Here is a 57,671-nt window from a genome sequence, read left to right on the forward strand (position 1 = left end):
TGACTATGGATACGAAAATGAAAATGGATCCAATGTCCATGTATATGAGTGGTCAAACCAAGGCAAATGGTCAAACTATTCCAGTGGAAAACTATTATCTGGATGGAACTATGTACACGAAAACACCACAGGAAACATGGATTGGAATCAAAGGAATGAACCTGGAACAAATGCAAAAACAAAGCCAGGGCAAAAACCCTTCCAAGACGCTTGATCAATTCAAGAATATCCTGAAGCAGTTTTCCGACAACGAAAAGTCCAATAAATTCGTTACAATGAAAAAACAGGATGGCATGTATGTTGTGACAATGGATTTAAACGAAAAGGCATCTCAAAAAGTGCTGGAACAGGGATTGAAACAGGTAAAGGATTCACTTGGCTCACTTAAACAAATGGGAATCGCACAATCTTTAAATAAGATGAAAATCAAACATCTGAAACAAACCTTTTACATTGACCAAAAAACATTTGAACAAAACAAAATGGAGCAGAAAATGACAATGGAAATGCCTATGAACGGCATTAAAATGACCATTGATCAGGAAATGGCAATGGAAATCACCGGTAAAGTTGAAAAACCAATTTCTGTTCCAAAGAAAATCAAGCAAAATGCAAAGACGATTTCCATGAAACAGCTCCAGAAAATACAGAAACAGCAGCAAAAACAACCAAAATAAAACTGAGTGGATGGGATCCGGAAATCCCATCCACTCTTATTTTTGAAGAAGTTTGGTTAAGGAAATAAATTTTCCTTTATCACGCTCATCCAATGATTGATCAATAAGGCGTCTCAGATTCATGTTCTCCAATTCATGTATAATGAGAGCGGTTTCATCAATTTGATTGTTTTGCTTCTCCTCTTCAAAAATATAGTATGGCTGCGCAATAACATCCAGCTGCAGCAGAAAATCAGGAAGGGAAATTAACTCTGTCATAGTCAGGTAAACGATGTCTTTACCTTTCTGGAAAGCAAACCTTGCCCCCATATTTTCCACTTTTTGTGTTTTGCGATTAATCCGTATTTCTTTCGCTTCTGTCGGGACAAACTGATAAACTTGCTCATCAATCAGTACAGAAAAATACTGATAAGCTAAAATAACGCGAATAAATTCATTATCTGCCTTAATATAATAGGGCTTTAACATCTTTACAGTAACCATATTTCCACCTCCTGATTTAAATATACTCGTAATTTTCAGTTAATTAATTTTACTACATAACGGTGAAAAATACAAGTGAAAGTTTTGGAAAAATAATACCGCCAATCTCAAAGATTAGCGGAGGTAGTTGTGCACGATGTATTCAACAGCTTGTTGGACATCTTCCTGTGAATACTTTTTTTGTTCTGCCTCTTCAAGGATTGCACCGGATTTTTTCAAATAGTGGATTCCTTCTTTCATATACGCTTTGTAACGGTTATTCCATTTTTCAATTTCATCTGCAAATTTTTCATCCGTACCTGGAACAACAAATTCCTTATATAAATCTACTATCTGCTCCCCTTCACGTTTGGGAAAGAACTCATGTGGATCTGTACTGTCAAAAATACAGAAATCCAAGCCGCGGACAAGCACCATATCGAGACTGTTCGGATCAAAACTGCAATGATAAACTTCTGTATCGAAACCTTTAGCAGCACATGCTTTTGCCAGCTTTTTCATGAAGGTTGACTTTCCTGTTCCCGCACGGCCCTTGATGTAATCAACATTTTTTATGTCCTTAATTAAATGAGGCACTTCATTTACAACGCCATCCGGCGTGTTGGTGCCAAAAAACCTGTGGAATATATGACCATTCGTTCCCTGACTCGCTTTATCTTTTAATAAGTTATCAATGAATTCCTCAGCAAATTCATCTGCCCGTACAAAATTCATTTGGTTGAAGTAGATTTTTTCAAGTTCATCGTGTATACGTAACCCTTTTTCGAAACTTGTGTGTGCTCTTTGAATAAATGTGTTAAACGCCGGGTCGATTTTCTGCGTGGATGGAAACCATCTATCCAACAAAATGAAAGTACCATCATCCGTAATAGTTGAATCCAAAACGGCAAGTGACTTTTCACGAGTAATAAATCCGTCCAAGTAAGCTTTTCCAAGCGGACTTAGCAGTATTTCAGCGTCCGACTTATAATGTCCCATCAGTTTCCGAAGAACTTCCGATTTAAATTTTTGCGAGGGATGTTGCAATAAAAAAACGGATTGAATTCTTTCTATGTTTGTATCAAGAAAGTTCACCAGTCCTTCAGCAGTGTTGCCTGTTACATAATATTTTTGTTCCGCCAAAGCAAACACTTCCTTTTTTAAATATACTTACTGCCAAATTAAGTATATTCGTCTAAAAGAAAGAATGTGCATTTTATACCAATTCTTTCATAAACAAATTAATAGACTAATCCCAAAAACCGCTACCCCACGGCAACGGTTCTCAAATCTAATAATGCCCCAACAATCCTTTCTTCATGGCATGCCGTTCACAAGCGATATAAATTGCAACACCAATAATTCCATAAACAATCGCATTTCCAATCAGCCATGCATAGTCACTAAAAGTGAAGTCTGCCAGTGTATAGCCTTTGATCATAATCATACGTGTCATATCGACTCCTTTAACAAACGGGGCAACAACAAGATATGGTGCGACTGATAATGGAACAAACGTCAATCCGGCTACAATAAACTGCAGGATTTGCAGAAAAGCGTTAATTTGTTTGAAAATAAGTGCCAATCCAGCTACGACAAAGCTTGTTCCAATCATGCTGGCCAATGTCAGAACCAGGATTGGGAATATTGCCAACGGATTTAAATTCAGCCATTCACCAGCTGTCGCCATGGAAAGAAACAGTAGAAAAACAACTAGAACAAAATGGTTGAAGACCGTTCCAAATAGTCTTGCGAGTAATATTTTCCACGGTTTCACCGGGGACATAAACAACTGCTCCAAAGTACCCTTCATCGCTTCATCCGAGATGGTCCAGCCAATCGATTGTAAAGTCATCATGCCAAAGTACCAGAAAATATAGTTCACAATAATATACTGGGTGTTCGTACTAGCCTGTGATGGATCTCCGATTACCTGAATCCCGAACATCATGCCAATGAAAATAATATAAAATGTCAGCAGCAAACTGATTGTGTTTGCTTTATAACGTTTCAGTTCAACATATTCGAGCATTGTATTGACGCGTAATACGTTCCAAAATGGTGTCACGATGCCGCCTCCTCTTTTACCAGTTTCATAAAGACCTGCTCAAAATTAATCTCCGTTCGGTTTATCGTTTCAATAGATGTTTTGTTTTTATATAAAATGTCCATCAAACTATATATTTCATGTTCTTGTTCAAAACTGACTTCCAGCTTCATGCCATCCAGCAAATGTATTGGAAACTGAATCTTGAGCATTTCCAATTGTTCATCTGTCAGTTCGTCTTTCAAGTGAACCTGATATGCACTTGTTTCAAATAGGCGAAGCAGCTGGTCGACCCGATCATCTGCTATCACTTTGCCGGCATTAATGATGATTGTGCGTTCACATAAATCCTGTACAACCGGCATGTCGTGTGTACTGATGATGATTGTTTTCCCTTGTTCACGGGCTATATTCCGCAAAAGTTCCCGGACCTCATAACCTGTTGTTACATCGAGTCCCAAGGTTGGTTCATCGAGTAAAATAACATCTGTATCTGCCAGCATTGCAATACAGATAGCCAGTTTTTGCTGCATGCCCCTTGATAAATTGTTAACCAGTTCATGCTTTTTGGATTGAAGCCGAAAAAGTGTCAGCAATTCCTCGACACGGGCTTTGATTTCTTTTTTAGGGATACCGCGGTTACCTGCAAAATATTGCATATTTTCAAGAACTGTCATACGCCAATAAAGGTTCCGGTTTCCTTCGAGAACAGCACTGATATGACGTAATGCTTTGTTACGGTCCTTTATGCTGTCAAACCCGTTAATTGTGACTGAACCTTCATCCGGAACCAGCAATCCGCAAATCATTTTAATTGTAGTCGTTTTACCGGCACCATTTGGACCAAGCAGCCCAACAATTTCCCCTTTCTTTATCCCGAATGAAACACCTTTTACAGCGACAAACTCTTCTTTTGATTTTCGCTTTTTATACTTTTTCATTACACCATCCACAGTAATAATGCCTTCCATATTCCTGCCCCTTTCCTGATTTCTAATTTTTATTATAAAGATTTATCAGAATAATACATCAGCCAATTGATGTTTTTCCTCTCGGTCTGAAGGCGGAGGAAATATTCGGCTCTATGATGGCTGCTCGCCCGCGTTGGGTGCGTTGCTCTACAAAAAAAGAATCCATGCAACTCTTCAAAGCTGCATGGATTCTCCCTTTTTTTATATTAATTCCGCTCGTTCTTTCTCGGTAAACACCCTGGATCTGGTCAGGAACCGCTTGCCCTCGGGTCCTTCCAGTGAAAACATTCCACCCCGGCCATCAACAGCATCGATAATCAGCTGGGTATGCTTCCAATATTCATATTGATCCTTGGACATATAGAAAGGTGTTTCGCCGATTTCACCCAGAAGTACATCAGATTCACCAACACGAAATTCTCCCCTTGGGTAGCACATTGGCGAGCTTCCGTCACAGCATCCCCCCGATTGATGAAACATGAGCGGGCCATGTGTCTCAATTAGCGTGTTGATCAGCTGAAGTGCTTCATCTGTCGCTGTCACTCGTTCAACCATTCTTCACACCCTTTCTATTTGTTTTTTATAATATATGCAACGTCCGATCTTTGATTCTGATTAAAAGAATCCGGCTGTCCCCTCACTGTAACTGATTAAGAGATTTTTCGTCTGCTGGTAATGATCAAGCATCATCAAATGGTTTTCCCGTCCGATTCCGGATTTCTTATAGCCGCCAAACGCTGCATGTGCCGGATACTGATGGTAGCAGTTTGTCCAGACACGCCCCGCCTCTATACCGCGGCCAAAACGATATGCGGTATTAATATTTCGTGTCCATACACCGGCACCCAGGCCATACAATGTATCATTGGCGATTTCCATTGCTTCGTTATCATCTTTGAATGTTGTAACGGACAAGACCGGACCAAAGATTTCTTCCTGAAAAACACGCATTTTGTTATCACCTTTAAAAATGGTCGGTTCGATATAATAACCATCGGCCATTTCACCATCAAGCTTGTTAACATTACCGCCCACAAGCACTTCCGCACCCTCCTGCTTACCGATGTCCAGGTACGACTTAATTTTCTCCATTTGTTCCTGTGAAGCCTGTGCCCCCATCATGGTATCTGTATCTAGCGGATGACCGATTTTAATCTGATTAACCCGCTCGATGGCTTTTTCCATAAATTGATCATAGATGGATTCATGTACAAGCGCCCTGGAAGGACAAGTACAGACTTCCCCCTGATTGAGTGCAAACATGACCATGCCTTCAATTGTTTTGTCCAAAAATCCGTCATCTTTGTCCATAACATCCGGAAAGAAAATATTTGGTGATTTTCCACCAAGCTCTAGTGTAACAGGAATAATATTTTCAGATGCATATTGCATTATCAGTCGACCGGTAGTCGTTTCACCCGTGAAGGCAATCTTAGAAATACCACTGTTTGATGCCAACGGTTTACCAGCCTCGACCCCAAATCCGTTAACAATATTCAGAACACCTTTCGGCAGCAAATCCTTGATTAGGTCCAGCAATACATGGATTGATGCCGGTGTCTGCTCTGCCGGTTTCAGCACAACACAGTTACCAGCGGCGAGTGCCGGTGCAAGTTTCCACGTAGCCATCAAGATTGGAAAGTTCCATGGAATAATCTGTCCGACAACTCCCAGCGGCTCATGGAAATGATAGGCAACTGTATCATTGTCAATTTGACTGATACCGCCTTCCTGCGCACGGATTGCTCCGGCAAAATAACGGAAATGATCGATTGCCAGGGGTATATCCGCATTCAATGGTTCTCTGACTGCTTTTCCATTATCCCATGTCTCCGCAACAGCCAATGTCTCCAGGTTTTCTTCCATCCGATCGGCAATTTTATTCAATATATTTGCCCGCTCGGCAACAGATGTTTTTCCCCACGCTTCTTTAGCTGCATGCGCCGTCTCAACAGCTGCTTCAACATCTTCTTTTGTTGACCGTGCAATTTCACAAAAAACTTTCCCGGTTACCGGACTGACATTCTCGAAATACTTTCCATTTGCCGGGGGACGATATTCACCGCCGATATAATTGTCATACCTTTCCCGAAAATTAACTTTCGCCCCTTCAGCATTGGGATTTGCATACCTCATAAAACCATTCCTCCTCTATATATTGTAATCGTTTACAAAATTCTGATGAAAAAATCTAGTTTGATATTCTTATTTGAATTATAGCAGTTAATTTAAAATTTTGACAACAAATTGATTATAAAAAAACAGCCCTTCATTATAAGGACTGTTTTTGACTGGAAGCTGAAGTTTATATAGGAAAAGACGCCACTTCAGAGGCGCCGAAACTATTTGTTAATTATAAAAAGATGCCGTTTGTGACATCTTCCTTTCATATCATAAAAATTATGGATAACTTTTTATTGCTTCAGCTTCAATACCATTCACTACTTCAATTCCGGAAGTACGCGCACTTCCTGTTTCATTGAAGATTTACAGAGCGGGCATACTGGTTCTTCCTCAAAACTGTATGACTCTCTCATCCAACCTGAACAGTCTTCACTCGTACAAGACCATACATTGGTTTCAACTTCCGGCACCGGCTCTTTTGGCCCGCGGGAAAATGACATAACAGCAACCCCTTTCATGGTACTGTTACCATTATACTCCTTTCTGTGATACAAAGAAAGGAAACACGGCTCATTCGTTCAAGTTAGACAAAAGAAGGTGAAGTTATACAGACTTCTCTTGATTTAGTACAAACGTTTCGATCGCTTTCGCAACTCCGTCCTGATTGTTAGTATCTGTCACATGATCTGCCACTTTTTTGATTGCTTCCTGTGCATTTCCCATTGCAATGCCAAGCCCCGCCTGCTGAATCATTTTAATGTCATTTAAGCTGTCACCAATTGCCAGCACATTATTCATCGTAATATCCAATTTATCGCATAATTTCCGCAGTGCACTTGCTTTATTTACACCTTTTGGATTGACTTCGATGTTTGTGGGCAGAGAATTAGTCAGTTCCAATTCATCATAATGGGATAGTTCTTTTACGATATTGTCGAGTTTAGTTGTATCAAGCGAATCACATCCATATTTCAGCCACTCATAATCGTAAAAGTTTTCCGGGCCTTCACCACCACGCCAAACCTTGTCAGTCGATATCATCCAGCTGTTTACTTCCATCTGTTTTCCGAGTTCAAACATCAATTGAACCATCTTTGGATCAAGCAAATGTTGCTCCAGAAGCTGTTCTTCCACTGTCCAGATTTCCCCGCCGTTCGCCGTAATCAGAAATGATGGCAGGCTGAGCTGCTTTGCATAAGGGAGACAGGTTGCAATCCCGCGCCCGGTACTGAGTACAACGTGAACATCCTTTGCCAGTGTTTTGCGAATAACCTGTTGTGTGTAATCAGAGATTTCTTCGTCATTTGTTAATAACGTCCCGTCCATATCGAGTGCTACCAATTTTATTTTATCCATTTATACGCTCCTTATCTCTGCCATTCCTCTGTCATGGAAACCATATTATTATGAAAGGGAAACAGCAGGCTTATTGTAATATACTTCGAAACTCTAATCAATAGAAAGGATATGATGTTACGTTTCCCTGTTCATCGGAATGAAAAAAAGAATCATCGTGACTAGCGGAACAAAAATGGAAAACAAAATAAACCATAATCCTAATGTTGAATACCCATGTGCCGCCTGAACAGTTTCATACGTTGCATAGGAAAGAATCAGAACGATCTCAAAGTTAAAAACAGCCATCATTGTTCTCGCCAACCGGTAAATTCTCGAAGCATTCTTTTCCGTGATTGTTACTGGCAGGTTAAAAATATGCGGTACTTTATTCAGAAAATACATCATAAGAAAAGTGGCTGTTGTGATAGCCGGTAATATGAATAAAGAAGATTTGTTTCCCCATCCATCCGCTTTCCCCTGCGCATTAAAATGGGTTGGAATACGGTCCGGAAGATTATCAAACTGATAAATGGCGTAAACAATACTTGCAATAATAATCATTACAGACAGGAGATTGAAAAACCTTTCCCATCCGGTTGCAGGGACTTTGATTTTTGGATTGTTCAGATTCATTGTTTTCTCCTTCCATTTTCATAAACCTTGTTGACCGGATGGTTAAAGCTTTATCTCTTCCACCGCATCCTCAACTGGAAATTTTCCTTCTAAAATGATAGCATACAATATCATATGTCAATAAGAAAGCGTATACGGCATTCTTTTTGCTATAATTAATGAAATAATAATTCAAGGGAGGTAATCAAAATGATAACAGCAACTTGGGACTGGTTATGGGATAAGCATGATCAGGCAAAAGATTTGATCCGTTTTTTTGTAAAACCGAATGACTCCAAGTTCGGTACACAAGGAAATGATCAAGCAGAAAATACAGCAGACGGTAACGGAGGGGGCAATAACCGCTCTTATAAACCCGCACAACTGATAGGGCTCTTTTTAGGTCCGGCACTATTTGTACTTACATTATTATTTTTTCAGCCTGAAGGACTGAATGATGCTTCACAGGCAATATTGGCCAGCACAATATGGATTGCTGTCTGGTGGATAACCGAAGCTTTGCCGATACCGGTCACATCGCTGTTGCCGATAATCCTATTCCCGCTTACAGGTGGACTTGATATCGGAGCAACGACATCATCATATGGTGATGATACTATCTTCCTGTTTATGGGAGGCTTTATGATTGCCCTTGCGATGGAAAAGTGGAATCTTCACAAGCGGATTGCGCTGTCAATCATTTCCATCATCGGCACGAACACGGAACGAATCATTCTCGGATTTATGGTCGCAACCGGGTTTTTATCCATGTGGATTTCCAATACAGCAACAGCCATGATGATGGTACCAATTGGACTTGCAATTATTTATCAGGTTTCCGAATCATTAAAGGATGATGATTCAATCGATACATCAAAAGAAAACTTCGGTTTTGGCAAGGCATTGATGCTGAGTATTGCCTATTCCGCATCACTTGGCGGTATCGGCACTCTGATCGGTACACCGCCAAACACCGTGCTGGCAGGTGCTATCAGCAATCTGTACGGAGTTGAGCTTTCATTTGCCAAATGGATGCTGTTTGGCGTACCGATTGCTTGGATATTTATTTTTATCACATGGTTTTACCTTGTGAAAATAGCTCACCCGATGAAACTGAAGGAATTGCCCGGCGGCAGGGAAGTAATTCAATCCGAGAAGGAAAAGCTTGGGGCTCCATCGTTTGAGGAAAAAGCTGTTTTTGTCGTTTTCGTTGCGGCTGCACTTTCTTGGATCAGTCGATCTTTCCTGCTAGTCGAAATTAACGAAAATATCAACGATGCCATTATTGCCATGACTGCAGCGGTTATCCTGTTTATAATACCAGCGAAAAACAAAAAAGGTGACCATTTGCTGGATTGGGATACAGCGGTCAAACTTCCGTGGGGGATTCTGCTCCTCTTTGGCGGTGGTTTGGCAATCGCTGCAGGATTTAAGAATTCCGGACTGTCCAAATGGATTGGTGAGCAATTAAGTGTGCTGGAAGGTATCAACATCTTTATTATTTTACTTGCTGTAACAGCATTGGTCATTTTCCTGACCGAAATAACATCGAATACTGCGACAGCATCCATGATGTATCCGATTATGGCATCGCTTGCGGCAGCGCTCGGTGTTCACCCGTTCGCTGTCATGATTGCTGCTGGTGTGGCCGCTTCCTGTGCCTTTATGCTGCCGGTTGCCACCCCGCCAAATGCGGTTGTTTTCGGTTCGGGATATTTACGAATACCAGATATGGCCAAGGCTGGTTTTGCATTGAATATCATCGGCATTATACTCGTTTCCCTCGCTGTTTACTTCCTGCTTCCGGCAGTGTGGGGACTGGAACTGACTGAAGTACCGGAAATGCTGAAATAAAGTTGTTTTAAGGGCAAAAGCTGATAACCACTGATGATGGTTGATTTTACTTTCTTGAAGGTTGATTAACTCTTGATAAGGGTTGATTTATACTTGATGAGGGTTGATTAATACGGCTTGATGGTTGATATCATCATACGAAGGTTGATTTCCGTCAATAAAGTTTGAGAATAACCGCCTAATATCAGATATACCCGGAAAGCCTCATGCATGTGAGGCCTTCCTTTGTTTTCGCACAAATAGTATAAATACTGCAGGAAGAATTGCGGCAACCAAAACAAGTCCCGTCCAGCCAAACATACTCCAAGCTGGTCCCATTGCCGTGCTGCCGAGGGAAACCCCAATATAATAGGATACAAGGTAAAGACTGGATGCACTGCCCTTATGATGTGTTACTTGATCACTGACTGATGCAGCAGTCAATGAATGCGCCGTAAAAAAGCCCAGACATGCGACACACAAACCAATTATCAAGAGCCATAGTACACCACTAAGGGTCATCAGGATACCGCATGATAATACGACAATCCCTGCAAGCCGAACTTTCCGGAGACCAATTTTCGAAGCAAGCCATCCTGCCAGTGGTGATCCGACAACACCCAGGCCATATGCAAAAAACATATAGGATATGGTCTTCAGGCTCAATGAAAATGGCGGCTCTTCTAAATAAAAAGGTAAATACGTCCATATTCCGGTAAATGAAAACTGCAAGACTACCCCGAGACCGAAAATCAACAGCAGTGTTGGATTTTTTAAATGAAACATAAATGCTTTAATATCTTTTGAAAAGGTTTGTTCACTTGATTGGAAAAATTGTGATTTTGGCAGCATAAAAAATACTGCCGCCAGAATGATTGCACCTATTACGGCCAACACATAAAATGACATCTCCCAGGAATAATGGTCCGTTAAATATCCGGTAAGGACCCTCCCCATCATGCCTCCCAGTGCATTGCTGGAAATATAAAGAGCTGTTGCGACCTGCACACTCTTCCGATCAATTTCTTCACTTAAGTATGCGAGTGATGCGGCCGGCAAGCCAGCCAATGCAAAACCTTGCAGCAAACGTAATATAAGGAGCAAAAAGAAGGAATCGGAAATCGGAATCAGAAAAAAAGGGATGACCGATCCAACCAGTGAAAGTTTAATAAAGACAGTTCGTCCATGCCGGTCAGAAAGAAACCCGAGCACAATCAGACCGATGATCAGCCCAATAATCGTTAGGGAGAGTGCAAGACTTGATTCTGACACAGTTACCCCGAATTCCTTAACAAACACCGGCAAAAGCGGTTGTACTGCATACATGCTTGCAAACACAAAAAAGGATGCAAGAGCAAGACTAAGGGTAATCCGCCAAAAGGACTGATCATGCATTGTGTATGTTCGTTGCTGCATTTTTCTTCACACCCCTACATTTTAGTCCAGAACGTATTTGTCCCGGCCTGCTCCCATTCCAAACAGCATTACCATAATTGAAACACATATTAATGTAACAAGCGGAATGTTCCAGGAATGAGTAACATCATATAATAATCCAATCAGCATCGGACCTACCGCCGCAAGACAATACCCAAGGGACTGAGCCATCCCTGAAAGCTCCGCGGCGTGTCTGGCATTACGTGCGCGCATACCAAGAAAGGCGAGAGCCAAGGCAAAGCTTCCACTAAGTGTAACGCCAATTAAAATCGTGCTGATCACCATGGTAGTGTAAGATTCACCAATCAGCAGCCCACCATACCCGCAAATGCCGGAAATCGCCATTACCAGTACAATTCCACGCTGTGACTTGAATTTACCCGCAATTACCGGTACAAGAAAACTGGCCGGAAGCCCGATAAACTGCGTAAAGGATAGCATCCATCCGGCCGTTGCCATGCTCGCACCGTACGCATGCAGAATTTCCGGAAGCCACGAAATAGTTACGTAAAACAAAAAAGACTGAAACCCCATAAAACAGGCAACCTGCCATGCAAGTGGGGATTTCCACATCCGATTATCACTGACAGGCACATATTTCATTTCCACATCATGCTTCTGCCAATTTGACCGTGATAAATAAATCCACAACACAATCGCAAATACTGCTGGTATGACCCAAATAAATAACGACCATTGCCAGCCCCAATTCAGTCCCCGCGCGAACGGAATACTTAACCCGGATGCTGTAGCAGCGAATATTCCCATGGCAGTAGAATATACACTTGTCATTAACCCGACTTTTGTCGGGAATTTTTCCTTGATAACGCCTGGCAATAGCACATTTAAGATTGCAATTCCCAGTCCGACAAACAATGTTCCCAGAAATAACAATGCTACAAGCGAAATGGACCGGACTGAAATTCCAAATAGCAATAAAATAAGTCCTAATAAAAGTGTCCGTTCATTTGTATACCTGTTGCTTATTTTAGGTGCGACCGGTGACATAACTGCAAATGCAATCAGCGGCAGGCTTGTCAAAATCCCTGCACTCCAGTTGGAAAGCCCGATGTCGTCACGAATAATTCCAAGTAAAGGCCCGACAGACGTAATTGCCGGACGCAAATTAAATGCAACAAGTATAATTCCTATAACAAGCAATATGTAGTACGATTTCAGTTTATCCTGATTAGGCATGAAATAATTGTCCTTTCATAAAAGTAACTCAATCTAATATAGCACAAACAGTTATGGTTAATTAATCAATACGTTTTGCGAAAACATGATTAGAATCAGTTAACATTCACAGGACATTTTTACTATTTTCAAGCAAATAAAAGATATTTTTTGCACTAAATTGCAGTATTAACTGTTTTTTTCTTTTCTTAACTGTAAAATGTGGTATACTATAGGTACAATTAAGCATATAATAAAAGACCACAGCTGCAACTGTGGTCTTCAGATAAGCGGTTCCCCCAGGGGATCAGCTTTCACAGAATAGGCCTCTCCCATCAACACTTCGAGGGTTAATAGGGAGGTCTATTTTTTATTGGTAATTTCGACAATGAGCCTCAGCAAGGCAATCAGCAGCGTTCCAAACGCAAGCATCATCATAATTGCTTCGAAAAAACCCAATGGCATCACCCCCTCATTAACTGGGTCAGCCGACCAATCCCTAAAAGAACATTATCTCTATTACATAGTATAGCACAAATTTCGGTAAAAATACGAACAAATGTTTGGTTTGTGGAAAGTGGTACATTTTTTTGCTGGGCCATTTGAGGGATTTTTAAAGGGTGGAATGCTATATGTGCCGTTATTCGGCAGTCTTATTCAACTGGTATAGGCAAAAGGAGCTTCTTTGTGTGCTTGTATACTCTATTATATGCAGGTTGTTTTCAGATTCGTAATGAATTTGTGCGGATTTTGGCAACTTGGATTGCTGCCAACAAAAATGAGCAAAATAATACGGACACTCCTTAAAGGAATGCCCGTTAAATAATTAGGATCCTGCAACAATATGGAACCCGGAATCTACATGCAATACCTCACCAGTAACACCTCGCGCCATTTCACTTAACAGAAATAATGTAGCGTCCCCTACCTGATCATGATCGATCTGCCGGCGGAGCGGTGCCTTTTCTTCAATTACTGACATTTTTTCATTGAACCCGGAAACACCTTTTGCGGAAAGTGTACGGATCGGCCCGGCTGATACAGCATTAACGCGAATGCCATATTTGCCGACATCTTCTGCAAGATAACGTACACTCGCTTCAAGAGCGGCTTTGGCAACACCCATCACATTGTAATTTGGTACAACCCGTTCAGCACCAAGGTAAGTTTGTGTTACAATGCCGCCACCCTCGCTCATCAATTTTTTTGCTTCCCGCGTAACCGCTACAAGCGAATATGCGCTTATGTTTTGTGCCATCAAATACCCATCACGGGATGTATTTGCATACTCACCGGTAAGTTCATCGCGATTAGCAAAAGCAACCGAATGGACCAGGCCATGAATAGTTCCAACCTTCTCTCCAATTTCCTGGAATGCATGTTGAATGCTTTCATCATTTTCTACGTCACAGGAAACAACCAGCTTCGCATCCATTTCATTGTCAGCCAGCAGCTTCTCCAGTTTTTTCTTGGAACGCTCCTGCCGGTATGTAAAAATCAGATTGGCCCCGGCATTTTGGAGTGATTTCGTAATCCCCCAGGCAATACTGCGGTTATTCGCCACACCCATGACAACAATATTTTTATCGTGCAACAATGAATTCATATATGTACCTCCGCTTAATTGAATAAAATTTCTATTTATAATGTAGCATAATTAGCACCAGGTGTTAAATCGGACGGATAGCATTCTCAGTCCCGGAGCATTTCTGATAGCGTCATTGCTTTCAAAATGTGACAACTTCAGCCGATAATTTGTGAACTTAAGCTGATTTTGCCAAGCCCCCCTATTCAGCAAAATGCACATTGCCATTTATGGAATTTTACGCTACTTTAAAAGAGTAAAAAAAATAAAAGGGGGAACTACTTTGAAAGCATTGACCAGTTTTTTTGACAGGATGGTTCAGCGTTTCTTACCTGACGCGTTTTTATTCGCCATTATTTTAACATTGGTTGTTTTTGTTTTGGGGATTGCCATCATGGGAAGCTCTCCAGTTGAAATGGTTCAATACTGGGGTGATGGATTTTGGGATTTATTAGCTTTTGCGATGCAAATGTCACTTATTGTCGTAACCGGTTATATTCTTGCCAGCACCCCGGTTGTACGGAATATCCTTACTAAAATCAGTACACTGGCAAATACTCCGGGACAGGCAATATTACTTGTTACATTTACAGCCGGGCTTGCATGCCTTATCAACTACGGATTCGGGCTTGTTGTTGGTGCATTGCTGGCAATTCATGTGGCACGACGGGTACCGACAGTGGATTACCGGTTACTAATGGCGAGTGCATACAGTGGATTCCTGTTGTGGCATGGCGGCCTTTCCGGGTCCATTCCATTACTGATTGCAACTCCGGGACATTTTTTGGAAGATACGATGGGAATTATTCCGGTAACTGAAACATTGTTCAGCAGCTTTAATATCTTCATTGTTTTATTTTTATTGGTAACACTTCCGTTTTTGAATAGGTTTTTAATGAAATCACGTGATGAATCAATAAATAATACAGACGCTTCCGCCTGGAAAACAAATGACGAGGAAACAGAAGATGATATGCTGGATAAAAGCTCCATGACACCTGCCGACAAGCTGGAAAACAGCAGGATCATTTCGCTTTTGATTGGATTAATGGGACTTGGCTTTATTGTCTTTCATTTTGCGGCTAACGGGTTTGATTTAAATATAAATATTGTCAACTTTATCTTTTTGTTCTTGGGGATTATTTTTCACCAGACACCACGACGTTTTCTGAACAGTGTGACACATGCAGTAAAAAATGTTGGCGGGATCATTATCCAGTTCCCATTCTATGCAGGTATTATGGGCATGATGGTTGCTTCCGGTCTGTCACAGGAAATGTCAATGTGGTTTGTTGGCATTTCGACCGAATTCACCCTTCCATTATGGACATTCATCAGCGCAGGAATCGTTAATTTCTTCGTTCCATCCGGCGGGGGGCAGTGGGCAGTGCAAGGTCCAATCATGATTCCCGCTGCACTCGAAATTGGAGCGGATACTGCAAAGACAGCGATGGCTGTTGCTTGGGGTGATGCATGGACAAATATGATTCAGCCATTTTGGGCATTGCCGCTCCTTGCTATCGCGGGATTGAAAGTGCGGGACATCATGGGCTTTTGTGTCATGATTTTATTGTACAGTTTCTTCCCGATTGCAATCGGTCTATTGTTTTTCTGAGTGGTAAAGTGGCTGGGAAAAAAGTGTTTTATCCATTGTAAAATCCGAACAACCTATTGGAAAATGGAGTGAATAACCGCTTCGGAAATATACTACGCTAAATTCCTATTGTTCGTCTTTTGGATTACACGATTCTGATATGTCCCAGCCTCTTCAATTATCAAAAAAAAATTCACTCCGAAGCTTAGAAATCTGTCTCTCAATCAGCTTCACTCTCCACCAATTGCTCCCTGTTCTTCCCTCTCGATAATTGTGCAACAGCAATACCCGTTATAATCAGCAATGACCCTGCAATTATGCCCGCTGTCAGTTTCTCATCCAAAATCCACCAGCCAAGAAACAGACCGAAAACCGGGACAAGCAATGTGGACAAGGTTGCGCTTACCATGTCGATTACACTTAAAATTACGAACCATACGGTAAAACATAATGCTGAGGCCAAAACACCGGTAAACAATATGTAGAATATGCTTTCGCCGGTTATCTCCACTGAATCGCCCCACTCGGCAAACCATGTGGCAATCACAATACCCAGCGTTCCGAAAAGCATCTGATACGCCGAAACTTGCAACTGTGGCAAATGCTGCAGTTGCAAGCGGTAATAAACATTCGACCCTGCCCATGATACGGCTGCAATGACAATCAGTATTTCACCAAAAATGATTTGCGGATTCTGTACGAAAATTACATCCCAGCCCAAAATCGTCAACAATCCAAGCATTCCGGCAGTCAGACCAATCATCTTCCCCGGGTTCACCTTTTCTCCCAACAATTTCACCGCAAAAATGCTGCTCCAAAGCGGCATAGAGTACAGCAACACGGAAGATTTCCCGGCGCCGACAAACTGCATACCGTACATCACCAATAAAAATACAATGGCAGTCTGTAAAATCCCTTGTATAATTAAATGTTTCCACATTCCCTTTGGAGGCTTTTTCATTTTTAGAAGCAGAACGACTAACAGCAGTGTAACGGTCCCTGTTCCAAATCGTAACGCAGAGAATGTAAATGGTCCCATAAACTTAAGGGATGCTTTCATGTACACCCATGCATACCCCCAGATAATTGTGATAAGCAGCATCAGTAACCATACTGCCCATTTATGCTTCAACACGGAACTATTCATTTCGTCATACCTTCTTTCATACTATTCAACAAGTATAATAATTTCCTATTAAACTCGCAAATACGACAGGTTACTACATCTTTTTACCCAGACCATTTTACATAGTTTTGCAAACTTTCCCAATTTTTTTGCGTCCAATGAAGCATGGACTATATTAGCGCATTCCCTTATTTTGGATGTAAGCCATTACATATATAGCTGAGGGAGGTGTATCAAATTATGAAAAAAATGGCTTATATCACATTGTCGATTCTTGTATCGACGCCACTATTGACGGTAAACAGTATTACTGCTGATGCAAACAATTTACCCGAGCCTGCAATAGAAAAACCTGCAAACAAACTTGTACAAGAACAAGCCCACCCGCATTTTTCCTGGGGCAATCCCGGACCTTCATCCCCTGTATTACATCCTGGATCGATTCGAGGTGCTGGTATGGTCGCAAAGCCAATTCATGAAATCGACGCTGTTATCAATAGAATGATAGACAATGATGTCATGCCTGGCGCTGTTACGTTTGTAGCCCGCCGTGGACATATTGTTCAGAACAATGCATACGGATATGCAGCACTGTACAAAAATGACAGTAACGAAACAATGGACAATCCAATTAAAATGAGCGAGGACACTATTTTCGACATTGCTTCACTGAGTAAAATTTTTACAACAATTGCGGCTATGGAATTGTATGAAGAAGGTAAATTTCAATTGAATGATCCTGTTGCAAAATACATTCCGGAGTTCGCACAAAACGGAAAAGAAGATGTCACGATTCAGCAGTTAATGACACACACATCAGGATTCAAACCGTGGGTACCGCTTTATACCATCGGGGAGAGCCGTGAAGATCGGCTGCAGTATGTGTTCCAGTATCCGCTTGAAAATGAACCCGGAACAGCCTACACCTACAGCGATTTAAACATGATTACTTTAGGTGCCCTGGTGGAACGGATTTCCGGAAAAAGGCTGGATGAATTCGTTCATGAACATATAACCGGTCCACTCCATATGACAGACACCATGTATAACCCGCCAAAAAGCTTAAAAAATCGAATTGCAGCCACTGAATACCAGCCGTGGACGAACCGGGGACTGGTCTGGGGAGAGGTCCACGATGAAAACGCCTGGTCACTTGATGGTGTTGCCGGGCATGCCGGAGTATTCTCAACAGCAAAGGATTTGGCAATACTGGGGCAAATGATTCTAAATGATGGCCGTTATGCCGGGGAACGGATTCTTAAACCCAAAACGGTTGAACTGCTCGTAAAAAACCAAATTCCGGAATTTCCGGGAAATGAACACGGTCTCGGCTGGGAGATATCACAAAGCTGGTATATGGATGCTTTATCAGGTGTTTCAACAATCGGACATACCGGTTTTACGGGCACATCAATTGTCATCAATCAAAATAATGAAACGATAGCCATTCTGTTAACGAACCGTGTCCACCCAACACGGGAAACCGTCTCAACCAATCCGGCACGGAGACAGTTTGCCCGCAAAGTAGCTGATGCTATTCCCGTATCCATCGATTCCAAAGATGGTGCATGGTTTGCCGGATATGGAGGCAATACGAATAAAAAGCTTACTGCAAAAGTGGACATAAAAGAAGACACCACTTTATCATTCGACACTTGGTTCCGGACGGAAAACGGCTATGATCTCGGATTTATCGAAGTATCGTCTGACGGTAAAAATTGGACCAAAGCAGGTGAAACGATCACTGGCAATAGCAATGACTGGGAGACCCGTAATGTAAACATTCCAGCAGGCACAAATTATATTCGTTTCCGTTATATGACTGACACAAATACGAATGGCAGAGGCTGGTATGTGACAAATTTCACCTTAGAGAATGGGACATCTCCGGAATTCACAAGTGAGAACTGGGTAAAACGGAAATACTAAAGGAGGAGAATTATGAAAAGGCGTTTCAAGATTTCCTTTATTTTCATTACCATTGTCGCTCTTAGTTTAAGCCCGTTTACTTTCCCGACGGAAACAGTGGATGCAGCTGATGAAACAGTAACAGACCTGGTTCTTCTGGAAAATGTCCCGCAAGCTTCAGCCAGCGTGGAAAATAATCAGGTAAGCCTTCATGCATTGCACATTTATGATGATGGACATTTTGAAACAACCTCGGAACATCTTGAATGGACATCTACCAACCAAAATGTTGCGAAAGTCAATGATGAAGGGATGGTAACCTTTACCGGTCAGCCTGGCCGTTCATTCATTAACGTTTCTGACGGCATTTATCGTGATCGGATTGCTGTTGACTATAAACCGGATAAGCGGGGACATGCCACCTTTTCCGGAAAGGTCGTCAAACAGAATGGTAATCAATACAACATTATTAAACATGCCATTGATGGTATGACATTGAAAGAAAAACTCGGTCAGATGCTGATGCCTGATTTCCGTAAATGGAATGGTGAAAATGTAACTGAAATGCTGCCGGAAATTAAACAGCTTGTGAAGGAATATCATCTTGGCGGTGTCATTTTGTTTCGCGAAAACGTTGTGACAACCGAACAGACTGCAAAACTGGTAAATGCCTATCAAAGAGCTTCCGAAAAATACGGACTGTTGCTTGCGATTGATCAGGAAGGCGGAATTGTTACAAGACTGCAGTCAGGAACTGATTTTCCGGGCAATATGGCGCTTGGGGCAACCCGTTCCACTGACCTGGCACATGATGTTGGTCAGGCAATCGGCGAAGAATTACAGGCACTCGGCATTAATATGAACCTTGCACCTGTTCTTGATGTCAACAACAACCCGGATAATCCGGTTATCGGTGTCCGTTCATTTGGCGGATCACCGGACTTGGTAGCTGAACTTGGTATTGCTTATACAAAAGGACTTCAAAGCACAGGTGTTGCAGCAACTGCAAAACATTTTCCCGGACATGGTGATACAGCAGTTGACTCCCACCTTGGATTACCCGAAGTTCCATATGGCATGGAACGGCTGATGGAAGTGGAACTTTTTCCGTTTCAAAAAGCAATGGAAGCAAATATCGATGCTATTATGACAGCACATGTGACATTTCCGAAAATTGATGATACAAAAGTGATCTCCAAAAAAACCGGCGAAAAGGTATTGTTACCTGCTACCCTTTCCCACAAGGTATTAACCGGTTTAATGCGTGAGAAAATGGGGTTTGATGGAGTTATCATAACTGATGCACTGAATATGGGTGCAATCACAGATCATTTTGGATCGGTTGATGCAGCAATCCGCGCCGTTAAAGCGGGAACTGACATTGTTCTAATGCCAGTTGGTCTTGAAAATGTTGCGGATGGTATTCTTCAGTCTATTCAAAGGGGTGAGATTTCCGTTGATCGAATAGAAGCATCGGTAAAGCGAATTTTAACCTTAAAAATTAAACGAAATATTATTAAAGCAGAAACAGCACCACCAATCGAAGAAATCATTGAAAATGCACAGGAAGTCGTTGGTTCTGAGGCACATAAACAAACGGAAACCAAAGCGGCCAATAAGTCAGTAACACTTATCAAAAATGAAAATGTGCTTCCGCTTGATGCATCGCCTGAGGAGAAAATAGCTGTTGTCAGCGGGTATTTCGCCAGTGACTTGTACAGCGCCGTCAAGGCACAGCATGAGAATACAATACTTATTGAAGCTTCCAGTCCGTTAAATGATGAACAGCTTTCAAAACTTGCGGATGCAAATGCTGTTATTGCTGGAACCTATACGTACAATGTCAGTGGCAGATCACCGGAAAGCCCTCAAATGAAGATGGTAAACCAGCTGATAGAAGAAGTTGATTCACCGGTCATTGGTATTGGAATCCGGAATCCTTACGATATTATGGCTTATCCGGAAATTGACGGCTACCTGGCACAGTATGGATTCAGGGATGCCAGTTTCAAAGCCACTGCCAAAACTTTGTTTGGTGAAAACAACCCAAGCGGTCTGCTGCCTGTAACCATCCCGGAAAATGATGGAAATGTATTGTACGATTTTGGACACGGACTATCTTATAAGTAAATTTAAAAAGGAGCTGTATACGCATGCGAAACTATATTGTCGGTATTTTGGCTCTACTGTTTATATTCGGCTCATTAACGGCTGTTTTTGCTCACCCTGGTGACAATGGGAAACATAAAGGACAACATAAAAAATTCAAACTTGGAGTAGAAGTCCTGCTTAAAGACAAAATGGATTTGCTTGAAGGCAAACGGGTTGGCCTAATTACAAATCCGACCGGTGTCGATAAGGAACTGAACAGTGTTGTTGATGTTCTGTACAATCACCCTGATGTGAATCTCACTACCCTGTACGGGCCGGAACATGGGGTTCGCGGAAGTGCCCAGGCAGGCGAATATGTTGAGTATTACATTGATGAACATACCGGACTTCCTGTATACAGTCTTTATGGTGAAACCCGCAAACCGACACCTGAAATGCTTGAAAATGTGGATGTGCTCCTGTTTGACATTCAGGACGTTGGAACAAGATTTTACACGTATATTTACACAATGGCACTTGCCATGGAAGCAGCTGAAGAAAATGATATCCAGTTCATTGTTCTGGACCGCCCCAATCCATTAAGTGGAACAAAGGTACAAGGCCCTGTACTTGATCCGGATTATTCCTCCTTCGTCGGGAAATATCCAATTCCGCTCCGGCACGGTATGACTGTTGGTGAATTAGCAAAACTGTTTAACAATGAATATGGTATAGGAGCGGACTTAACAGTTGTTGAAATGCAAGGCTGGAAACGAAATATGTATTACGATGAAACGCCACTTGAATTTGTAATGCCTTCACCGAATATGCCAACTACGGACACAGCAATGGTCTATCCGGGGGCGGCGTTGATTGAAGGAACCAATGTATCAGAAGGACGCGGTACAACAAGACCATTTGAACTGATTGGCGCACCGTTTATAGACAGCACTGAACTTGCATCCACACTGAACGATTTAAACTTGCCAGGTGTCCGGTTCAGAGCTGCATCATTCACACCGCAATTTTCAAAGCATAGTGGTACATTGAGTCATGGAATCCAAATTCATGTTACACACAAACCATCGTTCAATCCGGTCACAACCGGTTTGCATATTGTAAAAACGATTCACGATTTATATCCGGAAGACTTTGAATTCCGGGCAGAAAACAGTCAAGGAATATCATTCTTTGACTACTTAGTCGGAAACGGCTGGATCAGAGAAGCGATTGAAGAAGGAAAGTCTGTGGAATATATGAAAAATCGCTGGCAAGATGAACTGAATGAGTTTAGTAATATCCGAGAAGGGTATTTACTATATTAAGAGTTTTTATTGACCCCCCAAAATTTTAAAGGGTGCCCCGCAATAGCGGGACACCCGATTTTTTTGATTTATTCCTATCCATGCCCAAATTATAGACCTATTAATACAGCCATCATCCATGCAGAACCATAGTAAATCATAAATTGCACCCCTGATCCGACTCCGAGAACACGATTTAATATTCCCCCAACTAAGGCTACCGTAAATGTTACTAAAATTCCTGTAACTCCGCCCTCGTAAAAGGCAATAACGCTGACAATGGCAATAAACATTCCAATAATTGCTTCCTGACTTACATATTTCATAATAAAAACAGTAGCTTTGCGTGAATAGTTCATCACAAAAGGATATGCTATCAATGCGCCAATCATGAGACCAATTGCACCGTAAATGAAAAAATCCCATGTTGTCATAATGTGGTGCAAATTATGTTCAATTGAAAATACAGGCGGAGCTTTAAATAATGCAGCTGCCGGACCTAATGCCATCGGGCTTAACGGAATTCCGAACGCAACCAGTGGAATAATGGTTTCGGCTATGTACGTAGACTCTGTAACACCGTTCATAACAGAAAGTGTTGTAGTCGACCTTCTATAGACCCCTTTAATACGTGACCCGACCAGTTCCCCCATTAGAGCCGTCATTCCTGTCGGGCTGAATGTAAACGTAAATGAAGTTATAAATGTAGCGACTGCAGTATACGCTTTTTGCGGCAGCGTTAAAACCTTTAGTGGATTCGGAAAGAAACCGGACCATGATTTTATTTCAGGGGCAAGGTTGTATTTCTGCGATTCCTTTCGCGTAACCTCTTTTCTGGCGCTTGCAGATAAAGCTATTAAAATATCGGAAAACATTGGTCCAATCGCAATCCCCAGAAAGAAACTGATAGCAAGACTATTTCCCAGCACCTCTATACTTAACAGATTTAAGCCCTGGATGAAAAAAGCAAAAGGAATAATCAAAAGTACACTTGCCCATTTCCCTTTTGAGAAGTAGGCAATAATGACAGCTGCAACTGCAAAAATCGCCCCTGTATACGCTTTGAAAAAATCGGAAAACTGCCCCAGAAATTGGGCAAATAAGAGGGAAATCGGAAAGGCAATAAAAGCACCGACAATACCCCCGGAAATCATCTTTCTTACTGCTATATGCGGGACACCCAACTTTCGAAGTGTTTCCGTATAGTCAAGCAATGGGACCATCATCGTATCACCCGGTATCCCCATTAAAGCCGTTGGAGCGGCGTGTGTTAAGTGTTTGGAAATAACTGCTGCCATAAAGAACGAAAAGACACCAACAGGCGGGGCTCCCAACAAAATAACGATTAATGTAAGTGGAACCATTGTTGCAGTTTCATCAGACCCTGATATCAAACCGATTAATGTAAATAGAATGCCCCCTAAAACTGCCAGCGTAATGGAAATTAGTAAAACATCCATAATTACTTCTCCCTCTCTTCAGGCTTAAAAGTATCTAATATTTTCAGTTCTTCCATTTCCTTTCTGGTTACAGGATCATTATTTACCACCTCATATTCCTCATCTAAATCAACCTGTAAATCTTTTAAAAGTTTTTTAGAATCCGCTGTATCCGGCTGGGATTCCGTTAATACCCGCTTCGGCCGAAATAGAAAAGCATTCAGGACAAGCGCTATTACACACCCTAAAATCCCCAGCAATAATGAATATGATTTCACCATCGTTTCATCGGCGATAGTTGGAAAGAACTGTTTTCCAGCCAAATAACCTCCCAAACCAAGTACCACACTAATTAAAATCGAAAAAATAACATTGTTCGGTGAAACCGTGTCTCCCATTATTTCAACATATTCTTCTGATTGATCTGATTCCCTATACTCCTTCTCATTTTTCATCTAAACCCCTCCCTTTATAATAATGTGCGGTGTAATCCACAGCCTCCTGTTTTTCACAAAAGTCCCCTTCTTCACATTATATTCATGATGCTCTCCGGTCAAATGATAAAAGCAACAGGTCCTATTCAAATAGGCAAGTCCTTTTGCTTTTATAAGAGCAATTTGCATTTGAAAATCACCGGCAGAATAACTTGGAATCGAAAAGGTCAGCCTTTTATCGCACCCTCTGTCATACCTTTTGCAATACGCTGCTGGAAAATTGCATACAGAATAATGACCGGTACAATCGCAATGACCAGACCTGCAAACAATGTCCCCCATGCATTGGTATATTGGGCTTCACTGCTGATATAATCAATCGCCAGTGCAAGTGTATAATTTGATTCCGTCTGCAGGAAAATCAGCGCCATAAAATACTCGTTCCAAAACTGAATAGCATTCATAATCGTAACGGTAATAATGCCGGACATCGACAATGGTGTTATGATTTTCCACAAAATCCGGTATGGTGACATACCATCCATTGCAGCCGATTCTTCCAACGACTTCGGAATCGTACTCATGAAACTTGTCAGTACAAAAATAGAAAACGGCAGCTGGCTGACGGCATATACCATTGCCAGTCCAAAGATATTATCCAGCAGATTAAACCGGGCAAGCAGGAAAAATAATGGAATCCAGCCCAGCACCATCGGAATCATCATGGCTGAAATATACAACGTAAATAAAAGGTTGCTCCCTTTAAATTTAATCCGCTCCAGTGCATAGGCGGTCGGAATTGCCAGCACCAAAGTTAGCATTGCCCCCACAGCAGTCACGATTAAGCTGTTAAAAACACTTGTATCAATATTGTATTCCGTCCATGCGGTTACAAAGTTCTGGAAATTCCATGTTTCCGGAAAACCCCAAGGATTTGCATATATCTCGCCATTTGACTTGAATGCGCCAATAAACATCCAAATGATTGGATATAACACAGCGATTGACCATAAAATCAACGGAATTCTTATCCCGGTTCGCGCAATAATCTGACCAACATTTTGCTTCATCATTTCCCCTCCTTTTCTAGTACTCTACCTTATCCCGCCGCATCAGGAATTGCAGAATTAATACGGTAATGAGCGAAAGAATTAAAATCATAACACCAATCGTTGCTCCATAACCGAAATTATATTGCACAAATGCTTGTTCGTATAAATAGGAGCCCATAACATGTGTAGCGTTATTTGGTCCACCTTCTGTCATGATCTGAACAATAATGAAGGAGCCATTTAACGTTGTAATAACAATATACAGAATGGAGATTTTGATTTGCGGCCATACAAGCGGTAACGTCACTTTCCAAAATTGCTGCCATTCGTTTGCCCCATCGATTTCAGCTGCCTCATAATAACTTTTGGATATATTCGCAATCCCGCCCATCAAAAGCAGCATAAACAAACCAATCCCGGCCCAAATGGATGGCAGAACAAGACTTGTCAATGCCCAGTTTTCACTCCCAAGCCAGGGTTTTGCCCAGCTTTCGAGACCGATGAACTCCAATCCGGAATTAATCAGTCCAAGACTCGGATTATAGATAAATGTCCATAAAATCCCGATGACAACTACCGACATAATGTTTGGAAAGAAAAAGATAATCCGATAAAATGGTGCTTCTTTTATTTTCAATTGTGTCAGGGCAACAGCAATAAACAATGCCATAACCATAATACCTATCACTTTTGTAATAACCAGAAAATAATCATGCCATATGGTTGCAGGTATGATTTCATCCTCAAACAATGCTATGTAGTTTTCGAATCCGACAAATTCTTTAACCTGTGAAGACCCGGACCACTCAAAAAATGAATAATATAAACCACTGAATAATGGATACAGTGTAAAAATACTAAACATGATAAAAGTAGGAACAAGACAAAAGGCCAAAAACAGGTATTTTTGCTTTTTAGACTGTACCATCCAATCACTCTTTCAAATTAGGTTTGATCAAAAGACAATGAAATAAAGAGTATGGAATATAAAGGCCAAGACTCTGCCTTTACATTCCATACATTAAACATTTCAAGTTGCTTATTTGCTCTCGCGATATTCAGCAGCGGCCTCTTCAGCTTTCTGTGTAAATTCCTCTGCGGAAATATTACCGAGCATCAGTGATACCAGCGCATTACTAATTGGTGTTTCCAAATCTGCGCTCATCGGGTGCGGTTTGTGATAAATTTTAACTTTATCCGGATTGTTGATCATTTTATTGGCATCAATTAAATATTGCGGCACCTTATCATTGGATGCAAGATCAACACCTTTCAGGTTCATTATTGCACCTGTATGCTCAGAGAAAAGTTTTGCATATTCTTTTGTGAAAACAAATTCAACAAATGCTTTTGCAGCTTCCGGATTTTCTGCTTCCTCCGCAATAGCTAATGGACGTAAATCCGGAACAATTGCCATCGGTTCACCGGATTCATTCATTGGTGATGGAATAAAGCCATACTGGAATCCTTCTGGTTTATCCTTTTCCATTTCATTCGGAAGCCAGAAACCGACCGGAATGAAGGCATTTTTATGAAGCAAAAAGTTCATTTGCGATTGTGTATGGTTCAATGCACCAAAACCTGGATCAATATATCCCTTTTCAGCCATTTTTTCTACTTTTTTCATGACTTCCAGTACTTTATCGCTGGTCCATGCTCCTTCCGCACCGGTAATTACGTCATTCAGCAGCTCGTTGCCGCCTGCTGCGCCAAATGCCGGATATAGCATACCGCGCAGGAAGTAATACGGGTATTTACCAGTAGTTACGAACGGTGCAATACCTTCCGAATCTTTGATTTCTCCCATTGTACTCATAAAGCTTTCAAAATCAGTCGGTACTTTCCAGCCTTTCTTTTCAAACCATGCTTTGTCATACCATGTTCCCCACGTATCAAAAACTAATGGAAGGCTGTATATTTTACCGTCATATGTCGCCGGATCCACGATAAAACTTTCCGTCAACGGTGTTCCATCTTCCAGCTTGATACCTTTAACCCATTCAGACAGATCCATGAGCTGTCCATCTTCTACCATCTGCGTTTCACTCGAACCTGCACCGTCAATGTATACAACATCAGGCGGATCCCCGGATACCCAGCGCGATCTCATTTCTTCATTAATATTCGGGCCGGCATGCTGGACAATTTTAACATCCGGATATTTCTCTTCAAAATCTCCAATGACTTCCTTCCACCATGAATCCCCATATCCGCCGACAAAATATTGAATTTCCAGCGTTCCATTTACTTTGCCGTCACTGGCTGTTTTGTCATTGGATGAACCTTTATCTGATTCTTCACCAGACGAACAGCCTGCAGCCAAAACTAAGATAAGCATGGCCATCAATATGAACCCGGCAGGACCTTTAAAAATCTTTTTCAACCTTTTCTCCCCCTTTGGTTTTAATTTATATGAAACACATTAATAGTTCAGACTATCAATGCAATTTCAGACATTATGCTGTGAAACATAAGCAATTGCATCACGGACAAAGCCATTGCTATGGTCAATCGCCTGTTTCGCTTCTTCGTATGTAACATTTCCTTTAATCATCACTATTGCAGGTTTAACCTGATGATTCGTTGATGCCAGGGTCTTTTCGGCTTTTTCATAGGACACTCCTGTAATTTCCATGAGTGTATGTTTTGCCCGCTCAAGTAGTTTGAAATTGCTTGCATGTACATCCACCATCAAATTTTCATGGACTTTCCCAAGTTTAACCATCGTTGTTGTGCTGATCATGTTGAGAATCATTTTATGTGCCGTGGCTGCTTTCATTCTGGTTGAACCGGTAAGTATTTCCGGTCCAACGACTACTTCAATTGGAGAATCGGCATACTTGCTGATTATGGATCGGCTGTTACAGGAAAGGGAAATAGTGTATGCCCCAGTTTCCTGCGCATATTTTAAAGCACCGATTGGATATGGTGTACGGCCGCTTGCTGTGATGCCAACGACTACATCCTTATCCGTCAGCCTTTTGGCCTTCATATCCTCTTTCCCTTGTAGTTCGTTATCTTCAGACCCTTCAACGGCATGAAAGAAGGCATCTGTTCCCCCTGCCATTACGGTCTGAACCATCTCCGGCGGGGTCATAAAGGTTGGCGGACACTCGGAAGCATCGATGATACCCAGCCGTCCACTGGTGCCTGCACCGGCATAAAACAATCGTCCGCCCCGTTTAAGCGCATCACTTATGTTTTCAATGGCCACTGTGACCTGAGGTAAAACCTTTTCAACTGCAAAGGCTACCTTCTTATCTTCTTCATTAATTGTTTTCAGAATTTCCATTGTAGACATTTGATCCATCATCATACTCTTCCTATTTCGTTGTTCAGTTGTCAGTTTCGATAATTCCATAGATTTGAATATCCCCTTGCCATGAAAATAATTAAAGCGCTTTCAGACTATTTGGTTGCTATAATTATAGTCTGATTGAATTATTTTGTCAATAAAACGTAAAATATTGTGTAATTTTATTTTATTACAGACAAAACAAATCATCTTTCCTTCAAAAAGGCTACCGCTTCCCTTGTCTCATCAAGATGTTTAACCGTTTCTTCATATTCTTCCGATGCGAGACACATGAACAATATATCGATGATGTGCAACTGGGCAATTCGTGATGAGGTCGCTCCACTTCGAAAAGCAGCCTCACGAGCTGCGGATGTATACAATCTGATATCTGAACAATTGCTGACCGGCGATTTTCCATACTTTGTAATGCCTATCGTTTTAACGTTTTTTTGTTTTGCAAGTTCCAGCAGTCTTGTTACTTCTTTTGTTTTTCCGGAAAAAGAAATACCGACAACAAGATCATCCTGTCCTTTGTTGGCTATTGAAGTTGCTGCCATATGCACATCCGAGAAGGCCTGAGCATGTTTGTTAATCCGAATAAATTTCTGTTCCGCATCTTTCGCGGCAATAAATGATGCACCAAAACCAAGCAAAATGACTGATTTCGCATTCGAAAGTGCTGCGACTGCGGCTTTCAAATTATCTTCCCTCATAATGTCAACGGTTTCCTTAAGGGTTTGGATCGTATTGGACGTAACCTTATCAATAATATTATTAAACGCATCATTCGGTTCGATATCCCTGTATCCTTTTACTGATTCCTCCTGTAAATCACCGGCCACCCGGATTTTCAATTCCTGAAAACCATTAAAGCCGAGCGATTTACATAGCCGGATAACCGCTGCGCTTGACGTTTTGCTTCTTTCTCCAAGCGTTAATGCCGTCAGCATAATAGACTCTTTTGGATGATTCAAAATATAGTTTGCGATTTTTTGCTCAGATGGCGGCAGTGCGTGAACCATTTCTTTTAAAATAACCAGACCGCCTTTTACGTGTGACATGTGCATTACCTACTTTCATTGGAAATTAGCGATTCAATGACAGTGTTGTCCAGCTGCTGATCTTTCATCAAATATGCACCGATAAGCGAACCGCCGGCAGGATTCAATTTAGGTATAGAAAGCTCAATTTTGCTGCAGTCTGTCAATTTTTCATACAATAATGGCGGGATAATATCCGTTTCGTAAAAAATCCCCCCGCACAGGACTGCCCTTACACTGTCATGTTGATTGAACATATTGTTGTACAGTGTACGGATGCTCATACTGATTTCATCAGCAGCATCAGCAATAATATGTGTTGCGACAGAATCACTTTTTCTGTAAGCTTCAAAGACCAGCTTTGATACTGGAGAGATTTTTTCTTTAGGTATTTTGGCTGTGTAAATTTTTCGTACCAGTTCATATGGGTTTTTTTCACGGAAGTGATCATAAATTTTATCAAGCAAAACTGTATCTGGTCCCCGGCCGTCCTGTGCCTTTAATGCATGGATGATTCCTTGCCTGCCAATTTCATACCCGCTTCCTTCATCACCAAACAAATATCCCCAGCCACCAACCCGGCCATGTTGTCCTCGTGCATTAATTCCGTATGTTATGGAACCGGTTCCGGAAATGTGGACAATGCCATAATCCCCATAGGTGCCCGAGTAAAGCGCATTGATTGTATCTGCTTCAATTTGTATCCTTGTTGTTTTCGGAAGCAACTGTTTAAGCACAGCTTCAATTTCATATTTGGCAGCCGCATTGCCTGCACCTGAAATGCCCGCGAATAAAACGCTTACATTTTGCATTGCATCCGGACACTGCTGTTCAAGCTCATCGAATAGGTTGTTGAACGTATAAAGAAGATTATCATACGGCACAACATTGGGATTGGCCGGTCCGCCCGCAGATCGCGCAATAATATTCCCATGCATATCCGCTAGTAAAGCAACCGTCTTTGTCCCACCCCCGTCAATACCTGCTGCATATTCCATAAGATTCACCCTTCACGTATAGTTATGTATATCTTATAGAAATTGAAATATAAGCACAAGTATTTTTAAAATAATATTTCAAAACAGGTAAAAATAATCAGATGCGTATAGGAGCCCTAGTCATTAATCCCCGTTTGTATTTTCCACCATTTTACAAAATACTTCGGCATAATTCTGGCATCTTACAACATCATCTTTGTCAGGTTCCATGTCTACAATCAACCGTTCCGGCACAAGGTCGGCGCCTTTTTGCTCAAACCTATCCCCCAGCAGGTTCGCCGCACCGCCGAATGAATCATAAAAAGAATCTCCTGACCCGAACACACCGATAACCTTTCCCGTAATGTCCACGTCATCCAGTTCATCATAGAAATCTTCCACCTCATATGGCAGTTCCCCATCATCCCATGAATAGGTCCCGACAAGCACACCATCATAATCCAAAAGTTCTTCCACATCTATAGCATCCAGATCGAATGTTTTTGTTTCGACCGTATATCCCTTTGCTTCCAGCACATCAGTTATAATTTCTGCCATCAATTCCGTATTACCGGTCATGCTTGCAAACAGCATCAAAACCTTTCCCAACTCATCCACCCCAACTTTCATTGTTAATTTAATTATAAGTTCACTGAGAATCGTTTTCAATTGTAAAGCTAAGAACCTCACAAGAGAGTTACAAGAAAACAGTGAAAAAGAAGCCTTATTAGACTTCTTTTTCACTGACAGAATTCCGGTATACAATTTCATGCGATACAATGACTCTTCGGGCAGCGACAGTTTTATCGACCGTCCTTTCAATCAATGCCCGGGCCGATTCTGCTCCCAATTTCTGAATGTGAATATCTACGGTTGTCAGCGCAGGTTTTGTGATTTCTGATAAATACACATTGTTAAAACTGACAAGGGAAATATCATCCGGAACGGTGTATCCTGATTCTTCCAACGTGCTCAGAACCCCAAGACTCATTAAATCATCACTGACAACAATACCGGTTGGCGGAATTTCCAAAGACAGCAGCCGCTCTACCGCCTCGCGACCTCCTGATTTTAAAAATTCCGTATGCATTTTATACGCTTCACTGTTTTCCTTACCGGCATCATTCAATGCGGATTCATAGCCTGCTTCACGATCCATGGTCACGAATAACTGTTTTGATCCGCCAATAAATGCAATTTTTTCATGTCCCGTGTCAATTAAATGATTGGTAATATCTTTACCGGCTGTAAAGTTATCATTATCGACATGCGTAATTTCAGCCGCATGCTCATAAGGCTTGCCAACAACCACAAATGGGAACTTTTTCGTATACAAAAAATTCATGATCCGGTCATTCATACGTGAGTACAGTAAAATGATGCCGTCTACATAGCTTCCATATACCATCCGCTCTACTTCATCGAAAATCTCATCTTCGGTAATACCACTTGATAATGTAATAGAATATCCCATCCCATGGGTTACCGAGCCGATGCCGCGAAGTATTTCCGGGAAAAAAGGGTTTTGCAAAGCTTTGTCCGCAGATGAAGGCATAATAACACCAATTGCCTTCGTGGATTTCACTGCCAAATTCCTTGCATTTACGTTCGGGTGATAACCAAGTTCCTTCATTGCTTTGCGGACTTTATTTTTCGTATCCAGGCTGATTCTCGGATTATCAGCAATCACGCGGGATACCGTAGAGGGAGCCACTCCCGTTGCTTTTGCTACATCTTTAATTGTTACCAATAAAACTCACCCTCTACTTTTTAATTCCAACGATAGCATTGAATCCTCGTGGTTTTCCAGTATGACACGCTGCTGTTTATGCAAACCGTGCACATTAACGTTTATTTTATCATAGGCCGGGCGATAACTCCCCTCCTGTTCCCGAATGCTTATATGAACGGCATCCAGTGTTGATTTTACCTCGATTTGAACCTGCAAATAAGACCCGTCCACATATTCAAATGATTCACCATCATCATCGTAATGCGTGAATCGATATGTTTCATCGTTCGTACCTGCATAAATATCCATGGTTATTTGTTTAGGAGTTTTCTCTGTATTCGAATTCCACTCGCCCTGTACAATTGCTGTTCCTGCTTTTATAAAAATCGGCAGTTCGTCAAGTTCAGCGTGGATGAGATGTACCTGCCCACCGGCATACGTTTCACCGGTTTCGAAATTTAACCAATTACCCTCCGGAAGATATACAGCCCTGTCCGTAATGGATGGTACAAGAATCGGTGCAATGATTACATTATCACCAATCATAAACTGGTCATTCAAATTATAGGTTTTGGCATCATCCGGATATTCCAAAAACAATGGCCGCATCACTGGAATGCCGCTGACACTTGCTTCATGGAACAATTTATATAGCTGTGGCATCCATTTATAACGCATTTGAATATATTTTTTCATAATGGATTCATTTTTTAAACCAAACTTCCATGGTTCCTGATAGACAGTTCCAATCGCTGAATGATTCCGAAAAAATGGAGTGAACGCACCAACCTGCATCCAGCGTACAAGCAATTCTGCATTCGTATCATGGGCAAATCCCCCAACATCAGGTCCGGCAAACGGAACCCCTGATATTCCAAGGTTCATGACCATCGGCAATGTCATCTGCAGATGTTCCCAGAAACTGCGGTTATCACCGGTCCACACAGAAGCGTAACGCTGAATTCCGGCAAAACCGGCCCGTGTCAGCAAAAATGGCCGTTTCCCATCAAGATGTTCCTTCATTCCGGCATACGTTGCCTCCGCCATCTTAAATCCATATATGTTATGAAGTTCACGGTGTGCAGCCGGAACACCATCATTTCGATGCATGACAGCTGTATCCATTGTTTTTGTTTCGTTAAAGACGGCAGGTTCATTCATATCATTCCAAATACCCTCAATTCCCATATCCGAATAATACTTGTGTTTTTTTCCCCACCATCCGCGAACCTTTCCGTCAGTGAAATCCGGGAATGCACTCGTTCCAGGCCAAACATTGCCAAAATATATGTCACCTTCCAAATACTTGCAGAAAAGATTGTCCGTTACACCTTCCCGGTAAATTGGGTATTCTGCATCTTTTTTGATACCCGGATCAACGATTGGCACCACACGGATTCCCATTTCACCTAAATCGCGGATCAGTTTTTCCGGATCCGGAAATTTTTCCTTATCGAATGTAAACACCCGATATCCGTTCATGTAATGAATATCTAAATGAATAACATCAACCGGTATATCCCGCTTTATAAAGTTCTTCGCGAGTCCCCTAACTTCTCCTTCTGATTCATAACTGTAGCGTGATTGATGATAACCAAGCGCCCATTTTGGCGGGATAGGCATTTTGCCTGTCAGATGTGTATATTGCTGTATTACATCTTTCGGGCCGGGACCCGTCATCACATAATAGTCCAGTTGTCCACCTTCAGCACTGAATGAAAAATATTCCTCCGATGACTTCATATTAAACATGGTACGGAATGTATTATCCAGAAACACCCCATATGCCTTCCCGTTACGCAGGGTCATGAAATACGGAATCGACTGGTAAAGCGGATCTGTTTCCGGATTGTGCGGTGCATATACATCGGTATTCCACATTTCAAAACGTTCACCGGATTTATCAAGATGCCCGGACTTTTCACCAAATCCGTAAAAGTGATCCCCTGAATGCTTTTTTTTAAAGGCAATAACCTCGCCATTTTCCCGGTAAGCCATACCATGCTCATTTTCATCGAGCAGCACTGTTCCGTTTGAATCGGCAACAGTTATGCGAAAAGGACTTTTTTGAATGGCAATGCGTAATTTAGCGGTTATCAATGTAACCTGCTTGTTGTCCTCTGCTGCGTCAGCCTTAACCTGAGCCGGTTCTTCAATTACTGCATACGATCCATTCAACATTGGCTCATCATGTTGATTCATGACAACCCTGACAATGGATTCAGTAAAAAATTGAATCACGACAAATCCATTTGAACACCCAAAAAGAAAACCTGCATTAGTTTGTTTAAAAAATTTCAGATTGCCTATATCCCGGTACACTTCGGTATTCGCATCCTTTTTGTTGCCTGGATGTATTGCAAAACTCGTATCATCAAGCATTTCTGCATATCCTCCTGCCTGTTAGATTACTGCATTTATCCTTTCGATCCGCCGGCAGTTAAACCGGAAATCAAATACCGCTGCAGGAATAAATAAACTGTCGCAATCGGCAATGCAACCAGTATGGAACCTGCTGCGAATCTAGTAAAATTATTTGAGAATTGGTCGTTAATAAAATTGAACAATCCAACTGCAAGTGTATAATTTTCCTCGCTCGTCAACACAATTGACGGCAGCAGGAAGTCAAACATCGGCATCATAAAGTTAAACAGTGCAACGACTGCCAAAATCGGTTTTGCCAGCGGCAGCATAATGCTCCAAAATACTCGCAAGTGTCCTGCACCATCAATTCTTGCAGCCTGGTCCAGTTCACGCGGAATCGTGTCAAAATAGCCTTTCACAAGCCATGCGTTAAACGGAATCTGACCACCAAGATAGATGAAAATCAGTCCTGTTAATGTGTCCAATAATCCAATCATGTTCAGGAAAATATATAATGCTACCATCGCCATCATGACCGGAAACATCTGCAGAAGCAGGAATACATACAATCCATTTTTCCTGCCGACAAACTGATACCTGGAAAATGCATATGCGACAAGTGACGTAAGAATAACACTGCCGCCTGCAACAACTAGTGATACAATCAATGAATTTTTATACCATAATAAATAATCACTGTTTTCGCTGAACAGCCATTTATAATGTTCCAGTGAGAAATTTTCCGGAATAATAGATGACGAATACAAACTTGTTCCTTGGTTTAGAGACATTCCGACTGTCCAGATCAGTGGGTAAAAGATAATGACCGAAACAATCGCAATTATGGTATAGATTGCTGTTACTTCCAGCTTTGATTTCAATTTCTGGTTCATTATATTTCACCTTCTTCCTTAAAGGATCGTGTACGTCGGAATTGAAAGAATGCAAAACCGGAAACAAGAAGCCCCATGATAATTGATATTACAGCCGCCATAGCATAATTGTTCGTATCAAATGTCAGTTTATATACCCATGAAATCAGAATATCCGTTCCACCGGCATTTTGCCCTCTCACTGGCGGACCACCTTCATTAAACAGATAAATAATATTAAAGTTATTGAAGTTTTGGGCATACTGCATAATTAACAGCGGTGCAGTCGCAAACATAACGTGCGGGAATGTGATTTCACGAAATTTTTGCCAACGTGATCCACCGTCCACATCTGCTGCCTCATACCAATCCTTTGAAATACTTTGCAGCACCCCGGTAAACAGCGCAAATACAAACGGGAACCCCAGCCACGTCTGAATCATTATAATCGCAATCCGTGAATACAGCGGATCACTTAGCCATGGTAATCCATCACCGCCGAATAACGGCATTATGATATCCCGGTTAATGGAACCAAATTCGTCATTAAACATTGCCGCAAAGATTAAAATTGTAACAAAAGCAGGTACTGCCCATGGAAGAATCAAAATCGTCCGAATCAGCTTTTTGAATTTAACCCTTGGATCATTAACCAGAACAGCCAGGAACAATCCAACTGCAATTTGAAATGTTGTAGCTACGACAGTCCACACAATGGTCCAAGACAAGACACTGATAAAGGTATCTTTCCAGATTGGTACTGTCACAAGCTCATTGAAATTTTCAAATCCGACCCAATCCACCAGGTTTCGTGGAGGCGAGTGGAATAAATCGTAGTTTGTAAACGCAAGCAATACCGAAAAAATCAATGGAAAAACAACGACAAACACCATCAGCATAAGCCCCGGAAGTGTCATCAGGTATGGAAATGAATTATCATATGCCACCCTTATCGTGTCCCCAAACGGCAGTGGTTTCCATCCTTCCTGCAATTTTTTCGCCTGTTTATAAGCATCGATTACATTAAATACATATAACATTCCGATAATTGCGATTGTAATTAATGACAAAACCCCGAATACAAGCAACCGGATGGAATGGTCCGTACCTGGAATTGTCCCAAGTGTCCGAAGACCCCAGAGACCAAAATTAATCTTCTGCAGCAACGTGATAAGAAATGCTGCTTCAATCACAATAAAGATAATTCCTTTTACATATCTTCGGTTATAAAGTTGTCCAAGGCCCGCAAACAAAATGGATAAGATCATCGCTGTTTTGGGATTATGTTTTTTACCGAACCTTTGATTAATACCGGGTGCGGACAATGTTGGTACCCCCTTTGCAAACTAAAAAGTATTGAAAATAGAAGGAGGGGAAGAACTTGCTCCCCCACCAGCTATTTTACTCAGCACCGCTTGCCTGGATATTGGTTTCAATCTGTTTAACTGCCTCGTCCAGTACAGGCTTGACTTCTTCGCCTTCCGCAATAAATTGCAATGCATTATTAAACGGCTCCCAAACCTGCTGCATTGCTGGTGTACTTGGCATTGGAACACCATGTTTAATCTGCTCCGCGAATGCTGCATAAATTGGGTCTTGAATGGAAGATAGTGCTTCTTTGTTCGGTGTCAGTTCCCCCGCAACCTCAAAATAATGCTGGGAATTTTCTTTGTTGGTCATAAATGCTGCCAAATCCTTTGCCCAATGTTTGTTCTTGGAATAATAGGAAACCATCCACAATTTAACACCTACGAACGTCTTGCCCGGTTCACCATTAATAACCGGAAATGGTGTGAAAGCAAGTTTGTCACCAAGTGCTTCTTTATAGCCTACAATCGCCCATGGTCCATTAATTACTGCACCGACTTTTCCATCATTGAACAAACCATCAATAACATCAGTTGTTGTGGAAGGCGGAATTTTACCTTTTCCAAAGAAAGATTGAAATAGTTTTCCACCCTCAACTGAACCTTCATTATTCAAACCGATGTCATCCGTATCATATTCCCCGGCATCCCCACCGAAAATATAACCGCCAAAGTTATAGAAGAATGGGATCGTGAAATACAGATCATTTGGTTTCATCATAAATCCATACTTGTCTTTTGATGGATTCGTTTTATTATTTAGAAGTGCTTTTAAATCATCAATCGTTTTCGGGGCTTCTTTTACAATATCCTTGTTGTAAAACACACCGTACGTTTCAATAACTGCCGGGTAGCCATATTGAGCTGTTTTCCCGTTGTATTTGTACGTAACCGCTTCAACTGCTGCATCACTGTAAGTGCTTTTTACATCGTCTTTCATATCAATAGGCTCGGCAAGTCCCTGTGCGACAATATTTCCGATCCGGTCATGCGGCTGAAAAAACAAATCCGGTCCATTGCCCTCAGGTCCGGCCAATGCCAGCTGTTCCATCTGATCAAGCATTGACTTCTTTTCGACTTTTACGTTAATTCCTGTTTCTTTTTCATAATCCTTTACAATATCCTTGATAGCTTCAAGCTGTTTTTCCTCATCATTTGCCCAAATCGTTAGTGAATCTGGCTTTTCAGCCGATTCCTTTGTGCTTTCACCATCGCTATCTTCACCTGCACTTCCGGATCGATCCGGGGCGCATGCTGCCAAAGCAAGCAGCGCAATCATCAAGACTGCCATTAATAGATAGGAAGATTTCTTCATTACTAATTTTCCCCCTTTAGGATTTTTGGGTGCAAAAATGGTTTGTAATGCGAAACCGTTTGCACAAGTTCATGTTTTTAATTGTAAACGCATTCTTAAAATTGCGCAACCGATTTCACAAAATTCTTTTAAACTTTTGATTTGCCCTACGAAAACTCTGATAACAATTAAAACGGTCTTGACATTTGAGAACATATTCTATTAACTAAAAGTAATCACATTTTGAGGGCAATGCATTGTCATAAACAACAACCCCGTTTTCCGGTATCAGGAGAACGGGGTTGTTTGTCCGAAAGGGGAATTACAATGTTAAAAGAAGCAATCTATCACCGGCCGAAGAATAATTTTGCATACGCTTATGATGCTGAAACTTTGCACATCCGGCTGCGTACAAAAAAACGTGACATTGAAAAGGTCAATCTGATTCACGGAGATCCATATAACTGGTCAACTGACGGCTGGCAGGTTCAGCGCAGTGATATGTTTCTGCAGGCACAGGATGAACTGTTCGATTACTGGCAGATTGCTGTTAAGCCGCCTTTTCGCCGGTTGCGGTACGGATTCGAATTATTCAGCGGTGACGAAAAACTTGTCTATACGGAAAAAGGGTTTTATCAGGATGCACCTTTAGACGATGTAGCCTATTATTTTTGTTTCCCTTATTTAAATCGGTCTGATGTATTTCAAGCTCCCGACTGGGCGATGGATACGGTATGGTATCAAATTTTTCCGGAACGGTTTGCCAATGGAGACGTGACGAATGATCCGGGAAACACGCTTCCCTGGGAAAGCGCTGAACCGGAACAGGATAACTTTTTCGGTGGTGATTTTCGGGGTGTTATCGACCACCTTGATTATTTGGCAGACCTCGGCATCAGCGGGATTTATTTTACCCCCATTTTCAAAGCATTTTCCAATCACAAATATGACACAATCGACTATATGGAAATCGATCCGCAATTCGGGACAAAAGAAGAATTCCGTGAACTTGTGCAGCGTTGTCACGAAAAAGGCATCCGTGTCATGCTTGATGCGGTATTTAATCACAGTGGATACTATTTCCTGCAATTTCAGGATGTACTGGAAAAAGGTGCTGATTCCCGGTATATCAATTGGTTCCATATCCGGCAACTTCCAATTCAGACTGAACCACACCCGACCTTTGATTCATTTGCGTTCACACCGCACATGCCGAAACTAAACACCGAAAACCTGGAAGTGAAACAATATCTTCTGGATGTCGCAACATATTGGATCAGGGAATTTGATATTGACGGTTGGCGGCTTGATGTGGCGAATGAAGTGGATCATCAATTCTGGCGTGACTTTCGGAAAGCAGTTAAAGCAGTCAAACCGGAAGTCTATATTTTAGGGGAAATCTGGCACGATTCTATGCCATGGCTTCAGGGTGACCAGTTTGATGCGGTCATGAATTATCCGTTCACGCACGCAGCCCTTGATTATGTGGCAAAAGAAAAAATAACCGCTGAACAATTTGCCAATCAAATTTCCGGAGTACTTATTTCCTATCCGGATAGTGTGAATGAAGCAGCATTTAATCTGCTCGGGAGTCACGATACTGAGCGCCTGCTAACTATCTGCAACGGAGACAAGCAGCAGGTAAAGCTGCTTTACGTACTGCAATTTTCACTAAAAGGAACGCCATGTATTTATTACGGAGATGAAATTGGCATGACAGGAGGTCAAGATCCCGGATGCCGAAAATGCATGGTGTGGGATCAGGATAGGCGGGATTTGGAATTACGGAGTTTTATGAAAAAGCTGATTCATTTGCGTACATCGGAGAAAGCTTTAAGAAGCAATGGAAGCTTTCGTTTTATCGAAACAGATTATGATTCCAATTCAGTGGTTTATGAAAGAAAATCGGGTAATGAAAAAATAGTGTTCATCATAAACCCTTCCAGTCATTCTGTTCATACGGAATTAGAAGGCTCCCGCAAATATAATCTATGGACAGGCGAAGCTATTGGTGACACCCCATTCGTTTTAACGAATGCACACGACTTTTCAATAATAAAGCTTAACCCAATCAAGTGAAGCTGCTGCGTGTTGGGCTAAGCGCCCTGTTGATCGTTCAATCAAAGCTTCCTGTACAAATAATTTTCCCCGGTACCACGCAGGCAATTGGTGCATAAACTGCTATTGATGAATTTTACGGGAGGAATGTTAAATGTATTATGGCATGATTCCGGTCGCATATGGTGCCTATCCACCAGTCGGACCTCGCGGGATGCAGCATCCGTATAACTTAAATCATCCACAAGGAATGCCCGGCAATATGAAAGATGAACATGAGCAGGGACATACGCACGCCCATTACGGATCAACCACCTGCAATGACGGCCATAACCACCTTCATCCCGGTGTCACAGGTACACCGATCGAAACGAACGATGGCCATGTCCATATCATCTATGGCAATACGACATTTGATGATGAACATATACATCGTTATAAGGCATATACGAGCCCGCCTATTTCCCTTGGCAACGGGTACCACACCCATTATGCCGAAGTAACTACAACAAAAAACGATGGGCATACACATGTCATAAAAGGATATACAGCACCATCCAAAAGCTAAGCGGGCATTATGCTCCCGCTTTTGTTCTTTTTTCACACCATTAGACATTACCTCCCCTTTGGCAGTATCCTTAACATAGAATACGTTGTTCGTGGAAAACTAAACAAAAACAAGGAGTTGAAAACATGCAAATGCCTAACCATCTCATAAACGAAAAATCACCATACCTCCAACAGCACGCCTACAACCCGGTAAACTGGTATCCGTGGGGGGAAGAAGCTTTTGAGAAAGCTGAATCAGAGGACAAACCCATTTTTCTCTCTGTAGGTTATTCTACTTGTCATTGGTGTCATGTGCTCGCCAAAGAATCATTCGAGGACAAAGAAGTAGCGGACTATCTGAATGAACATTATATTTCCATTAAAGTTGACCGGGAGGAGCGTCCTGACATCGATTCAGTTTATATGAAAGTTTGCCAGATGATGACTGGGCAAGGCGGATGGCCATTATCCATTTTTATGACTCCTGACAAAATACCATTTTATGCCGGTACTTATTTCCCGCGTGAGAGTAAATATGGCATGCCTGGCATGATGGACGTGCTTACCCAGCTTTATCAGAAGTACAAACAAGATCCGGACCATATAAACGAAGTGACAAAAAGTGTGACAGACGCGCTTGAAAAGACGGTATCCGAAAAAAGTGAGCACCGTCTGACAAAAGAAATAACAGATGAAGTATTCAAACAGCTTGGTAACCGATTTGATTTTACACATGGCGGATTTGGAAGCGCACCAAAGTTCCCCGCACCTCAAAATTTGCTTTATTTATTGCGGTATTATCACTTTACCGGAAAAAACGCTGCATTAAAAATGGTTGAAAAAACGTTACAATCCATGGCTTCCGGGGGGATTTATGATCATATCGGATTTGGCTTTGCCCGTTATTCCACTGATGAAAAATGGCTTGTGCCGCACTTTGAAAAGATGCTTTATGACAATGCACTGCTTTTGATCGCTTATACGGAGTGTTACCAGGTTACCCAAAATCCATTCTACAGAAAAATAAGTGAACAAATCATTGAATTTATTATGCGGGAAATGCGCAATTCAAAAGGAGCTTTTTACTCCGCAATTGATGCGGATTCGGAAGGTGTCGAAGGAAAATACTATGTATGGGAATTTACAGAGGTTATGAACATCCTTGGTACAGAAGCTGGCGATTTATTCACAGATGCGTATGATATAACACCGGAAGGGAACTTTGAGGGAAAAAATGTTCCGAATGTCATCAACACATCTTTAGATGAACTTGCCCTCAAACATAACTTGTCAACGGAACAGCTGGAACAATCATTGGAAGATTCCCGGCTGAAACTTCTCCGTTCCCGTGAACAGCGTGTATATCCGCATGTTGATGATAAAGTGTTAACATCCTGGAATGCAATGATGATTGCCGCAATGGCAAAAGCCGGAAAGGCATTTAAGACAGATGTTTTTACTGAAACTGCTGATAAAGCTGCACAATTTATTGAACACAATCTTATCCGGGATGGAAGAATTAAAGCCCGATACCGGGATGGCGAAGTGAAATTCAACGGCTATCTTGATGACTATGCATTTCTTACCTGGGCATACATCGAGTTATACGAGGCTACATTCTCACCGGATTACTTAAAAAAAGCTAAAAATACTGCTGATGCTATGCTGAACCTATTTTGGGACGAGGAGCAGGGCGGCTTCTTTTTCAATGGAGATGACAGTGAACAGCTTATTTCAAGAGAAAAAGAATTATATGATGGTGCTCTGCCTTCCGGAAACAGTGTTACTGCTAATTGTTTGGTCAGACTGGGCCATTTAACAGGAGATACAGACTATCTTGGTAAATTAGAAGAAATGTATCACGCCTTTTATGAAGACGTGAAATCAGCTGCAGCTGCCAGCACCCATTTTATTCAAAGCCTGCTGCTAACCGAAAATCAATCAAAAGAAGTTGTTGTGCTTGGTGAGGAAAACAGTTTAACAAACCGGTTGCAGAAGGAATTCACCCCGGACATCGCCCTGCTTGTCCATGAAAATCCTAAGGCATTAGGTGATGCAGCGCCATTTGCGGCCGAATACCCAAAAATAGATAACACGGTATCCATCTATGTTTGTGAAAACTTTGCCTGCCATCACCCTACAACAGATATTAGCAAGGCATGGGAGTTGATCAGGAGCAAACAATTATAATTCCTGTGGTATAATGAATGTAGTTTAAGAACGAGGAGATTTAATATGAGAATAAAAATGAATGTGCAGACGGCATATCACGGCGACCTGCTCCGTGCTGGCAAAGTCTATGATATTGACGAAGACACCGCCAAACGCTGGATTGCCAGTAAAATAGCAACTGAAGCCCCAAATGAATAAAAAACATAGCGGTATACCGCAAAAAGCCCTTGTACACTAATATGGTATGAATTGTACAAGGGCTTTTTCCTTCCCGCATTAGAATATTTCACCATGGCTCTCCTTTGTTATTTGCGATGATATGATACAAACCAATCATAAGATTAACGTATTTCGAATAATCATAAAGTGAATGAGTATTCATATTTCCTTGAATTTAATCCCCAAAGACACTACAATTAAATAGAAAATAGGTTTAATAGATTACAATCATAATAATTGAGGTCGCTTTTACATAGATTTGGGTTCTGTATGTCAATAAAATTGGAGGAGAATGGCATGTCCCTTACACTAAACCATCATATGGATAACTTGTTTCTCTATGGTTTGAAAGTTGTACAAACAAACCAGAACCAAATTGAGAAGGAATGGGAAAAAATTTTATCGCATTTAAAAGAAACCGATGAAAAATTTGCGGTTAATATGGAAACGGCGATCCATTTTTTTACGGAGTATTTTTTTTCACAGGAGGGCGATTCAGCCGGAAGGGATTTACATGAGCAGGCAGCATCCTTTCATAAAAATCAATTCACAATTACCTTATTGGAGAATGCTGTACATAAAGTAATTCAAGATAAAGGGAACCATTCTTACCAGGATCATCAGGCAATCCAATATCTGTTTTCAACGATTAGTGAAGACATTCTTACACACCCTTATCATCAAACTTTCTCAATCGATTCTTTTTTAAACAGCCTTGTCAACTCCAATCAACTTCCCATAGAATGGATAGCTATTGTTATTAAAAAAGACCAGTCTTATGTCGTTGAGAAATGGTTTAATGACGTTAACCGGGATTTGCTGCTCGGCAACGATTCATTCCATGCGGACACGGTATATGAGTTATCAGAGTTACTGCTTGGACAGATGATAAAAGATAAAAAGAAATATAATGTTCTGCCAATTCCACATGATGATGTCACACTTCTGGTATGCAGCCAGCAGGATGTAACCTCACAAGTCATCCCCTTCATTACCTATACACTAAAAATGTTTGAAAACAGCAGGCAATCGCTTAAAAGAATCAAACAAGAGCAAGGATGGAAAGATTCCGTCATTATGTTCAATGAAACCATTATGCGCGCAACTAATTATAAAGAAGCGGTTGAAAATATCACAGCCGGGTTTGTAAACTATCTCCCATTTGAACGATGTGCATTGTTTTCTTACTCGGTAAGTGAACAGACAGGAATTGGCCTGTTCGGTCACCGCCTTGATAACCAGGCAATACAAAATATTACGGAAGATATAAGTCAGTTTCCAATCATCCAAAACAATCTGCAAGCCGTACAATTATTCGGTAAAACCATGAATTATCCGCAACCGATTTATATTAAAGATGCTTCCATGGGATTTCCGGATCGGTATATCAGGCAATTTAATTTGCGATCAGTCGTTATCGCACCAATTTTCACTTCTACAAGCAACAAACTTTTTGGAGCAGCGATTTTGGACCAAGGTGCAGGCAATCACTTTAAAGTTACCCAGGAAACTTTTACAGCACTTATAAAATTTGGCCGGAGCGCTGGTGAAATTATGGCTAAATATTACAGTGAGCGCCCAGAAAATGAGAAGAAACCCGCCACACTGCATTTGTCCCCAAGAGAGATAGAAGTAATGAAACTGATGGCTGAAGGTGCCTCCACAAGCGAAGCCGCCGGTGAACTGAATCTAAGCGAGTATACCGTTCGCGATTACGTTTCTGCTATTATGGAAAAAATGAAGGCCAGTAACCGCACCGAAGCAGTGGCAAGAGCCATTCGCGAAGGGCTGATTTAAGTCGTTACATGAAAACATACTGCCGTCTATTGATGGATGCTCGAATATTGTACCTGGAAACAAAACAAGCCCCTGTATTCCGTCCACCACAGACGTTGTACAAGGGGCGCCATTCCATATATAGGTCTATTTATTTTTAAAGAATTCTTCAGCCTGTTCCAGATATGATTCTTGTTCCGGACTCAAATCATACTCTTCCACAATAGCATCAACCGGGCATACCGCTTTGCAGGCACCGCAATCGATACAGACATCCGGGTCTATGTAAAATTGCTCCGGTCCTTCTTCTATACAGTCAACCGGACAAACAGTTAAGCACTCTGCTGATTTCTCATTACGGCATGGGTCCAATATAACAAAAGCCATTTATCGTCCCCTCCTTTATTCACATCAACCTCTATTAAATGATACATGATGCGCTTGATGCAAGTAAACTGCTCATCCGAAATTGATTATTTTTCAAAGTATAAATGGTAATGTAATGCACAGCCGGGATTAAAGGAAACATGACAGTGCGGACAACTGTATCCGCCGTGCAGGTACTCATTAATCGTTAACTCTTGTTTGCAGTTCCCGCATAAAATCGCTTCTTGATTAAATTTAGCTTTGGGCCACAATTTCGTGTCACCGCAACCATACTGTTCATGACATTTATAACAGGAATAGTATGTATTGCAACAGTAGAATTTGATAGCAATGCGGTCATTTTCCGCATGATAATGACTGCAACGTGTTTCATCGTCAATTGCACCCTTTATGTACATTATTATTCCCCCTCTTCACCATGATAGTATAACATTTTCAGAACACAAAAACGTCCCATCAGGTAAAATGGGACGTTTTTGTGTTTATTTTTAGAGCAATCCGCCTGTTAACAGATCTGTCAATGTATCTGTCAGGTCTTCCAATGGATTGTTACTGTCTGATTCCTCATCTGATTTATCATTTTTCGAATCGTTTTGGCCGCTTGTATTATTGTTTGTAGAATCAGAGCTGCCTGATGTGCTGGTATTTCCGGATTTTTTGTTGTTTGAACCGGAATTATTCGTTTGGTTTTCGTTTTCACCGGTGTCTCCGCTCTTATCAGAATCCTTCTCAGGTGGTGAATCGGTTTGACCGGCTGAATCCTTGCCATCTTTGCCGTCACCTTTCTTATTGCTGTCTTCTTCCTTCTGTTGTTTCAATTGGGCCGCTGCAGCAAGTTTTTTCTCCAGTGCCGACTTAATGTCGCTAATATTATTCGTAATCATTTTTGAATTGGATGTTATCGTTTCTTTTTTCTTTTGCAACTGTTTAACCTGTTCTTTTGTTTTCTTCAATTGCTTCTTAATGGAATCCAGTTCTTTTTGAAGCTTATCGGTATTCAGCTTTTTATCGGTCTTGCTGTTGCTGTCTGGCTGTTTTGTTCCATCTGCTTTCCCTTTCACCTTTTTAAGCAGGTTTGCGTAAATTTCCGCCTGCCCTTTCTTTTGGCGTTCTTTTTCGTAATCATTACCAGCAAGCTCTTTAAGTTTATCTTGTTTCTGCTGGATACTCTGTTCAAGCTTCTCCATCATACCGGAAACTTCGTCAATCAGCGATATAAACGTGCCTGCAAACTGATCAAACGATTTATATCCTTGTTCCAGTTCTTTAATCAAATCGGTCAATTTTTGCGGTGGTTCCGCATCATCCGGGAACTCCTTTTCAAGCAGGTCACGGATATCATCCGTCAATTTGTTCAGTTCCTCTGCTGATGCCCCTTTTTCCAGATTTTCAGAAGACTTTTCTGCTTTCCGCAAAATTTCCCCGGCAGTCTTAAGTTTCTGTTTATCCATTTCAATGTCTTTATTCAATTTCGAAAGTTTATCTTTTTCCTGATTTTTATCTTTGAGTAATTTTTTTATTTCCTCTTTGGAAAGTGGATTATACTCAGGAACACCCCCACATTGACCTTTATAACATGCTTTTATCGTAGCATTCGGAAGTGAGATATTGGCTGCTGTCTGTTTGGTCACTTTCATAACCACGTTTTTTAAACAGAGCCATCCTACCTTACCAGGTACACATACTCCGCCAATGCCCGGAAGTGAATTATTGACCGTCTCGGCGTACAGATTATTAACTTTCACCGGTCCGGGTGATGTTATCTTGATCATCATGGGTGTTCCTGAACCGGTATCCAGTTCTTTTATGATTGTTAGACCATGGATAATCCCTTCCTTAATCCGGACTTCTCCCTGAAGTGTTCCGAGAAGATCCATTTGGCCATCCACTTTTTCACTCTGGATCAGAAACCCCTTATTTGAATCATTATCGTTTGCATTGTTTTTCGCTGCATGGACCGTTGTTAATTGAATCGGTGTCGCCGCGAGCCCTAACATAAGTACAAGAATCAGGCCAAGAAAAATACCCTTTTTCAGAAACTGCTGGTCTTTCATACCTGTGCCACTTCCGGTTCAGGCTTTTTTGACGTTTCACGATTCATTTCATCAGAAGTCTTTTTGGGCAATGTGACTTCCTCTTTTTGCCAAGCAATGGATAATGCACCACCGATAATGCCAATTATGGTGCCAATAATAAAGCCGCCCAGCGCACCCATGACTGAAAGCACTGCCAGGAATATACCTACAATGCCAAATACGGTGGAAAACTGCGGATAAATATAATCTAAAATTCCCATGATAATCATTAATCCGCCAAACATAAAGCCAACAAATACAAAGCTCCCCTGTACAAAAGCGATTGCAAAAAGCTGCAGGGGTATATACAAAATCAGCAATCCTGCCAATATCATGAGGGTGGCACCCCAGAATGGCCTTCTGTGCCGCCATTGTTTAAATCTTCCACCATCGGCTATTTTACGGTATTTATCCTGCAATTTTTCTTCTTTTTTCATGGCCTTCTGTTCTTTACGATTCATAACGATCCCCTTCCTTTATGAGGATTTACAGATTAGTCTTTTTTGGTTCATCAATTTTTTCAACGTAAATCTTTGTATCTGCCAGACTTACAGCACTTTGGAACAAATAATCAGTTACAAGTGTTGCATCCTTAATCGTGATTGTCTTCGCATCCTGTGTCCAGTTTTTTGTGAAATCATCTGTGTTTTGCTCTTTGATGGCAAGACTGTCAAAACTTAAATCAGCATCAATCAGTCTGGCATCCTGGATCAATCCGCTGATTTTTGTCGGACCGTTTGCCTCAATATGAATACGAATCCATTGGTCGTTTGGCAGTTTTATATCTTTGAAAATGTGTAAATTTTTAATGGTAAGTTTATCAATTTTATTTCGGATCATCGGCTCGGCATCTGAATTCCCCGTTTCACCAATATGCGGCAGCAACTTAAATCCTGTTCCTTCCAGTTTGTCAAATTTTACATAAAAATCACCTATGCCGCCAAGTGGCACGGCCAATGCAGTTCCTGTAAAACCAAAAACTGACATAAGTCCTCCAAGCGCCAGAAAACCCGCTGCAAATGCAATGAAAAATTTCTTTTTCCACGTTCTCCCTACCGAAAACTTCTTTTCATTCCCCAAAATCTTCACTCCTTTAAATTTTTAATCAAACCCCTTTATGACATCGCTTACAATAAAATGAATAACTATTCACTTTTCTTGCATTCTATTATATAACAGATTTATATGTTATTTAACAGGACTGTCGCATGAAATTCATTTTATTGAATGACTATATACCTATTCGAAACTATTTCTTTTTACTCAGCGAGGACTTAAGAAACACTGTCAAAATTCAGTTTCCCAATTACACAATCTTAAAACATTACATTTTTATTACAACAGGGGAAATTTAAGTAGATTAACAGTATATTTTCATTGAGATCTTCAGGTCCCCCTTTAGCAACATTATAAAATTGATATACTATTAATTAAGTATAATGCTGTGGCAACCTTATTCCAATTCCTAGAATAGTAGGAATATTTAACAAAGGGCTCAGGATGCCCGACAATTGTATGTTTGAAAACTGCAAACGCACTGGCCTAATGGATTTCTCAGCCCCAACCGTTCTTACTGTCAACTTTTTGCCGGTGCCTTATCTTCTTTTGGATTATCTTCCGCATATGTTTCCTCGATTAGATGATTGTATTTTTCCTCAATTATTTTGACCCGCATTGACAACTTGGGGGTTAATTCACCACTGTCCACTGACCATTCATCACCCGTAATGATTATTTTTTTAGGCCGTTCAAAATTAGCGAAAGTTTCTGTTCGCTTATTCACTTCGTCAGAAATTAACCTTCGGACAGATTTATGGCAGCAAATTTCTTCATGCGATTCTTTAAAGACATCATTTTCTTTGGACCATGGCACTAAATTTTCAAAATCCGGATTCACAACACAGATAATATATTTTCGGTTGTCGCCAATTATGAGAGAGTGTTCAATGTAGCTGCTTTCATTAATCACATTTTCAATCGGCTGGGGAGCAACGTTTTTGCCTGTTGAGAGTACCAGTACACGTTTCTTTCGGTCGATAACTTTAAGATAATTATCTTCGTCGATTTCACCTAAATCCCCCGTTAAAAACCAATCCCCGTCAAAGTCCTTTTCGGTCGCTTCCGGATTCTTGTAATATCCCTTCATTACACTTGGTCCCCTGACCATAATTTCTCCATCTTCAGCAATTTTGACATCCAGATTTGCAAGCACTTTCCCCACTGTCCCTGCTTTCGCCCGGAGCATTGGATTAGTTGAAATAACAGGTGATGTCTCTGTTAATCCATACCCCTCCAAAACAGGTAAGTCCAGTGCCCAAAAGAATCGCGCCAGTTCGGGGTTCAATGTACCGCCTCCTGACACCATCCCCCGGATTCGCCCTCCCAACTTTGTCTTTACTTTTTGGAAAACGAGACGATCGGCCAATTTCCATTTGCGCCTCAATTTTTCAGATATTGCTTGCTGGGTAATAAGTTGATCAACCTGTGCATTCAGATAAACATCGTACCTTTCCAGACCAACCGAAACAGCCCAGTCAAATATTTTCTTCTTGATTGCCGGACCATTATCGATTTCATCCATTACTTTCGCATACACTTTTTCAAACAATCGTGGAACACTTGTCAAAACTGTCGGTTTTACTTCGACCAGGTTATCCTGGATTGTATCGATACTTTCCGCATATGCAATTGTTGTTCCAACAGAGAGTGGCATATAATGACCGGCCATCCGTTCAAACACATGTGATAGAGGCAAATAGGAAAGCGAAAGATCCTCGGGCATAAGCTCAATCAACCAGAATTGCACCGCTTCCAGGTTTGACAAAAAGTTTCCATGTGTCAGCATTACCCCTTTAGGTTTGCCCGTCGTTCCTGAAGTATGGATAATGGTTACAAGCTGATCGCGGTCGATTTCCTCCCATGTATGTTGCCAATATGGCAATGGATCGTCGGAACCGTTAGCTTCCAATTGTGAAAATGATAGTTCATTCCCTGATGATGAAGGGATATCACCGGGATACATGGTGATGATATATTCAACATCTGAATTGCCCGCAATAACCTTTTGGCCTTGTTCTTCATTTTCAACAACTGCAGTATGGACATCTCCATTTTGCAAAATATAGGAAACCTGTTCAGCGGGCAGTGTCGGGTAAACCGGAACACTAATCGCTCCAAGGCTTGCAACCGCAAAATCGGTAATTCCCCACATCGGGTTGCTGTCTGATAAAATAGCTACTTTGTCATTTTCACCTATTCCCAATTGGGCAAATCCTGATGCAGCATTTTCAATCCTGTTCCAAAATTCCACATATGTCATATGCTGATAACTGCCATTTTCTTTCCACATAAACACATCTTTTTGCGGAAATTTTTTCACTGTCCGGTTAAGCATTTCGACCAGATTATTTGGCTTCATAAAAACCACCAGTCTCCTTGCATCACAATCACCTAATCCCTTTTCATTTTTTCGCAGGCGAAACACGTGAAACGATCTGTCATGCATTGCATACTTCCATGATCAACATAGAACATGAGGCATTGGTTTACGCCTTCCACAGAATTTTTTAAAATGAAAACGAGTTCAAAATAGTTTGCAGCTTGAATGCAAGCCCCATATTTCCCTTGATTTTCAATTTACCGCCCATAAAGGCAGCAGTTGGATTAAGGCTGCCAGCCACCAACTCCCGGAAATTATTGTGATCAATGGTAAGCGTCACCTGTGGATCTTTTTCCACACCTTTTATTGCCTTTGCACCAACTTCTTCAATGATGATCTGATATTTCCCTCCATCATCGCCTTCAAGATCAAATTGATAGATACCTTCCTTGCCCTTCATTGCTGCCGAATCATAGTTTACGGCTGCATCAATCATTTCAAATACTTCTTCCGTACTTGGTTTTACAAACTCCGCCATTTGAAACGCCTCCTTTTAAAATCGCTCAATAATTGTCGCCGTTGCCATGCCAAAACCGATACACATAACCTGCAGACCATATCTTCCGCCGTCATCTTCCAGCCTGTGAAGCATCGTCGTCATAAGCTTTGCACCTGTCGCACCAAGTGGATGCCCAAGTGCAATTGCACCTCCGCGTGTATTCACCTTCGCCATATCCGGCTTTAATTCCTTTTCCCAAGCCTTCACGACAGATGCAAATGCCTCGTTTATTTCAATGGCATCCATTTGTTCCAATTTCAACCCCGCCTTATTCAATACATTGCGTGTTGCCGGAATAACACCTGTCAACATCATCACCGGATCTTCACCAACAACCGTTCTAGCGATAATCCGCGCTCTTGGATTAAGACCCAATTCCTGTGTTTTCTCCCGGGACATGAGTAACAATCCTGCAGCCCCGTCACTGATTTGACTTGCGTTACCCGCCGTAACAACCCCGTCATCCGGTTGAAATGATGGCATCAAATCAGCCAATTTATCCATAGATGTATTTCTCCGGATTCCTTCATCATGCAGAAATGTTTTTTTGTCTTCAGCAGTTTCCACTTCAATTGGTAAAATTTCTCTGTCAAACAATCCATTATCTGCTGCGGCAGCCGCTTGGGAATGGCTTTTCAATGAAAATTCATCCAGTTCTTCACGGGATAGTCCCCATTTGGAAGCAATCATTTCCGCAGAAAATCCTTGTGGGATTATATTGAAGCGGTCAACCATATCCTCGCTGAAACTCCCCATATCACTGCCCATCGGTACGCGGCTCATATTTTCCACACCGCATGCGATTGTTATATCAGCATCGCCCGCCAAAATTGCCTGGGCCGCATTATGAATGGCCTGCTGGCTGGAACCGCACATCCGATTCAATGAAAATGCAGGAACTTCCACAGGAAAACCCGCGGCCAGCACCGCCATCCGCCCAATATTCCCTCCTTGTTCATCCGTCATGGTTACACACCCTGTAACAACATCGTCCACCCCACGTGGATCAATGCCATTCCGTTCAGTCAATTGCTGAAGTACCGGCACAAGAATATCAACCGGATGCGTTTCGGCGAGTGTTCCTTTTTTACGACCAGCCGCAGTCCGTATTGCATCCACGATAACTGCTTCAGCCATACATAACCCTCCTTCTTACCATTCAGCCTATTAAAATGTGAACAATTCAATGCCACCGGAAACATTCAGACCGATTCCGGTAATATACTTTGCCTTGTCTGAAACCAGAAACGTAATCGCATTTGCGATGTCTTCCGGTTCTCCGGGTTGTTTGAACACCGTTCTGTCTATCATTCGTTGATTCATTTTTGCATTTCCCATCTTAAATGCCTCTGTCCCGATAATTCCGGGTACAATCGCATTGACATTAATTCCATGTTTCCCGCCTTCCAATGCCATGCTTTTGGTAAAACTCAGCAATCCGCCTTTCGTGACGGAATAACTTGCCTGGCCAAATCCACCAAGTGTCCCCGCAACAGATGACATATTAATGATACGACCGTATCCCTGTTCTTTCATATACGGCCAGACAGCCTTTGTACAGTTGTAAGAACCAGTCAGATTAACATTCAAATCGCGCTGCCAGAAATCGTCATTCTGATTTTCGATTTGCGAAACATGATCCAATGTTCCCGCATTGTTAACTAAGATATCAATTCTTCCAAACTCTTCTTTTACCTTTGCAAAAACATCCTGAACCTGTTCACGGTCCGTTACATCCATTTTTGCCGCAAATGACCGACGCCCCATGTCCCTGATTTCCTGAGCTGTTTTATCTGCATACATCACATTGGTGCTTTGCATCACCTGTGCGATTGGTCCAAATCGTTCAGCTTCCTGTTCATTATGTTCATCTGATTCAATCAGAATATCTGTTATGACCACATCCGCCCCAGCCTCTGCCAGCGCCAATGCATCCGCACGTCCGAGTCCACGGGAAGCCCCGGTTACGACGGCTGTTTTTCCTTTCAACATTTCATCCCATGAAGACATTTAAAACCCTCCTTTTGCTAAGTTCCGGCATCTAAATGAATGGCTGAAAAAGTCATGCGCAACTAATGGACGGACGACAATTACGCCTTTATCACTTTTACTGTGAACTTTAGCGTTTTGCTTTTAGCGTTTTCCCCCTGAACTTTATCACTTTTACTGTGAACTTTAGCTTTTATACCTCCCACCCTTTTCCGGCGGGCTTTTGGAAAATTGCCGAATCAATTGATAAACTGCGCCTTCTCCTTTTGGAAAAATGCTGCAAGACCGATACTTGGTTCATCCGTCAGAAATGTTTCACTAAAGGCATTCGCCTCGACTTGCAAACCGGCATCCATTGATCCTTCAGCTGCATTTATTGCACGTTTTGCGAGCCCCATTGCATGAACAGCTCCTTCTGCAAGCTCCTCAGCAAAAGCAGTGGTTTCCGCTTCCAGCATTTCCGATTTCACCGCTCGATGCACCAGACCAACTTTCTGTGCTTCTTCCGCCTCCAGCTGTTTGGCGGTGAAAATCAGCTCTGTTGCCTTTGCACTTCCCAACAGGTGTGTCATTCGCTGTGTGCCGCCTGCTCCAGGTATGAGACCGAGTGAGATTTCTGTCAACCCGATGCGCCCCTTTCCCATTATTCGAAAATCACATGCCATCGCCAGCTCACAGCCGCCGCCAAGTGCGTGACCATTGATAGCCGCAATCACTGGTTTCTGTACTGCAGCAAAGCGTTGAAAACATGCCTGCATTCTGGCACTTTTTTCAGAAATAACATTTCCTTCACCCTGCTCATTGCCGGTATCCTGAATCATCCCTTTTAAATCAGCCCCTGCAAGGAAGATCTTTGGGTGATTTGAAGTGAGTACGATTACACGTACAGTTGAATCATTCCCCAGTTCATCGACGGCAGTCTCGAGTTCCTGCATTAATGTTTCTCCAATAGCATTCGCCGGTGGATTATCAACCGTAATCCAAACAACACCCTTGTTTCGTCTGTCGATTGTAATTGTTTGATACGTCATAAAACATCCTCCACTCTACTAAACTCGTATGTCATAAGGTGCATATTGTCTCCGCGCAATAACAAGATGCTGCACCTCGTTGGTACCTTCAAAAATATCGAATACTTTCACATCCCGATACAATTTTTCAACGAGATGACCATCAAGGCCTATCGGACCAAGCAGCTCCAGACATTTTGCACATACATCGAGGGACATTTTCCCGGCATAAGCTTTAGACATTGCTGCTTCCCTCGCATTAGCCAACGCCAAATCAGCCTTCCATGCAGCCTCCCATGTTAACAGCCGGGCAGCAGCAATATCCTGTTCGGCCTCCGCAAGCAACTCCGATGCCAATCGAAAATGGCTCCCTTGCTTCGGGTAGTCCCGCTGCACAATCTCCAGCGTATAATCATAAGCAGCACGGGCTATCCCAATAGCCATCGCTGCAACAATTGGACGTGTCGTGTCAAATGTTTTCATGGCAACTTGAAATCCCGATGGTCCGGAACCGCTTGTTTCATACAATGCCTCACCGCCAAGCAGATTCTCCTGTGGAACAAAACAATCTTCAAACAACAATTCCGCGGTTTCATTTGCGCGTAACCCCAACTTTTTCGCCAGTCGGGTACAGCTGAATCCTGGTGTCCCTTTTTCAACAACGAAAGCACGCTGCCCGGCGCGCCCCAGTGATGCATCGATTGTTGCAAATACGACGACCCACGATGCACGACCGCCATTAGTAATAAATATTTTTTGTCCGTTAAGAATATAGCCTCCGCTTACCTTTTTGGCGACAGTACGTATACCTGAAGCATCTGAACCAGCATCAGGTTCCGTCAACGCATACGCACCCCATCGCGGCTTATCCTTTGTAAAAATTGATAAAAAACGTTCTTTCTGTTCCGGTGTGCCGCTGCTCTCAACAGGCGGTCCGCCAAGTCCGGCTCCCGGCAATGATAAGGTGACAGCTGGATCGCCCCAGGCCATTTCCTCTGTTGCTAAAACGCCCATTCGGTTACCTTCACGTTCTCCGGCTGATTTCCCGTCCGATTTTTTACCGCCGCTGCCGCCAAAGGAAGATGTATTTAAATGAATCCCCATCTTGTTCACATTTTCAAGCCATTCATCAGGAACCTTTTCCATGTTGTCAGCTTCCATGGCAATTGGCCGAATTTCATTTTCAGCAAACCAGTGTGTCATTTCCTTAATTTGTTTTTGCTGCTCTGATAAGTCAAAGCTGATCATGGAACAGCCACCTCTTTCTTTCCCGCAATAAGTTGTTCTCCGCGCTGTTCAAGAAAATATTTTTCCCTTCCGTAAAGCGCCACCTGGGCCTGGGCATCACGCATCCACTTTTCTGCAGGAAAATCCTGCACAAAACCGTGACCGCCCAGTAATTGAACGGTTGAATCCGTCACATAACGAACTGCTCTGTGTGCACGGAACAATGCACGCAAGGCCTCTCCTTCAGCTTCGATGCCATATTTATCGGCCTTTACCGCTGCCTCCCGGACAAAATGATTTGCAATTCTCGTTTCCATAGCCATTGCTGCCACCCGAAATGATACACCTTGAAACTTGGCAATTTCCTGACCAAATGCCTTACGTTCAGCAGTATATTCCGTTGCATAATCAAGTGCCGCTTCCATCAGCCCGACTTCCTTTGCAGCCTGCAATATTCGAATTCGCGAACGAACTTGCCTCAAGATTTCATCGGCAGCCTCTTCTTCAGCCAGTACATGTTTTCCAGTAATTTTCACGCTATCAAACGAAATACGGCCAAGTCCCGATGCAAGCAAACCCAAACGATAATCACCTTTTTCAACTATCCAGCTGTCCGCATTATTCAGCCAGAGAATAACCGGTACTCCCCGGTTATCTTGTGCAGCGACAAGTACATATTGCGCAAAGGAAGCCATTCGTACCGGCAGGGAAGTCCCATCCAAAATGTAACCGTCACCGTCATACCGGATTTCCAGTTTCTCTCCCCATGGTTCATTGGCATTTTCTATATCGATAAATGCAACAGTTGGGTTCCCGGTTAAGTCCAATGTATCCGCATTGAAAACCGGATTATTACGTTGTATGCGGATAATGGAAGCAGCATCACCGGCCCCGGGAAAGCCTTGGACGATATCAAGGTCACCATAACTAAGCGCCTGCAAAATCTGCACCTGTGTTATTAATGGTAATTCCAATCCTCCTGAATATTCAGGTAATTCGAGGGATAAAAAGCCAAGTTCAGCTGTTACATCAACAAGCTTTTGGTCGACTATTCGGTTATTTTCACATTCCCTGGCCATGGGACGAATTTTATCTTTTGCAAAGTCTTTCGCTACTTCAGTAAAAGCTTTCTCATCTTCGGTCGGTCGAAATGAAATCATATTGGCACACCTTCTTCCTGATAAAACTTATTTAGCGGCTTTATTATAAGTGGAAAGAATATCCTGTAATTTCAGTGCAAGCCCCATATTCCCCTTAATTTTAAGACGTCCGCTCATAAATGCTTTAGTGCCATTCAATTCACCTTTGACCATTTGAAGAAAATCTTCTGTCTGCATATTTAACGTACAATCAGGATCATTCTGCTCACCTTCAAGGGCATGGCACTGATCACCATTGAAGACAATTTGATAAGTCCCCGATTCATCACCATTGAGATTAAACTGATAAACCGCTTCCAATCCTTTTGCGCGACTGGGATCTGCTACAATTGCCTGATCAATTTCACGAAATGTATCTTTTAAGTTTGACATGTTAACCCTCCTCCAAAATTAAACTACACATTAGTAGTTAACCTCAGCATACAAGCAGGAAAGTCCAAAAAATATTCCGAAATATGTCGGGTATTTCTTAGTTAGTTTCGGAAGGTATACGATGTTTGTATTGGCAAACTAGCTGATGCAATTGAGAATCTCAGGGTTTATTTCATAAAATAAAAGGGATGAAAACCTCTAAAGGTTTTCACCCCCTTAATGGAAAGATATTAATCTTTTGGACGTTCTTTTAACTCCTCACCGTTTTTTCCCTGGAATCGGAGTCCCCAGCCTGTCAATGCTGCAATCAGCATTACTATGAGCAGGAACCAGCCATGGAAAACGAACGGGAATACTGCAGTTGGTTCAACAATCGGAAGCCAATTATACGTTTCCTTCATTGTTTTAATTGTTGACCAGCCCAATAACACCGGTGCACCCCAAGGGAAAATATACCCAAGTGATGAAGTAACCGCATCCAGCATGTTTGCCAGACGATAGCGGTGAATCCGGTATTTTGATCCGATTTCCTTAACAAAAGGTGCGGCCGCAATTTCTGCTGCGGTATTAATTGTGATGGAACTG

53 protein-coding genes (2 of these 53 cut by a window edge) are annotated in these 57,671 nt (G+C 41.9%); 11 read left to right on the forward strand and 42 right to left on the reverse strand.

The genetic code is table 11. From position 1 onward, the window contains the following. Positions 1 to 677 carry the 3' portion of a DUF6612 family protein gene (locus B1K71_RS13945; RefSeq protein ID WP_077328080.1) on the forward strand. Its footprint begins 268 nt before the window's first position, so the window shows 677 of its 945 coding nt (coding positions 269-945); its start codon lies off the left edge, out of view; the stop codon is at positions 675 to 677. A gap of 36 nt (positions 678 to 713) precedes the next feature. On the opposite strand, the gene B1K71_RS13950 is transcribed toward B1K71_RS13945, so the two are convergent. The 9 genes from B1K71_RS13950 to B1K71_RS13990 all read right to left on the reverse strand — a co-directional run bounded on the left by B1K71_RS13950 (position 714) and on the right by B1K71_RS13990 (position 8,252). Further along, entirely contained in the window at positions 714 to 1,160 is a 447-nt protein-coding gene (locus tag B1K71_RS13950) for an IDEAL domain-containing protein (RefSeq protein ID WP_077328082.1), read from the reverse strand. A 114-nt stretch (positions 1,161 to 1,274) separates the two neighbouring features. Further along, positions 1,275 to 2,282 carry a hypothetical protein gene (locus tag B1K71_RS13955; protein WP_077328084.1) on the reverse strand — a complete coding sequence of 336 codons (1,008 nt, stop codon included), beginning with the start codon at positions 2,280 to 2,282 and terminating at the stop codon, positions 1,275 to 1,277. Between the two features lie 148 nt (positions 2,283 to 2,430). Then, a complete protein-coding gene (locus B1K71_RS13960; protein ID WP_245799278.1) occupies positions 2,431 to 3,207 on the reverse strand; it encodes an ABC transporter permease in 777 nt (258 codons plus the stop codon). Then, complete coding sequence (locus B1K71_RS13965; RefSeq protein WP_077328086.1) at positions 3,204 to 4,157, reverse strand: ABC transporter ATP-binding protein; 954 nt, start codon at positions 4,155 to 4,157, stop codon at positions 3,204 to 3,206. The genes B1K71_RS13960 and B1K71_RS13965 overlap by 4 nt, the downstream gene beginning before the upstream one ends. Before the next feature lie 201 nt (positions 4,158 to 4,358). Beyond that, complete coding sequence (locus tag B1K71_RS13970) at positions 4,359 to 4,712, reverse strand: DUF779 domain-containing protein (RefSeq protein WP_077328088.1); 354 nt, start codon at positions 4,710 to 4,712, stop codon at positions 4,359 to 4,361. Positions 4,713 to 4,772: 60 nt separating this feature from the next. Beyond that, positions 4,773 to 6,293, reverse strand: coding sequence for an aldehyde dehydrogenase (gene adh, locus B1K71_RS13975; RefSeq protein WP_077328090.1), 1,521 nt, complete (start codon positions 6,291 to 6,293; stop codon positions 4,773 to 4,775). A gap of 305 nt (positions 6,294 to 6,598) precedes the next feature. After that, positions 6,599 to 6,781: a cold-shock protein gene (locus B1K71_RS13980; RefSeq protein WP_077328092.1), complete on the reverse strand. Its 183-nt coding sequence runs from the start codon at positions 6,779 to 6,781 to the stop codon at positions 6,599 to 6,601. A gap of 103 nt (positions 6,782 to 6,884) precedes the next feature. Next, entirely contained in the window at positions 6,885 to 7,637 is a 753-nt protein-coding gene (locus B1K71_RS13985) for a Cof-type HAD-IIB family hydrolase (protein ID WP_077328094.1), read from the reverse strand. Positions 7,638 to 7,754: 117 nt separating this feature from the next. Next, the gene (locus B1K71_RS13990; RefSeq protein WP_077328096.1) at positions 7,755 to 8,252 is read right to left on the reverse strand and encodes a DUF1648 domain-containing protein; all 498 of its coding nucleotides are present in this window, start codon (positions 8,250 to 8,252) and stop codon (positions 7,755 to 7,757) included. Positions 8,253 to 8,441: 189 nt separating this feature from the next. Between B1K71_RS13990 and B1K71_RS13995 the strand changes: the two genes are divergently transcribed. After that, complete coding sequence (locus B1K71_RS13995) at positions 8,442 to 10,085, forward strand: SLC13 family permease (protein ID WP_077328098.1); 1,644 nt, start codon at positions 8,442 to 8,444, stop codon at positions 10,083 to 10,085. 204 nt (positions 10,086 to 10,289) lie between these two features. On the opposite strand, the gene B1K71_RS14000 is transcribed toward B1K71_RS13995, so the two are convergent. From B1K71_RS14000 to fabI, 4 genes are all read right to left on the reverse strand, one after another. Next, on the reverse strand, positions 10,290 to 11,480 hold the full coding sequence (locus tag B1K71_RS14000) for an MFS transporter (RefSeq protein WP_077328100.1): 1,191 nt from the start codon (positions 11,478 to 11,480) through the stop codon (positions 10,290 to 10,292). A 21-nt stretch (positions 11,481 to 11,501) separates the two neighbouring features. Further along, positions 11,502 to 12,698: a CynX/NimT family MFS transporter gene (locus B1K71_RS14005; RefSeq protein ID WP_077328102.1), complete on the reverse strand. Its 1,197-nt coding sequence runs from the start codon at positions 12,696 to 12,698 to the stop codon at positions 11,502 to 11,504. Between the two features lie 342 nt (positions 12,699 to 13,040). Continuing rightward, positions 13,041 to 13,136, reverse strand: coding sequence for a putative holin-like toxin (locus B1K71_RS19680; RefSeq protein ID WP_175631918.1), 96 nt, complete (start codon positions 13,134 to 13,136; stop codon positions 13,041 to 13,043). 367 nt (positions 13,137 to 13,503) lie between these two features. Then, positions 13,504 to 14,283, reverse strand: coding sequence for an enoyl-ACP reductase FabI (fabI, locus tag B1K71_RS14015; RefSeq protein ID WP_077328106.1), 780 nt, complete (start codon positions 14,281 to 14,283; stop codon positions 13,504 to 13,506). A 262-nt stretch (positions 14,284 to 14,545) separates the two neighbouring features. Between fabI and B1K71_RS14020 the strand changes: the two genes are divergently transcribed. Continuing rightward, positions 14,546 to 15,877 (forward strand): short-chain fatty acid transporter, encoded by a 1,332-nt coding sequence (locus tag B1K71_RS14020; protein ID WP_077328108.1) that lies wholly within the window; start codon positions 14,546 to 14,548, stop codon positions 15,875 to 15,877. A gap of 199 nt (positions 15,878 to 16,076) precedes the next feature. Here the strand turns inward: B1K71_RS14020 and B1K71_RS14025 are convergent, their stop codons facing one another. Continuing rightward, a complete protein-coding gene (locus tag B1K71_RS14025; protein WP_077328110.1) occupies positions 16,077 to 17,003 on the reverse strand; it encodes a DMT family transporter in 927 nt (308 codons plus the stop codon). Between the two features lie 219 nt (positions 17,004 to 17,222). On the opposite strand from B1K71_RS14025, the gene B1K71_RS14030 reads away from it, so the two are divergent. From B1K71_RS14030 to B1K71_RS14040, 3 genes are read left to right on the forward strand one after another with little or no spacing between them, the layout of a single operon-like run. Beyond that, on the forward strand, positions 17,223 to 18,911 hold the full coding sequence (locus B1K71_RS14030; RefSeq protein WP_077328112.1) for a serine hydrolase domain-containing protein: 1,689 nt from the start codon (positions 17,223 to 17,225) through the stop codon (positions 18,909 to 18,911). Positions 18,912 to 18,923: 12 nt separating this feature from the next. After that, positions 18,924 to 21,020: a glycoside hydrolase family 3 protein gene (locus tag B1K71_RS14035; RefSeq protein WP_077328114.1), complete on the forward strand. Its 2,097-nt coding sequence runs from the start codon at positions 18,924 to 18,926 to the stop codon at positions 21,018 to 21,020. Positions 21,021 to 21,043: 23 nt separating this feature from the next. Further along, the gene (locus tag B1K71_RS14040) at positions 21,044 to 22,306 is read left to right on the forward strand and encodes an exo-beta-N-acetylmuramidase NamZ family protein (RefSeq protein ID WP_077328116.1); all 1,263 of its coding nucleotides are present in this window, start codon (positions 21,044 to 21,046) and stop codon (positions 22,304 to 22,306) included. 89 nt (positions 22,307 to 22,395) lie between these two features. Here the strand turns inward: B1K71_RS14040 and B1K71_RS14045 are convergent, their stop codons facing one another. The 14 genes from B1K71_RS14045 to B1K71_RS14110 all read right to left on the reverse strand — a co-directional run bounded on the left by B1K71_RS14045 (position 22,396) and on the right by B1K71_RS14110 (position 38,175). Then, complete coding sequence (locus tag B1K71_RS14045) at positions 22,396 to 23,745, reverse strand: tripartite tricarboxylate transporter permease (protein ID WP_077328118.1); 1,350 nt, start codon at positions 23,743 to 23,745, stop codon at positions 22,396 to 22,398. Between the two features lie 2 nt (positions 23,746 to 23,747). Further along, positions 23,748 to 24,179: a hypothetical protein gene (locus tag B1K71_RS14050; RefSeq protein ID WP_077328120.1), complete on the reverse strand. Its 432-nt coding sequence runs from the start codon at positions 24,177 to 24,179 to the stop codon at positions 23,748 to 23,750. Between the two features lie 206 nt (positions 24,180 to 24,385). Further along, positions 24,386 to 25,228 (reverse strand): carbohydrate ABC transporter permease, encoded by an 843-nt coding sequence (locus tag B1K71_RS14055; protein ID WP_077328122.1) that lies wholly within the window; start codon positions 25,226 to 25,228, stop codon positions 24,386 to 24,388. Between the two features lie 16 nt (positions 25,229 to 25,244). After that, a complete protein-coding gene (locus B1K71_RS14060) occupies positions 25,245 to 26,138 on the reverse strand; it encodes a carbohydrate ABC transporter permease (RefSeq protein ID WP_077328124.1) in 894 nt (297 codons plus the stop codon). Positions 26,139 to 26,249: 111 nt separating this feature from the next. Beyond that, a complete protein-coding gene (locus B1K71_RS14065) occupies positions 26,250 to 27,554 on the reverse strand; it encodes an extracellular solute-binding protein (protein WP_077330257.1) in 1,305 nt (434 codons plus the stop codon). Positions 27,555 to 27,659: 105 nt separating this feature from the next. Next, positions 27,660 to 28,571 (reverse strand): N-acetylmuramic acid 6-phosphate etherase, encoded by a 912-nt coding sequence (gene murQ / locus B1K71_RS14070; protein ID WP_077328125.1) that lies wholly within the window; start codon positions 28,569 to 28,571, stop codon positions 27,660 to 27,662. Positions 28,572 to 28,711: 140 nt separating this feature from the next. Further along, complete coding sequence (locus B1K71_RS14075) at positions 28,712 to 29,569, reverse strand: MurR/RpiR family transcriptional regulator (protein WP_077328127.1); 858 nt, start codon at positions 29,567 to 29,569, stop codon at positions 28,712 to 28,714. Between the two features lie 5 nt (positions 29,570 to 29,574). Continuing rightward, a complete protein-coding gene (locus B1K71_RS14080) occupies positions 29,575 to 30,546 on the reverse strand; it encodes an N-acetylglucosamine kinase (RefSeq protein ID WP_077328129.1) in 972 nt (323 codons plus the stop codon). A gap of 123 nt (positions 30,547 to 30,669) precedes the next feature. Further along, positions 30,670 to 31,134 (reverse strand): flavodoxin, encoded by a 465-nt coding sequence (locus B1K71_RS14085; RefSeq protein ID WP_077330259.1) that lies wholly within the window; start codon positions 31,132 to 31,134, stop codon positions 30,670 to 30,672. A gap of 118 nt (positions 31,135 to 31,252) precedes the next feature. Continuing rightward, the gene (locus tag B1K71_RS14090; RefSeq protein ID WP_077328131.1) at positions 31,253 to 32,275 is read right to left on the reverse strand and encodes a LacI family DNA-binding transcriptional regulator; all 1,023 of its coding nucleotides are present in this window, start codon (positions 32,273 to 32,275) and stop codon (positions 31,253 to 31,255) included. A 6-nt stretch (positions 32,276 to 32,281) separates the two neighbouring features. Continuing rightward, a complete protein-coding gene (locus B1K71_RS14095; RefSeq protein ID WP_077328133.1) occupies positions 32,282 to 34,639 on the reverse strand; it encodes a glycoside hydrolase family 31 protein in 2,358 nt (785 codons plus the stop codon). A 35-nt stretch (positions 34,640 to 34,674) separates the two neighbouring features. Continuing rightward, on the reverse strand, positions 34,675 to 35,514 hold the full coding sequence (locus B1K71_RS14100; protein ID WP_077328135.1) for a sugar ABC transporter permease: 840 nt from the start codon (positions 35,512 to 35,514) through the stop codon (positions 34,675 to 34,677). After that, positions 35,514 to 36,761, reverse strand: a complete 1,248-nt coding sequence (locus tag B1K71_RS14105; RefSeq protein WP_077330261.1) for a carbohydrate ABC transporter permease — start codon at positions 36,759 to 36,761, stop codon at positions 35,514 to 35,516. Before B1K71_RS14105 ends, B1K71_RS14100 begins: the two co-directional genes overlap by 1 nt. Positions 36,762 to 36,894: 133 nt before the next feature. Next, entirely contained in the window at positions 36,895 to 38,175 is a 1,281-nt protein-coding gene (locus B1K71_RS14110; protein WP_077328137.1) for a sugar ABC transporter substrate-binding protein, read from the reverse strand. Between the two features lie 306 nt (positions 38,176 to 38,481). On the opposite strand from B1K71_RS14110, the gene B1K71_RS14115 reads away from it, so the two are divergent. The 5 genes from B1K71_RS14115 (at position 38,482) to B1K71_RS14130 (ending at position 44,949) form a co-directional block, all read left to right on the forward strand. Next, the gene (locus B1K71_RS14115) at positions 38,482 to 40,233 is read left to right on the forward strand and encodes an alpha amylase N-terminal ig-like domain-containing protein (protein ID WP_077328139.1); all 1,752 of its coding nucleotides are present in this window, start codon (positions 38,482 to 38,484) and stop codon (positions 40,231 to 40,233) included. Positions 40,234 to 40,366: 133 nt separating this feature from the next. Beyond that, positions 40,367 to 40,780: a YmaF family protein gene (locus tag B1K71_RS14120; protein WP_077328141.1), complete on the forward strand. Its 414-nt coding sequence runs from the start codon at positions 40,367 to 40,369 to the stop codon at positions 40,778 to 40,780. A 125-nt stretch (positions 40,781 to 40,905) separates the two neighbouring features. Beyond that, on the forward strand, positions 40,906 to 42,951 hold the full coding sequence (locus B1K71_RS14125; RefSeq protein ID WP_245799281.1) for a thioredoxin domain-containing protein: 2,046 nt from the start codon (positions 40,906 to 40,908) through the stop codon (positions 42,949 to 42,951). 45 nt (positions 42,952 to 42,996) lie between these two features. Beyond that, positions 42,997 to 43,131 (forward strand): hypothetical protein, encoded by a 135-nt coding sequence (locus B1K71_RS20275; RefSeq protein ID WP_281250342.1) that lies wholly within the window; start codon positions 42,997 to 42,999, stop codon positions 43,129 to 43,131. A gap of 318 nt (positions 43,132 to 43,449) precedes the next feature. Then, on the forward strand, positions 43,450 to 44,949 hold the full coding sequence (locus B1K71_RS14130; RefSeq protein WP_175631919.1) for a response regulator transcription factor: 1,500 nt from the start codon (positions 43,450 to 43,452) through the stop codon (positions 44,947 to 44,949). Between the two features lie 126 nt (positions 44,950 to 45,075). Here B1K71_RS14130 and B1K71_RS14135 read toward each other — a convergent pair whose 3' ends face one another. From B1K71_RS14135 to B1K71_RS14200, 14 genes are all read right to left on the reverse strand, one after another. Further along, on the reverse strand, positions 45,076 to 45,315 hold the full coding sequence (locus B1K71_RS14135) for an indolepyruvate ferredoxin oxidoreductase subunit alpha (protein WP_077328145.1): 240 nt from the start codon (positions 45,313 to 45,315) through the stop codon (positions 45,076 to 45,078). An 86-nt stretch (positions 45,316 to 45,401) separates the two neighbouring features. Then, a complete protein-coding gene (locus B1K71_RS14140) occupies positions 45,402 to 45,713 on the reverse strand; it encodes a CHY zinc finger protein (RefSeq protein WP_077328146.1) in 312 nt (103 codons plus the stop codon). Positions 45,714 to 45,803: 90 nt separating this feature from the next. After that, positions 45,804 to 47,369, reverse strand: a complete 1,566-nt coding sequence (locus tag B1K71_RS14145) for a hypothetical protein (protein WP_077328148.1) — start codon at positions 47,367 to 47,369, stop codon at positions 45,804 to 45,806. Further along, positions 47,366 to 47,851, reverse strand: coding sequence for a DUF6114 domain-containing protein (locus B1K71_RS14150; protein WP_077328150.1), 486 nt, complete (start codon positions 47,849 to 47,851; stop codon positions 47,366 to 47,368). Before B1K71_RS14150 ends, B1K71_RS14145 begins: the two co-directional genes overlap by 4 nt. A gap of 25 nt (positions 47,852 to 47,876) precedes the next feature. After that, complete coding sequence (locus tag B1K71_RS14155) at positions 47,877 to 48,470, reverse strand: DUF6230 family protein (protein WP_077328152.1); 594 nt, start codon at positions 48,468 to 48,470, stop codon at positions 47,877 to 47,879. Between the two features lie 496 nt (positions 48,471 to 48,966). Beyond that, on the reverse strand, positions 48,967 to 50,895 hold the full coding sequence (locus B1K71_RS14160) for an AMP-dependent synthetase/ligase (protein ID WP_245799282.1): 1,929 nt from the start codon (positions 50,893 to 50,895) through the stop codon (positions 48,967 to 48,969). A 61-nt stretch (positions 50,896 to 50,956) separates the two neighbouring features. Next, positions 50,957 to 51,307, reverse strand: coding sequence for an SCP2 sterol-binding domain-containing protein (locus B1K71_RS14165; RefSeq protein WP_077328153.1), 351 nt, complete (start codon positions 51,305 to 51,307; stop codon positions 50,957 to 50,959). Positions 51,308 to 51,322: 15 nt separating this feature from the next. Next, positions 51,323 to 52,465, reverse strand: coding sequence for a thiolase family protein (locus tag B1K71_RS14170; protein ID WP_077328155.1), 1,143 nt, complete (start codon positions 52,463 to 52,465; stop codon positions 51,323 to 51,325). 30 nt (positions 52,466 to 52,495) lie between these two features. After that, positions 52,496 to 53,338, reverse strand: a complete 843-nt coding sequence (locus tag B1K71_RS14175; RefSeq protein ID WP_077328157.1) for an SDR family NAD(P)-dependent oxidoreductase — start codon at positions 53,336 to 53,338, stop codon at positions 52,496 to 52,498. Between the two features lie 218 nt (positions 53,339 to 53,556). Then, positions 53,557 to 54,348: an enoyl-CoA hydratase/isomerase family protein gene (locus tag B1K71_RS14180; RefSeq protein ID WP_077328158.1), complete on the reverse strand. Its 792-nt coding sequence runs from the start codon at positions 54,346 to 54,348 to the stop codon at positions 53,557 to 53,559. An 18-nt stretch (positions 54,349 to 54,366) separates the two neighbouring features. Further along, positions 54,367 to 55,575 (reverse strand): acyl-CoA dehydrogenase family protein, encoded by a 1,209-nt coding sequence (locus B1K71_RS14185; RefSeq protein WP_077328160.1) that lies wholly within the window; start codon positions 55,573 to 55,575, stop codon positions 54,367 to 54,369. Further along, positions 55,572 to 56,714 (reverse strand): acyl-CoA dehydrogenase family protein, encoded by a 1,143-nt coding sequence (locus tag B1K71_RS14190; protein ID WP_077328161.1) that lies wholly within the window; start codon positions 56,712 to 56,714, stop codon positions 55,572 to 55,574. Before B1K71_RS14190 ends, B1K71_RS14185 begins: the two co-directional genes overlap by 4 nt. A 27-nt stretch (positions 56,715 to 56,741) precedes the next feature. Further along, on the reverse strand, positions 56,742 to 57,086 hold the full coding sequence (locus tag B1K71_RS14195; protein ID WP_077328172.1) for an SCP2 sterol-binding domain-containing protein: 345 nt from the start codon (positions 57,084 to 57,086) through the stop codon (positions 56,742 to 56,744). Positions 57,087 to 57,316: 230 nt separating this feature from the next. Further along, positions 57,317 to 57,671: the end of a Na+/H+ antiporter NhaC family protein gene (locus B1K71_RS14200; RefSeq protein ID WP_077328174.1), read on the reverse strand. It continues 1,133 nt past the right edge of the window; only the last 355 of its 1,488 coding nucleotides appear in the window; the start codon falls outside the window, past its right edge; its stop codon occupies positions 57,317 to 57,319.

It is taken from the genome of Virgibacillus siamensis, from assembly GCF_900162695.1.
GTDB lineage: Bacteria > Bacillota > Bacilli > Bacillales > Amphibacillaceae > Lentibacillus > Lentibacillus siamensis_A.

Bases quoted from the DNA above. Each gene is read 5' to 3' on its own strand.
- B1K71_RS14185 (WP_077328160.1), bottom strand. From the start codon at position 55,575: ATGATCAGCTTTGACTTATCAGAGCAGCAAAAACAAATTAAGGAAATG.
- B1K71_RS14170 (WP_077328155.1), bottom strand. From the start codon at position 52,465: ATGGCTGAAGCAGTTATCGTGGATGCAATACGGACTGCGGCTGGTCGT.
- B1K71_RS13995 (WP_077328098.1), top strand. From the start codon at position 8,442: ATGATAACAGCAACTTGGGACTGGTTATGGGATAAGCATGATCAGGCA.
- B1K71_RS14035 (WP_077328114.1), top strand. From the start codon at position 18,924: ATGAAAAGGCGTTTCAAGATTTCCTTTATTTTCATTACCATTGTCGCT.
- fabI (WP_077328106.1), bottom strand. From the start codon at position 14,283: ATGAATTCATTGTTGCACGATAAAAATATTGTTGTCATGGGTGTGGCG.
- B1K71_RS14075 (WP_077328127.1), bottom strand. From the start codon at position 29,569: ATGTCACACGTAAAAGGCGGTCTGGTTATTTTAAAAGAAATGGTTCAC.
- B1K71_RS14065 (WP_077330257.1), bottom strand. From the start codon at position 27,554: ATGGCCATGCTTATCTTAGTTTTGGCTGCAGGCTGTTCGTCTGGTGAA.
- B1K71_RS14195 (WP_077328172.1), bottom strand. From the start codon at position 57,086: ATGTCAAACTTAAAAGATACATTTCGTGAAATTGATCAGGCAATTGTA.
- B1K71_RS14080 (WP_077328129.1), bottom strand. From the start codon at position 30,546: ATGGAATATGCAGCAGGTATTGACGGGGGTGGGACAAAGACGGTTGCT.
- B1K71_RS14050 (WP_077328120.1), bottom strand. From the start codon at position 24,179: ATGAAAAATGAGAAGGAGTATAGGGAATCAGATCAATCAGAAGAATAT.
- B1K71_RS14180 (WP_077328158.1), bottom strand. From the start codon at position 54,348: ATGACGTATCAAACAATTACAATCGACAGACGAAACAAGGGTGTTGTT.
- B1K71_RS14145 (WP_077328148.1), bottom strand. From the start codon at position 47,369: ATGAAAGACCAGCAGTTTCTGAAAAAGGGTATTTTTCTTGGCCTGATT.
- B1K71_RS14160 (WP_245799282.1), bottom strand. From the start codon at position 50,895: ATGCATGACAGATCGTTTCACGTGTTTCGCCTGCGAAAAAATGAAAAG.
- B1K71_RS14110 (WP_077328137.1), bottom strand. From the start codon at position 38,175: ATGAAGAAATCTTCCTATCTATTAATGGCAGTCTTGATGATTGCGCTG.
- B1K71_RS13965 (WP_077328086.1), bottom strand. From the start codon at position 4,157: ATGGAAGGCATTATTACTGTGGATGGTGTAATGAAAAAGTATAAAAAG.
- B1K71_RS14005 (WP_077328102.1), bottom strand. From the start codon at position 12,698: ATGCCTAATCAGGATAAACTGAAATCGTACTACATATTGCTTGTTATA.
- B1K71_RS14165 (WP_077328153.1), bottom strand. From the start codon at position 51,307: ATGGCGGAGTTTGTAAAACCAAGTACGGAAGAAGTATTTGAAATGATT.
- B1K71_RS14150 (WP_077328150.1), bottom strand. From the start codon at position 47,851: ATGAATCGTAAAGAACAGAAGGCCATGAAAAAAGAAGAAAAATTGCAG.
- B1K71_RS13990 (WP_077328096.1), bottom strand. From the start codon at position 8,252: ATGAATCTGAACAATCCAAAAATCAAAGTCCCTGCAACCGGATGGGAA.
- B1K71_RS13970 (WP_077328088.1), bottom strand. From the start codon at position 4,712: ATGGTTGAACGAGTGACAGCGACAGATGAAGCACTTCAGCTGATCAAC.
- B1K71_RS14095 (WP_077328133.1), bottom strand. From the start codon at position 34,639: ATGCTTGATGATACGAGTTTTGCAATACATCCAGGCAACAAAAAGGAT.
- B1K71_RS14045 (WP_077328118.1), bottom strand. From the start codon at position 23,745: ATGGATGTTTTACTAATTTCCATTACGCTGGCAGTTTTAGGGGGCATT.
- adh (WP_077328090.1), bottom strand. From the start codon at position 6,293: ATGAGGTATGCAAATCCCAATGCTGAAGGGGCGAAAGTTAATTTTCGG.
- B1K71_RS14125 (WP_245799281.1), top strand. From the start codon at position 40,906: ATGCAAATGCCTAACCATCTCATAAACGAAAAATCACCATACCTCCAA.
- B1K71_RS14190 (WP_077328161.1), bottom strand. From the start codon at position 56,714: ATGATTTCATTTCGACCGACCGAAGATGAGAAAGCTTTTACTGAAGTA.
- B1K71_RS14135 (WP_077328145.1), bottom strand. From the start codon at position 45,315: ATGGCTTTTGTTATATTGGACCCATGCCGTAATGAGAAATCAGCAGAG.
- B1K71_RS13980 (WP_077328092.1), bottom strand. From the start codon at position 6,781: ATGTCATTTTCCCGCGGGCCAAAAGAGCCGGTGCCGGAAGTTGAAACC.
- B1K71_RS14025 (WP_077328110.1), bottom strand. From the start codon at position 17,003: ATGAATAGTTCCGTGTTGAAGCATAAATGGGCAGTATGGTTACTGATG.
- B1K71_RS14175 (WP_077328157.1), bottom strand. From the start codon at position 53,338: ATGTCTTCATGGGATGAAATGTTGAAAGGAAAAACAGCCGTCGTAACC.
- B1K71_RS14000 (WP_077328100.1), bottom strand. From the start codon at position 11,480: ATGCAGCAACGAACATACACAATGCATGATCAGTCCTTTTGGCGGATT.
- B1K71_RS14040 (WP_077328116.1), top strand. From the start codon at position 21,044: ATGCGAAACTATATTGTCGGTATTTTGGCTCTACTGTTTATATTCGGC.
- B1K71_RS20275 (WP_281250342.1), top strand. From the start codon at position 42,997: ATGAGAATAAAAATGAATGTGCAGACGGCATATCACGGCGACCTGCTC.
- B1K71_RS13985 (WP_077328094.1), bottom strand. From the start codon at position 7,637: ATGGATAAAATAAAATTGGTAGCACTCGATATGGACGGGACGTTATTA.
- murQ (WP_077328125.1), bottom strand. From the start codon at position 28,571: ATGGAATTATCGAAACTGACAACTGAACAACGAAATAGGAAGAGTATG.
- B1K71_RS14060 (WP_077328124.1), bottom strand. From the start codon at position 26,138: ATGGTACAGTCTAAAAAGCAAAAATACCTGTTTTTGGCCTTTTGTCTT.
- B1K71_RS14130 (WP_175631919.1), top strand. From the start codon at position 43,450: ATGTCCCTTACACTAAACCATCATATGGATAACTTGTTTCTCTATGGT.
- B1K71_RS14100 (WP_077328135.1), bottom strand. From the start codon at position 35,514: ATGAACCAGAAATTGAAATCAAAGCTGGAAGTAACAGCAATCTATACC.
- B1K71_RS14115 (WP_077328139.1), top strand. From the start codon at position 38,482: ATGTTAAAAGAAGCAATCTATCACCGGCCGAAGAATAATTTTGCATAC.
- B1K71_RS14140 (WP_077328146.1), bottom strand. From the start codon at position 45,713: ATGTACATAAAGGGTGCAATTGACGATGAAACACGTTGCAGTCATTAT.
- B1K71_RS14030 (WP_077328112.1), top strand. From the start codon at position 17,223: ATGAAAAAAATGGCTTATATCACATTGTCGATTCTTGTATCGACGCCA.
- B1K71_RS14120 (WP_077328141.1), top strand. From the start codon at position 40,367: ATGTATTATGGCATGATTCCGGTCGCATATGGTGCCTATCCACCAGTC.
- B1K71_RS14105 (WP_077330261.1), bottom strand. From the start codon at position 36,761: ATGATCTTATCCATTTTGTTTGCGGGCCTTGGACAACTTTATAACCGA.
- B1K71_RS13950 (WP_077328082.1), bottom strand. From the start codon at position 1,160: ATGGTTACTGTAAAGATGTTAAAGCCCTATTATATTAAGGCAGATAAT.
- B1K71_RS14055 (WP_077328122.1), bottom strand. From the start codon at position 25,228: ATGAAGCAAAATGTTGGTCAGATTATTGCGCGAACCGGGATAAGAATT.